The following is a 57671-nucleotide window of genomic DNA, read 5'->3' as shown; positions in this document are numbered from 1 at the left end:
GCAAGGCTGTCATGCACTACACCCAGACCAAGAATATTCCAGGCGTGGGCATTGACGACATCTACCTCGGAAACGGCGTATCCGAGCTGATTGTCATGTCCATGCAGGGCCTGCTCAACAACGGCGATGAGGTGTTGATCCCTGCACCGGACTATCCGCTGTGGACCGCGTCGGTCAGCCTGTCCGGCGGCAAGCCCGTACACTACCTGTGCGACGAGCAGTCCGACTGGTACCCGGATATCGACGATATCCGCAGCAAGATCACCCCCAACACCCGGGCGATGGTCGTGATCAACCCGAACAACCCGACCGGTGCGGTCTACCCGCGTGAAGTGCTGGAGCAACTCGCCCAGGTCGCACGCGAGCACAACCTGATCCTGTTCGCCGACGAGATCTACGACAAGATCCTGTACGACGGCGCCGTCCACGAGTCGCTGGCTTCCGTCGCCCCCGACGTGCTTTGCCTGACCTTCAACGGTCTGTCCAAGTCGTACCGGGTTGCCGGTTTCCGCTCTGGCTGGATGATCATCAGCGGTCCGAAGCAGCACGCCACCAGCTACCTGGAAGGTCTGGAAATCCTCGCTTCCATGCGCCTGTGTGCCAACGTACCGTCACAGCACGCCATTCAGACCGCACTTGGCGGATACCAGAGCATCAACGACCTGATCCTGCCGGGCGGCCGCCTGCTGGAGCAACGTGACACCGCCTGGGAAATGCTCAATGACATCCCCGGCGTCAGCTGCACCAAACCCAAGGGAGCGCTGTATCTGTTCCCGCGCCTTGATCCGAAGGTGTATCCGATCCACAACGACGAGAAGATGGTGCTCGACCTGCTGCTGCAGGAAAAGATCCTGATCGTCCAGGGCACCGCCTTCAACTGGCCGTGGCCTGACCACTTCCGCATCGTTTCGCTGCCGCGCAAGGATGATCTGGAAATGGCTATCGGCCGCATCGGCAACTTCCTCAAGACCTACCGACAGTAAGCCCCGTGGCAGCGGATCTTCATATCGAGGACTTCCACCAGGATGTTGCCCGCATCCTGGTGGCGCTTTACAACCGTTTCCCTCAGCCCGGCAGCCTGTTTGTCGTCGACCTGATCGGCGAGCATGAACCCGATGCCTTCGGCGTTCCCGCACCACGCCACATGGCCTGTTTCAGCGCCATGATATGGCTGGCCAACGAAGGCTTCCTGCGTTACACCGACACCATCCGCCAGGAAGCAATCGACCAGTGTTGCCTGACCGAGCGTGCCTTTACCCTCCTCTCCGCGCCTGACCCACAGCGTTTACAGTCAGACTTGCCAGCCAGTGTCGCGCGCCAACAGGCAACCCTTGCCCAACGCCTGCGCGACGCCCTGCGCAGTGGCTCCAGCAACGAAATCTTCGACGCAGTGCAGCAGTGCTTTCGGCGCTGATCACAACCGTTTCTTGCGGAACCTCAGTACGACACGTTTTGTCATAGAGTCGCCGTTGAAAGACGCCGGCTTTCGCCCAATATAAGCCCCATGCATGCGGCCAGCGGCTCTGCCAGACGGCTGCAACTGCCTGTTTTCATTCGATAGGAATAGATACCCTCATGATGCGAATTCTGTTGTTTCTGGCTACCAACGTGGCTGTAATTCTGGTCGCCAGTGTCACTCTCAGTCTCCTGGGCGTCGGCAGCGTCCACGACGGCCAGGGCGGCATGAACCTGCAGGCGCTGCTGATCTTCTGTGCCGTATTCGGTTTTGCCGGCTCCTTCGTTTCGCTGTTCCTGTCCAAGTGGATGGCCAAGCGCAGCACCGGTGCCCGCGTGATTGAACAGCCGCAAACCCAGCAGGAGCGCTGGCTGGTCAGCACCGTTGAAGAGCTGGCGCGCACCGCCGGTATCGGCATGCCGGAAGTGGCGATCTTCCCGTCCCGAGCGCCAAACGCGTTTGCCACCGGCTGGAACAAGAACGCGTCGCTGGTTGCCGTGTCTGAAGGCATGTTGCAGCGCTTCAGCCCGGCCGAAGTGAAGGCGGTTATGGCACACGAGATCGGTCACGTAGCCAATGGCGACATGGTCACCCTGTCGCTGATCCAGGGCGTGGTAAACACCTTCGTCATGTTCTTTGCCCGCATCATTGGCAACTTTGTTGATCGCGCGGTATTCAAGAACGAAAGTGACGGCCCCGGCATCGGGTACTTTATCGCCACCATCTTCGCCGAGCTGGTGCTGGGTATTCTGGCCAGCATCATTGTGATGTGGTTCTCCCGTCAGCGTGAGTTCCGCGCCGATGCCGCCGGCGCCCAGCTGGCAGGGGCAGGCGCTATGATTGCAGCGCTGGAGCACCTGAAAGCGGAGCAAGGTATTCCGGTTGAGCTACCCGGCGAGATGACTGCCTTCGGTATCAACGGTGGCCTGAAGAACGGCCTCGCTGGCCTGCTGATGAGCCACCCGCCGCTGGATGAGCGCATCGCCGCGCTGCGTGCAGGCAACTACCGCTGAGTTATTAAACGGCTAAAAGAAAGGGATCAGGCGTTATACCTGATCCCTTTTTTGTTTCAAACCACCCGCGCTGTCTGAAGCGTTTCGTCCAATGACAACCCCGTTCAGGGCTCACCCAGCAGCGTCTCGAAATCAGGGTCATTTTCTGCCTTGCAAGCGGCACGCTGCGAAGCAATGTTCGCCTCATCAGCCGCCAATTGAGCCAGAAACGCCTCGTCAATCCGGGTGGCTGGAACCGCCAACGCGGATGCCGAATAGCTACCGGAAAAGCCGCTCAGCGACACACCCGTCAACCCCTTCAGCGCACTCAGCGTCGGCCCCAAACTTCCGCCGGAACAATGGAATGTACCAGCAGTACAACTACAGTCTTCACGCACGCGGTAAGAGCCGATCCGGGATTTAGCCGGCAACCTGAGCAGTGACTCGGGCAGGTCGCCGTCCAGCCTAGAGCCCGGCTTGTAGGCGCCGTACACAACTGCTCTGACGTCAACACCAAACGGATTGGACAGGTACCACCTGACCGGGCTGTAGGAGCTCAGGACCAGCGCGACCGGCCCTTCTGTGCGCTCCAGATTCAGCACGATGGACAGGTCCTGCGCACTGCTCTCATAGACCCCAGCGTAATACAGGGTCACGTCCGCCGGCAGCGCTTCACCCAGGCGTGCGCGAACCTCACTGACCTCGAGATAGGTCTGTTCGCTGCCGATATCCACGTTGAACTCGGTGGTGTGCCAGTTGTTGACGTACTCGACCTCCAGTTTGTGCACACCCGGTTCAAAGCGATACAGCATCGACTGATCGGAGCCGCCCTCATAGAGCACCCGACCATCAATCAGAACGCGTGACTTGGCCCAGCTCTGACTGACCGAAATCCGCTTCACGGTCGGCTCCTCAAACATGAGGTTGCCGACCCAATAGCCACCGAAGTCGCCCGATTCGATGCCGTGGAAATCGTCCCGAACATAGTTGATCGCGATGTTATCCACGGTCTCTGTGGCAATCACCTGCTGCGGTTGCTTGGTATTGATATAGAAAGCCTGAAACTGCCCGGTGGGGATGTCTCCAGAGGGGTTAAGGCGTGAGCCCCAGGTGCTGGCTGCGGGCAGCAGATCACCAGCAGATTTGATGGCTTCGCCCGCCCCAGCATCACCGGACCGGCGCAGGTGCCGACCACCGACGGACCGCGCGTTGCGCATCTGCTCCTGTTGATAGGCAACATCCGCCTTGCTGCAATCAAGCTGGTAGCCGTACTGCGGTAACCTGCTCTGGTAGCTGCAGCGCTCAAGATACGCGGCAAACTGGCCCTGATAGGCGTCTTCCCCTTCACTCAACCCGGCCGGGTAACGTCCGCTACGCTGGTATACCGCTTCAAGGTGCTGAAGAACATCACGTGACACCATCCCCTGGTTGCGCCGCTGATTTGCTTCCGGGCCGAACCCAAGGCGGTAGTTATCAACCCGCGCTGCTCGCTCCTTCAAGGCATCGGTAGCTGCAGCGGTATGCAGATACTGCTCTTCTATCTGGTCGAACGCCTGAACCGCTGACGCCAACTCGCCTCTATCCCAATCTTGAATAGCATGATTGAGCAGCGTGCGGGCCTCCTCCTCCGAGTTGGAACAACCGGCCAGCTGCGACAAAAGCACTGCCGCCAAAATGATTTTTCTCATGAAGCCACTCCCTTGCGTGCACTCACCACCGTTGCCCATCAGCTAATGGTAAGCCCGATTCTTCCTGACCGCGTGAACGCCGTCGTTTAGCTAGTGCAGAACCAACCAGGGCGATGAAAGTGCACAAAATGGCTCAACAGCAACGAAGCACTTCTGCAAAAGCCGTTTGTTGTTTTGATGGTCCGCCAGCTCAGACCGCCGCCCCAAACACATAGCGATAGATCAGATAGCCAAGCACCACCAACACACCTATCAGCACCAGCCCACCGCCTCCTTCCGGTACCCGTGAGGAGCTGTTCAGTCCATGTTGCTCACAGTACTCCTCAATGACCTCCTTAGCCTCTTTCAAGCCAATCCCGCGCTGCTCTCGCAGCAGCTTGATTGCCTCGATTTTACGGCCGTCCTGCAGCGCGCTTACAACCTGGACATCCAGTTCCCTTTTCATACTTGTGCCTTCATTCCGCCGCATCCACGTGCTCGAAGCTGCCAGTCCCAAGGAAAGCAATGACCTGCGCGATGACCTTCTGGTTGCTCATCATGAAGGTATGAGTAACGGGCAGCTCGATATAGTCGCGCATTCCCGCCAACTTGGTGTTTTCCGTGGACACCTTGCCGTCGTTTGGCCCCGGAATCAGCGTTGAGAGGAACAGATTCACGCTACGGGTGCCCGCAATGATGCCAACGTCGAAATCGGCCTTGCCAAGGGTATTAGGGACACTCATTGTCCCCGTGCCGAGCTGCATACCCGCATCGCCATTGAGGAAGTGAAAACCCGGCACATCGCCCAGCTCATCGACCACTTCGCTACCGCCATTGGGCGGCCCCAGCATCACCACCCTGCCGAGGCGTTCCAGCTGATGGGTACCCAGATACTGGCGAACCAGAATCCCGCCCAGGGAATGGGTAACAAAGTGAATTTGTCCGTCTGCGGGGCACCTGGCAATAGCCGGGGCAATGGCCATCTCGGCCAGCGGCTCAATGGCGTAGTCGCGTGAAGGGTAGCCGTCGTTGATGGTCGCATACCCCTCTTCGACCAATGCCTCCTGCAGCGTATCCATCGAGTCAGGTGTTCTTGCCAGGCCATGCAGCAATACCACGCAATCCGCGTTGCTCACGACCGGAAACACCACACACAGGACCAACAGCAGCCACCTCATGCAGCCACCGGGCTCACGGAACCGGGAAAAAGTCATGCGCCGCATTGTAGACGTAGAGTTCGCTGAAGCGATCATCGTGCTGCTGCCTGATGGCTGATAAAACCCCGACAATATGCTCAACCTCTCGCTCAAATACAAAGGGGGAATACAGCCCCACCAGCAATATACCCGCACCGCTGGACTCAAACACCTCAGTAATGGACGCCTTGGCGTACTTCTTCTCAACCACCGCAACGACCTCCTCGATGAAGCTTTCGTCCGGGTTGAGTGCGACTCCGCGCCCAACGGGAATGTACTCCACATCATCGGCAGCAAAACTGGTCAGGCTACGGGCAAAGTCAGCACCAATAAACGCATCGGTAATCTCGATCCAGCTGGGCGTGCCATCAAGCACGACAACTGCATCCGGCGGGTCCGGATAACCGACAATCGACAACGTTCGTCCAGCACGTTCCAGGTAATGTTTGAAGGAACGAATCACACTTTGCTCATGGGCCTTCTTGATATCGCGTCTGTTCATTGCTGCCTTGTAGCGGAAGATGACAATACCCGCGGACCGATGTCTTCAGCGGAGCGTTATCAGCAAATTACCCTAATCGGGCGACGACTGCCCTGCTTCACTCCGCCTTCCAGCTGACCGGATACAACATTTCTTCTCGATATCCGCTGAGTACCCGACGCAGACCGCTGAGTTCGCTGTCCAGCTGGCTGTCACCGGTATCGACCAGGAACGGGCGTCCGGACAAACTGCGCAGCTTGGTTTTGGTGGCCACCACCAGCAAATTTTCGAGCCCGACAGCGCGAATGACACGCGGCGACAACTGCTGATTGCCGCGCCCGAGAATATGCCCCTGGCCACCGATAGCGGTAACCAGAATGCGCCAGTCGCCCCCTTGCCGGACCAGCTCCCAGAGCTGTTGCTCGGTCGCATCGCGCAGGATTAGCTCACCGTCGAGCAACACATCGACACCCAGCAGCGTACCTTCGAGTCCCATCGCCTCCAGCAACCCAAGGGTGGTAGAGCCGGGACCGAGAATCCAGCCAGTACTGTCATCCTGCTCTTCCTGCAGACCGGCGGCGATGTCGTCGAGCACCAGGGTTTCCACTTCCCGCCCGCCCTGCTTCACCTGTTGGACGAAACGTCCCTCCTCCGGCACCGAGAGCTCGCCATAATGCCGGGTGCGCACCTGGCCATTACGAAAGGCCTGCTCGTCAATGTCACGCACATCAGCCTCGCGCAGACGAATCAGCTCGCCCTGCACCAGCAGCGCAGCAAGCTCGCCGGCCGCCCGCGGATTGACCGCATACACGCCGGAATGAATCTTGACCCCCGCCGGAATACCCAGCACCAACTGACGCCCGTCGAGCTGGTTGCAGATGTTACGCGCGGTCCCGTCGCCACCGGCAAACAGCAACAGATCAATACCCTGATCACTCATCTGCCGGGCAATGGTCTCAGTGTCTTCAGCAGATGTTTCCGGTGGGCAAGACAGCGCCCCGACTACCTCGCACTCAAAGCCCATGTCGGCCAGCAAATCAGCCCCCATCACCCCTGGGGCAGCCAGCAACCGGATGCGATCGCGCAGCGGCAGCAGCGATGCCAGCGCCTGCCGGACGCGGCTGTGCGCCTGCGGTTCAACGCCCATGGCCAATGCCTGCTCGGCCACGCCATCGGAGCCCTTGAGCGCCGCACGGCCGCCTACCCCCGCCAGCGGGTTGATAATCAACCCCAGACAAAAACGGGTGTTGTGATGCTCTGCTACCGGGTTTTCCATGTCACAAATCCGTCATGCCAATGCCATATCCTGCGTTCAGCTGCCAACGCGGCTGAACCTGACTGATAACGGGAGACAACCATGAACGTGCCTGCCCTTAAACCTTGTCGTGAAACCGCCGAGATTCTGGTTCACCCGGCTCACTGTGTCGGTGGCCACATCATCGACGAACACGGCCGTGAAATCGCCATCACCGAACAGATGATCCAGCACGCCTGCGAACAACTGGACCGTCAGTGGGTGGCTGCGCAACCGCGCTTTAAACATTGAATCCGGCGGCCGCCATCAGCGCGGCCTGCCCTTCCCCATCCGCGTGCAGAATCCTCACCTGCGGACACTCACGACGCAACGGATAGTCCTTGCGCAACGTATCAAATGCAGCCCCGGTGCTCTGACCGGCCAGCGGCATCATCATCGCCCGAAACCGGGCATCATCATCACGCACGTCATACACCTGACGCAGCGCCTTTTCCAGCAGCCACTGGGCCGGCGTCTCGGCGCTGAACTGCAGCTGCGCACATCCCGCCTCCGGCGCCAGCGCCTGCAGTGTCAGCCGAGGCTGCTCACCACGGTGCCGACACCAGGCCTGATAAATCTGCTCGGTACCGCGTAGCTTGCCATCGAGACTGTAGCCGGCAATATGCGGCGTTCCCAACGCACACAGCTTGAGCAATGCGGTATCGACCTGCGGCTCCAGCTCCCATACATCCAACGCCACCTGCACATCGGGACGTTCAGCCAGCAGCACAGACAATGCATGATTGTCGATCACCGGCCCTCGGCTACTGTTGATCAGCCAGGTCCCGTGCTGCAGCGCCATTAACCGAGGCGCATCCAGCAGGTGCCAGGTTGCATCCGGGCCGTTGCGGGTCAGCGGGACGTGACAACTGACCACGTCGACCTGCGCCAGCAGCGCATCCAGCTCGACAAAACCGGCCTCGCCACGAGCGGCCCGCGGCGGATCGCACAGCACGCACTCCACGCCCAGCGCACCAAGCGTTGCCGCCAGCCGACTACCCACTTCGCCAACACCGACGATACCCACCCGGCGCTCACGCCACGGCAGGCCGGTTCGCTCCGACAGGGTCAACAGACAACTGAGCACATACTCGACCACACCGCGGGCGTTGCAGCCCGGTGCGCTGGCAACCGTAATTCCTGCCGTCGCCAGCCCCGGCAAATCCAGGTGATCCGTGCCAATGGTGCAGGTACCGACAAACTGTACCGGCGTGCCCTCGAGCAGCGCTGGGTCAACCCGCGTCACCGAACGCACCAGCAGCGCATCGGCGTCCAGCAAGTGCCCACGGCGGATACTGCGCCCGGGCAGCGTCGTCAGCCGACCTTGATCGGCAAAGAAGGCCTGCAGCAGGGGGATATTTTCGTCGGCAACGATATGCATGTGGGGGGTCACTTGGCAGAAGGAACGCGGAACATTGTCGAGCGTCGGTGGCAGCGCTGTCCACCCGGCTGCGCATTTTGTCGCTTTGTTGCAACAACCGCTTGCACCGAGACAACGCCGCTGCTTAACTGAAACCCACAGTTCGAATGTGACTTTTCGGTCTGATAATGATTCCAAGCGTTTTTTGAGGCACTGCCTCACCTTGCAGGACCTGCCTGAGTAACGGGAGCATCGACGCACTGCCCACTGCGCCGCCCCCGGAACTGTCCTCACCACCCCTGTCGCCATAACCACAATCACAGCGGTCGCGCATCGACCTGCCTGGCGATTTTGCTTGTTTACGGCCATTTGCCTGCAACTGCCCTGTATGACCCGCCAGCGGCGGCCGGGTCCAGCCAATTCCGGAGACAGGGAACATGAAAGCAGAACACGATGTTGTAGAAACACTGGGGCTATTTCGCATCCACACCCATTATTACGCCAGCCCGGCACCGCGCGGTACGGTCATTCTGGTCAACGGCTCATTGGCCACCACGGCCTCGTTCGCGCAGACGGTGCGCTACCTGCAGCCGCACTTCAATGTGGTGTTATTTGATGAGCCGTACGCGGGTCAGTCAAAGCCGCTCAACAGCAACCGGCGGCCGATTACCAAGGAGCAGGAAGCCGGAATCCTGCTGGAGCTGATCGAGCACTATCAAGCCGATCACCTGATGTCCTTTTCGTGGGGTGGCGCCTCGGCTCTGCTGGCATTGGCTCAACGCCCGAAGCGACTGCAAAAGGCTATCGTGCTGGCGTTTTCGCCGGTCATCAACTCGGCCATGCGTGCCTATCTGGAACGCGGCATCGACCTGCTGCTCAACGCCGAACGCCGCCAGCTGGGCGAGCTGCTCAACTCAACCATTGGTGAATACCTGCCATCGCTGGTCAAACGCTTCAACTTCCGTCACATCATCAGTCTGGAAGAACACGAGTACCATCAGATGGCGTTCCACGTCAGTCAGGTACTGACCCAAGATACGCGATGCTATCTGCGCGGCAGCGCCGATATTGACGTGCCAATCCTGTTCATCAACGGCGACCGGGACCGCTATACCAGCGTCGAGGACGCCCGCGATTTCAACCGCTACGTACGCCGAAGCAGTTTTGCCACGATACAGGGCGCCGGACATTTTCTGGATATGGAGAGCCGCGAAGCCTGGATTCAGACTCGCGATGCGGTGCTGCAGTACCTTGCACCGGATGCCCTCGTCGCCCCTGAGCCAGTTGAGCAACACAGGCCGCGCGGTGCGCAGGTCATCCCGATGACGGTCTAGACCAGCGGCTCCAGCAGGCCGACATCGAGCGCCCGACCCGGCTGATAGGCGTCGAGCAAGGCGTGTGCGAACCGGGTTGGCCGCTCGCCCATGCCTTGCTGCAGATAAACCCGCGCCTGCGCGTGCACCCTCTCCCGGAAGGGTGAGGCGTCGGTCTGCTCGCCGCTCAGGTTATCGGTACTCACGTCAAAACGGTGCCCGGCAGCCAGACAAAAGATCATCTCCAACGCCTGCGGCTTGACCTCAACCTGCTCGAAGGTGCGCTGCTGCTCAGCGGTGCGCCCATCCGGCGCATACCAGTAACCAAAGTCTGGCAACAGCCGACGCTCCGGCCCGGCAACACACCAGTGTGCAACCTCATGCAATGCGCTGCGAAAGTAATCACGGGTAAACAGGATACGGTGGCGCGGATGCGCTGCATCGGCCGGCAGGTATTCGGGCTCCGGATAGCCGCCCCGCAGACAGGTGTTGAGGTCGGCGAGAAAACACTCGTCGAACAGGCGAATCAGGTCCTGACAGTCGTGATGCATGCTGAAAACCATGGGTGCTGAATGACTGAGCGCCAGCGCTCGAACCGGCCCCGGGCGAAACACCAGCAAGCAGCGTGACGGTGCAGCTGGACAATATGCCGCAACTTGCTAGCATGGGCGGTTTTGACGTCAGGTCCGGCCAGAATGACCAGCACTCCTCCCCTACCCGCTCGGGCGCGCATTGTAACAGAACTGCGCGCGCTGATTGCGCTGGTGCTCCCGATCATCGCGGCGCAGCTGGCACATACCCTGCTGGGTTTTGTCGACACCGCCATGGCCGGACGCGTCAGCGCCGAAGCGCTGGCAGCTGTGGCATTGGGTAACTCGTTCTGGATTCCGACCCTGCTGTTTCTCACCGGGGTGATGATGATCGTCACCTCCAAGGTTGCTGCCGCCAATGGGGCCGGCCGTATCAGTGAAACCGGTGCGCTGGTGCGCCAGGGCGCCTGGCTGGGGCTGATGATCGGCTGCGGCTGCATGCTGTTTCTCAACCTGATGCGACCGGTGCTGGGCTGGATGGAGGTCGATCCACTGCTGATCCCGGTGACGCTCAACTACCTGCTGGCCATCTCCCTCGGCTTCCCGGCGGTCGGTGTCATGCTGGCTCTGCGCGGGCTAAGCGACGGTCTCTCGCGCACCAAGCCGGCGATGCTCATCGGCTTCATCGGACTGCTGATCAACGTCCCCGCCAACTACGTGCTGGTCTACGGTAAATTCGGCTTCCCGGCCATGGGCGCGGTCGGCTGCGGCGTCGCCACGGCGATCGTCATGTGGGCGATGCTGGGCTGCCTGCTGGTGCACCTCAAGCGCGCGTCGTTCTATCAGCCCTGCGGCCTGTTCGAACGGTTTGACTGGCCGAAGGCGCGAACCCAGGGCGAGCTGATCGGCCTGGGCTTCCCGATCGGCATCGCATTGTTTGCCGAAACCAGTATGTTCGCGGTGATCGCGCTGTTGATCGGCAGTCTCGGTGCCATCGTGGTAGCCGCCCACCAGGTCACCCTCAACTTCACCTCGCTGGCGTTCATGGTGCCCTTCAGTCTGGGGCTGGCCATCACCGTCCGCGTGGGGCACAACCTGGGGCGCGGCGGCGCCCGTGATGCCATGCTGACGACGAAGGTAGGGCTGGTCCTAGCGCTGCTGTTTGCCGCCATCGCTGCCATCATCATGTTCACCCTGGCCAACCAGATCCCGCTGATCTACACCCAGGACCCGCAGGTACTGGCTCTCGCCTCCAGCTTGTTCGTTCTCGCTGCGCTGTACCAGTTCTCGGATGCGGTGCAGGTGGCCTGCGCTGGCGCGCTGCGCGGCTTCCAGGACACCCGCCTGCCAATGCTGCTGACCATGGTCGCCTACTGGCTGATCGGTCTGCCGACCGGTTACCTACTCGGCCTGACCGACTGGCTCGGGCCGGCCAGAGGCCCTGCCGGCTTCTGGCTCGGACTGATCGTTGGCCTGAGCAGCGCAGCACTGTTTCTCGGCTTGCGGCTGCGCAACGTCAGCCGTAAACCCATTCACCAGCGCGGGCTTCACCACTAGGGCATACTGGCGCCATGCGCTCACTGCCCGTTCTGCTCGCCCTGTTGTCCATCACCGCGCTATGTGTCGGCTGCCAGCCAACGCCCGACGCAGAGCGGCAGATGGACAATTATCTGGATCGCGTCGCCCGCGTACTCAGGCAGCAGTTCACCCCGTTCAATCCCGACCAACTCAGTCAATATCGACTGCCCGAACGGCGTGATCGGCTCTACGACATCCCCGCTGAACGCATCAGCCTGCTGGACCTGCTGATCGACGTAAACCAATGCAAGCCGTTGCAACAGCGCATTGCCGAACGTAATAGCGTGCTCGGCAAGGTCATGCCCTGGAGTAGCCGCCTGGGCTACGAGGGGGAGCTGCTGCGCGCACTGGACAGCTGTCGGCAAAGCCTTGCAGACGATCCGCAGCAGCAGGAGCTGCTGACCGAGCTGAGCGACATCGCCGAGCGCAAGCGCAGCCAGTTACCGGCGGTGTTCTGGAACGCGATCAACGCCAGCAGCGAGACAGAGCACTACCTGCGCTTCGCGACCGAGCCGTTGCCCGTCTCCAGCGACGCCCTGACCGACGCGGGACTGCCTGCGTTGCAGCAGTTGACGGCGATTGGCAGCGCCCTGCCCGCCCGACTCCCCCCGCCGGTAAGCGAACTGGACCCGCTATTCCAGGCCCTGCAACGCAGTCAACGCAGCAGCCAGCTGATTACCGCCCTGGCACAAACCCGTCACGGCCTGCAGCAGGCCACCGCGATGCTGCGAGCACAACCAGCAACCTATTTGTGCCCGATGAACCAGCCATCAGAGCGGTCGAAGATTCTGCTCAACGTCTTTGTCTTGTTCTACGCCGGCGAGATCCAACCCTATCTGGCGCAACTGCAACGGCTCGGCGAACCCTGGGCCGCGCAGATCGAGCAATTACGTGCTGTTGCGCATATCCCACCTGCCACAGCGCAGGCGCTGGATCGCTTGGCGGGTACTCCAGAGGCGTTGTGGGATAGCTACCGGCAGGCAGTGGATGAACACACTCAGGCCTGGCAGGACGTGCTTGGTACCTGCCAGTCAGCCCCCGGGCAAGCCGGCTGGCAGACGCCCTGAGACGCCGCTCAGCCTGCCTTGCGAATCAGGTAGTGAAAAACGCCATCCGTCTCGTTCTGGTCAACCAGCTCATGGCCGAGGAAGCTGCAGAAACGCGGGATATCGCGCTGGGTAGAAGGGTCCGTCGCGAGCACCTGCAGGAGCTCACCGGCGGCCATGTCGCGCACCGCATTGTGCAGCATCATGACCGGCTCGGGGCACATCAAGCCCTGGGTATCGAGAGTAGCGATGGCATCAGACATGGGCAGGTCCCGCAGCAGAAAACGACGATTATCCCGAAATGCCGCAGTGCTTGCCAGACGCAGCCTGTCGACCGACACTGGAAGGGAAAGTCGTCAAGACGCAACACCCCGAAACGGGTAAGGAAAAAGCATGATCAAGGTGTTGATTGAAAGGGATATTGCAGAAGGTCTGGAAGTACCCTACGAAGAGGTAGCCCGGCGCGTACTGTCGGCGGCCATCCAGTCGCCTGGGTTCATCTCGGGTGAGTCGTTCAGGGATCTGGAACATCCTAACCGGCGGGTCATTATGGTGACCTGGCAGAACATCCACTCCTGGCAGCGCTGGGAAGAATCGGAAGCCCGCCGCGACGCCATCAGCAACTTCGCTCCCATTCTGCTTGAAGAAGAGCGCATCACCCTGCTTGAGCCGCTGTAATCCGTTCAGCGTAGCGACCAACCACGCCAGAGAGCATCCGGCGACTCTGGCGTGATGCCTGAATCAGTGCATTTTTGTCAGCAAATGCGCACTGCCTCCAATTTTTCCGAGCTTTTCACAGCCATTGTCTGGCGACGCCCCTAAGCTTTGCTCCACGGCCTGAGCGCTATCGCTCGAACGCCGCATGGATCGCATAGCAAGGAACACGGATGTTCGCCCTATTTACCGCAGTACAGCATGCTCTGTACCCGGACAGCATCGACCGAGCGCACAATGCGCCAACAGCGGGTATCAGGACATGATGCGTCGATACCTGCTGATCGATGGCGCGCGCTACCCCGATGCGCTCGCGCGCCTGTATGGACGCAATGAAGTGCTGGAAGTCGAACCGCTCTATTTCGATACCCCCTGGCACGGCGCAGCCGATCTTGGCCCGCTATTGGTAAGCGCCGATCCCGCTTCCGGTCTTTTCCTTGAATTCGAAACCGACCTAGCGCTGCACTCAAGCGCCGCCGAGCTCAGCAGTCACTTGAGCCTGAACGCTGTCGCCATTCACCTGCGCCGCTTTAATCACGTCTCCGACGTTACCGGCGGAGAAACCCTGCTGCGTTATGCCGATCCATTGGTCGCCTGGTTCTGGCTGCACAGCTACCACGCCGACACCCTTCGCGCGGTTATGGGACCAATCACGCGCTGGCGTATCGCTGCGCCATCCAGCGCACTGCTCCCGCAACAACCGTCGCGCTGGCACGATTTCAGCCCCGCCCCGCGAGCAACCGAAAACGCGCTTCCCGTCTTACCACTCGGGCACCCGCAGCTGTCAGCCCTGCAGCAAGCCTACCAACACCAGTTGAAAGAGCGCCTTTACCGCTGGCTGCAAAAAAACCGAAAAACAGCCCTTGCGGCGATTCCCAAACATGCACTGGATGCCTGGTTCGACGCACGCCTCGCGGATGCCGAAGCCTTTGGTCTCAGCACCGAGCGCAGCATCGCGGTGTGGTGCGACCTCAGCCTGCGTGATGGCAGCGACTTTGCAGTCGCCCCCCAGGGCGCGTTCCAACGCGGGCTTGCGCAGGTTAAGCAGCAGCCCCCGCAAACACCCGACCAACAACTGCAGCACTACTACCGCAACTGCGTATGCGCTATCGCAAGGAATGCCGAGAACCATGACCATCCTGCATAGAGAACAGGCACTACTGGAAAGCCTCTGGGCCATCTTCGAAGACAAACCCGCCAGCGCAGCCGCTCAGTGCCCGCTCCAGGAGCAAGAGCTCGCCATCTTCCCGGTGCGTTACGCGATTGATGAGGCCTCGGACAGTTCTGACCAGCCCGGCCCCAATCCTATTCCACCGCACTGGCAGGGCCACCAATCACTGCCAGTGCTGAACCAGCGCAGCTATACCCTGCGGCAACTGCGTGACGGTTGGCTGTATGTGATCGACCGCACCGCCAATACCCGGGACGAATACCAGATAATCGGCGCTCGCTTCAGCAAAGTCGCCAGCAGCGCCCGTGCTGCAGGTCAACCACTTGCCTGCTCAAATGGCCTCAGCCATCTGCTGTACCCACGCCAACACCAGCTGTATATCGCCTACTCAGCCGAGCGGTGGACGGCCTGGACACACGAGCGCATGCAGGAGCCGGTGAACCAGGAAAAATGGATGCGTGGACTCGATTTGGCCACCTATGCCAAAACGCTCTCGGCACCCCACTGCGCCCCGCTGAGGCACTTGGGCGAGACAGTCGCCGATATCGACAACGGCACAGCAGTCCCCGGCCAGCGCTTCGACAGCACCACGCTGCCCACACAGGCCACAGGTGAAGACGCCACACACAAACCGGTCCTGGGCAGCAACACAGTGCTTGCCAGCGTACCCGACCAGGACTCCGCCCTGTTCATCGCGCTGGACGATCATCTTGGCATCCTTGATGACCTCAGCATGCAGAGCGCCGGACCGGCGCTCGAACTCAGCCAGTTCGAAGAGCAACACCTGCACAAGCTGACCATAGCTCAACATATCGAACTGCTGGCCGGTGTTGATTTCTCTCCGCTGGAGTCAGAGATGGGGCTGTCACCAGAAGCCTTTCACGCATTCAAACAGAAGGCGCAGGACTATCTCACTGCCAAGGCGCGCTACCTGAAGGAATTGAACAGACCAACGGATGGAATCAGCGCAATCGCCGCGGGCCAGACGTTGGAACAACACCAGCAGCAACTGATTAGCGGATACGGGCAGGATATGCCGGCCAAACTGGACGGTCTGGTTGAACAATGGGGCACGCGGGAAACCCTGCGCGACCAGGTGCGCTTTGAGGAATCACAAACCTTCGCACTGGAAAAAGAGCAAGAGCTCGAGGATATACACGCCAGACTGACGCCCTGCCTGCAAGACCTGATCACCTGGTTAAAGAGACTGGGACCTGACCCACTGGGGCTATTTCTCGATCAGACGGACGAAGAACAGTGCCTGAGCCTGATCAACCACGCTGACGCCTGGCTGTCCTTCCTCGCCCACGATCAGCAAGCGCAGCAATGGGTGATTGAGGACTACGCCATCCCCAAAACGCTGATTGGTCTGGCCAACTACAACTTCGACGCAGAGCTCGCCTCAGGTATCGAGCAACTGGCCAAGGAGTTCGTCGAAGAGGACGGCATATCCCTGGCGACCAGTGCCTCCGTCGCCAAGCGCACACAGGAAATCAGCGACGTCCTCAGCAACGAAACCATCCGCAACAGCGCGATCTTTCAGCGCCTGAGCAGGCCAGCGCAGAAAGCCTACGAAACCTTACTGCGCGTCGCAGCTGCCAACTACGAAAAGACCTGGCAAGCATTCGAATTCAAGCTGCTTCCCGCCATCAGCAGCCGCCATGCGCCGCGCTGGAAAACCATTGCCCATGCGTCTATCTCGGTATCCATACATAGCCTGACCAACGAAACCCGCCCGTTTCTGGTGATCGACGGTCAATACCGGCAAAAACACGCCGCCTGGATGCGCAAGGTCACTCAGCTCACTCGCCGCATTGACGCCCAAAGCCGTGTCGTGAGGATAGGCAGAGCCCACGATCGCATGGCAGCGGTAAGGGACGTCCATCAGCTCAAACGCCAGCTCGACTCCCTCATGCTGGAGATCCCAAACAAGGTTCTGGCCAGCGGCGAACTCAACACCCAGACCCTGCGTACTCATACTGAGCACCGCACCTACTCCATACAGACCCTGGTCCGTGCGGAGCTGGCGCAACAGCTGGAACTGAAAGCACGAGACTATGGCGCCTACCTCAAACGGGTAAACGAATGGACAAAACGCAACGCCGCCCAAGGTCTCGCCGGCCTGGTCACCGTCCTCAACATCTGGAACTTCCACGAGGCCATGACCGCAGCCGGCGCTAGTGGCGAATGGAACCGGCAAGACCAGTTAGCAGTGAGCACGGCCGCCAGCAGCATGCTGGCGAGCCTGGCCACAATGACGTTGATACCGGCGTGGTCGAAGATTAGTGGTCTAACGGGCTCGGTTACAACTACCGGGGCTAAACCGCAACTAATCCGACTTACCAGTGCTGCGGCCCATAAGTGGGAAAGCGGCTTAGAGCACAAGGCACTGTTCAAGAGTTTTGCAATGCGAGCAATTGCAGTGTCTGCGCTTTCTGTTATTGCCGCGGCAGCCGAATTCTGGCATCAAAACGACGAGATAAATCAAGCAAAATCAGCGAACAGAGCTTTAGCGCTGCAGATAAAGCAACTAGCTACATTCGGAATGGGTCTTTTCTCAATGGCTCAGCTATCTCGAGCGATAGGAGCTTTTATCGGAAGCAGAGCAGCGGGGGTTTTCTTTGCCCCCTGGATTACCATAGCAATAGCGCTACTTGGCGTCCTGTACCTGACAGCATCAATAATTGCCGATGCTTTGAAACTAAGTGGGTTAGAACTTTGGCTCTACCGCAGCCGCTGGGGGAAATCAGACAAAAGTTTCTGGGAAAATACCACGCAGGGAAATACAGACGAACTAAGAGCTTTGCACGAAGTGTTGCTGCGCCCTACCATTATTGCGAAAACACAAGAAGACGGTGTTTGGCTAAAGCTGATTTTCCCTCCGAGCATCGCCGGACAAACGATAAGCCTCTACCCGATGATGGTCACTGAGGGTAATTGGTTTCGCTCTGACAGAGAAACCGGCTACCGCGCGGGCATGTACTCGGGATATATGTCAGAGGGTCGCTGGATTGAGTTCAACGAGCTTGGTGAATGGGATTCCCTTGGAACGCGCAATCATCCGAACACGGCTTGGCCTGCTTACAAGACGACTGACTGGCGTATCTGGCTAGTTCACATACCACGCTCCCGTGGCATGGACAGACTAGACATCAGCATCAACTATCCACCTCCTGTGCTGCAACGCCCCGACAATCTCGGATATCGATTCAGCATCGACCTGGCCGGAATACAGGCGGACACGTTGCATGAAAATCCTTACGTAAAATATGGACAATTCAAACTCGCTAGTATCACCACATCCCCTTATGAGCATGTGAGAAAAAGTTCAAAGTCCAGCTTTAATTTGGGAGTCATTTAATGAGAAGGACCTCATGGAACAAAACAGCAGAGCTATCAGAAAAAATGAAGTGGGGACATGCAGAAGATCCTGCAGCAATGGCGTGGACGGTAAAAGCGATAGACCACAAAATCATGAACCGCGGTGACTCCATCATTGTGCCGTGCACTCTTGGAGCCGCCGTAGGGCTATATAGCATGTTACTTGGCGAAGGCCGCTATGCAGGTGTTTTTTATATTTCCGTTTTGCTTGGCTGGTTTCTCTTTTACAAAGACGCCATGCAAAAAACCGTCTTTGTCTACCGCGCAACCTCCGAGCACTTGGAGGTCTGCCGCTGGCAAGACATTCCTGACATGGTGTTTATCTTCCTGCGTGTATTCCCTTTCCTGATGATTGGGGTGTTGTTGATGCTATTGATCAGCAACCCGGCGCTATCCATTGCCGCATTGGCCGGCCCAGCTTTGGTGGGGATCGGACTGGCCTCGGTGGGTGGCGACTCGAGCTACCAAACCTACTGGCAGGACTTTCATCATGATGAGTATCTGTGGAGCGAGGTGCTGGAGGCGATGCTCGACGCCGAGCAAGGCCTCATCGTGCTAACACTGCCCTACGAACTGCCCGCCGAGTACGCAGCCCAGATAGAAAATCCCGAGCAGTTCACCAGCCAGGATGTCCGACTGTACTTCCGTAAAGATCAGCAGACCGAAGTGATTGCCATGGTTAAGGACCGAATACCCGACATCGAACTCACACCCGGCCGGCAAATATACGAATTGTAATGAGCCCAGCCATCAAAAGGCAGCACACACACCTATAAACCAGCCCGACAGACTTTTGCAGGCACGTGCCAACCATTTTTAACGCAGGAACAACGCAATGAGACGGACCTCATGGCGCAAAACAGCAGAGCTTTCAAAAAAGATGGAGTGGAAGCACTCCGAAGAAGGCGTTCTATTGACATGGACAGTCAAGGCTATTGACAAGAAGATACTGGCATTCGACGGGATAGGAATTATCTGCATCATAGGAGCGTCGCTTTGCATCGCTTTGTATAGCTATTTTTTTAACGATGCTTTTGAAGTCGATATATTCTGCGCGACTGCCGCATTCATGGGCTTTTTTTTCTACAAACACTCCATGCAAAAAACAGTCTTCGTCTATCGCGCAACCTCCAACCACCTTGAAGTGTGCCGCTGGCAAGACATTCCTGACATGGTGTTTATCTTTATACGCGTCATCCCTTTCGTGATGATCGGGATTGTCCTGATGCTATTGATCAGCAACCCGGCACTCTCCATTGCTGCGCTGGCCGGCCCGGCTTTGGTGGGGATCGGACTGGCCTCGGTGGGTGGCGACTCGAGCTACCAAACCTACTGGCAAGACTTTCAGCATGATGACTATCTGTGGAGCGACGTGCTAGAGGCCATGCTGGACGCCGAGCAAGGCCTCATCGTGCTAACGCTACCTTACGAACTGCCGCCTGAGTATGCCGCGCAAATAGAAAGTCCGGAGCAGCTCAACAGCCAGGATGTCCGACTGTACTTCCGCAAAGACCAGCAAGCCGAGGTGATTGCCATGGTCAGGAACCGGATACCACACATCGAACTGACGCCGGGCAGGCAGATATACGAATTTTGATGGGCGTAGCCATCAACAGGCAGCACACACCTATAAACCGCCCCGACAGACTTTTGCGGGCACGTGCCAACCATTTTTAACGCGGGAACAACGCAATGAGACGGACCTCGTGGCGCAAAATACCGAACTTAACAGAAGACCAAGAGTGGACACATGATAATGAGACAGCCGTAGCTACCTGGACAGTCAAAGCAATCGACAAGAGAATAATCCCTGAAGGCAGCATCATTGTCATAAGCACGCTCATAACGGTTGGGTTCGGCCTGTGGGTAGGCATGGGTTACGCGGCCTTCCTGGCTGCTCTACCCATGACTTTCATCTTCTACAAACAAGCCATGCAAAAAACCGTCTTCGTCTACCGCGCAACCTCCAAGCACCTTGAGGTGTGCCGCTGGCAAGACATTCCTGACATGGTGTTTATCTTCCTGCGTGTATTCCCTTTCGTGATGATCGGGATTGTCTTGATGCTGTTGATCAGCAACCCGGCACTCTCCATTGCTGCGCTGGCCGGCCCGGCTTTGGTGGGGATCGGACTAGCCTCGGTGGGTGGCGATTCGAGCTACCAAACCTACTGGCAGGACTTTCATCATGATGAGTATCTGTGGAGCGAGGTGCTGGAGGCGATGCTCGACGCCGAGCAAGGCCTCATCGTGCTAACACTGCCCTACGAACTGCCCGCCGAGTACGCAGCCCAGATAGAAAATCCGGAGCAGTTCAACAGCCAGGATGTCCGACTGTACTTCCGTAAAGACCAGCAGGCCGAAGTGATTTCCATGGTTAAGGACCGAATACCCGACATCGAACTCACACCCGGCCGGCAGATATACGAATTGTAATGAGCCCAGCCATCAACAGGCAGCACACACATCTATAAATCGACCCGACAGACACGTGCCAAGCATTTTTAACGCAGGAACAACGCAATGAGACGGACCTCGTGGCGCAAAACACCGGACCTTTCTGGAAGCCAGAACTGGATTCATACAGGTGGCACAGAAATCAAGACATGGACCGTTAAAGCAATCGACCAGAGCATCTTGCAAAATGGCATGGGAATGATAGTTGTGGGCAGCATTTCTTTTGCCGTTAGCCTGTGTTTTGCCCTCATAGGAGACTACGAAAACTTCAGACTATTCTTCTTTCCAATATCAGTGCTGGTTATCCTTTTCTACAAACAAGCCATGCAAAAAACCATCTTCGTCTACCGCGCAACCTTCAAGCACTTGGAGGTCTGCCGCTGGCAAGACATTCCCGACATGGTCTTTATCTTTATACGCGTCATCCCTTTCCTGATGATTGGGGTGGTGTTGATGCTATTGATCAGCAACCCGGCGCTATCCATTGCCGCACTGGCAGGCCCGGCTTTGGTAGGGATCGGACTGGCCTCGGTGGGTGGCGACTCGAGCTACCAAACCTACTGGCAGGACTTTCAGCATGGTGAGTATCTGTGGAGCGACGTGCTGGAGGCCATGCTGGACGCCGAGCAAGGCCTTATCGTGCTAACGCTACCTTACGAACTGCCGCCTGAGTACGCCGCGCAAATAGAAAATCCGGAGCAGTTCAACAGCCAGGATGTACGACTGTACTTCCGCAAAGACCAGCAGGCCGAGGTGATTGGGCTGGTTAAAAGGCAGATTCCAACCATCCCCCTGAGTCCTGGCCGGCAAAGCTATGATTGATAGAGAGTGCAGAGTGCGCACAGCAGACAGAAATCACGACCTGATTCCAAACAACAGATGGCACTCCACTTTTGTCATTTTGAGAGCACGCATGGGCCTGCCAGGTTAGGCAAAACATCACGCGCACTACTCACTCTGCACCATACGCAGGAAGTGAATGATATTGCCCCTTAAAGTACAGCAGCGGCTCGACGGGAGCAGATTCTTGCGGGCTCAACGCTTTCACCTCGCCAATCACGATCAAGTGGTCGCCCGCGACGTGTTCGGCGTGAATTTCGCAATCCAGCCAGTGCAGGCTACCGTCAATGACAGGGCTTCCCAAAGGCGAACTCTGCCACTCAACGCTGTGCCATTTGTCCGCGCCTTGCCGAGCAAACCGGTTGGATATGCTGACCTGATCGCCGGATAGGATATTGACCGCAAACCGTCCCGCCCGGCGAATTTTGGGATAGCTGTACGAGTTGGATTTGACGCTGAATGATACCAACGGAGGGCTCATCGACACGCTGTAGAACGATTGACAGGTAAAACCAATCGGCTCGCCATCGACATTTGAGGTGATGACCGTGATACCGGAAGCATAGTGCCCGAGCGCTTCTCGAAAGCTCAAGGGTTCTACGACAGAGCAGGGAAAAGACATGGCAGGTCCTAAAATCATAAATACAAATACAGCGTGGGTGGACGCCCTGAGCGTAATATGGGGGCCAGCGAACGTAAGCCAGAGCCTTTCCAAAACCAGCCCGTTAAAGGCAGCGTGATTGATCTAAAATTTCAACCGCTGCTGCTCCCAAGTCATTACACCCTCACGCTACTAACCAAGGACCTCCTGGCGAACAATTTCTGCACCCGCGCTCAAGGCTCTCAACTTCCCTCTCGCCAGCTCGCGAGACAGAGGCGCCATACCACAGTTGGTGCACGGGTAAAGCTTGTCGGCGTCAACAAACTGCAGCGCCTTACGCAGAGTGCTGGCAACCTCCTCCGGTGTTTCTACAGTATTGGTTGCCACATCAATGGCACCCAACATCACCTTCTTTCCGCGGATCAGTTCAATCAGGTCCATTGGAACATGCGAGTTTTGACACTCCAGCGAGATCATATCGATCTTGGATTTTTGCAGTTTGGGGAACGCTTCTTCGTACTGACGCCATTCGGAACCCAGCGTTTTTTTCCAGTCGGTATTAGCCTTGATGCCATAGCCATAGCAAATGTGGACCGCCGTTTCACATTTCAGGCCTTCTATGGCTCGCTCCAACGTGGCTACACCCCAGTCATTCAACTCATCAAAGAACACGTTAAAAGCAGGCTCATCAAACTGAATAATGTCGACACCGGCGGCCTCGAGTTCTTTGGCTTCCTGATTGAGAATCTTAGCGAACTCCCAGGCCAGCTTTTCGCGGCTTTTGTAGTGCGCATCGTAAAGCGTATCAATCATAGTCATGGGCCCTGGCAGTGCCCACTTGATAGGTTGATCCGTCAGTTGCCGTAAATAGATTGCGTCCTCAACAAACACCGGCTTCTGGCGAGCAACCGAGCCAACGACAGTCGGCACACTGGCATCGTACCGATCACGAATCCGAACAGTTTCCCGCTTCGAAAAATCGACACCATCGAGGTGTTCGATAAAGGTGGTTACGAAGTGCTGACGTGTTTGTTCTCCATCACTCACAATATCAATACCCGCGTGTTGCTGCTCATGCAACGACAGGCGCAATGCATCGCGCTTGCCTTCGCGCAGCGCTTCCCCTTCAAGCTTCCAGGGTGACCACAGCTTCTCCGGTTCCGCAAGCCAGGATGGTTTGGGCAGGCTGCCCGCAGTTGACGTAGGTAATAGTTTGTTCATGGTAAATCGTGCCGTGTATCCTGGTTATTTAAAGAGAGCAACTGGCAGACCACTGCTCAAGCAGATCCCGGTAAGGCTTGATGAAGTGCTCCTCAGCAAACTTTCCTTGTGCAACAGCAAGCTCGCTGCGTTCTTTTCGGTCATAGACAATGCGGGTCAATGAGTGATCCGGATTCTGCAAGTTGGGTTGATAGCACTTTCCGGCAGCCGCGTTAGCGTTGTATATCTCTGGCCGATAGATTTTCTGGAACGTTTCCATGGTGCTGATGGTACTGATGAGCTCCAGATCGGTGTAATCGTTAAGCAAGTCTCCGAAAAAGTAGAACGCCAGCGGTGCAACACTGTTTGGCGGCATGAAATAGCGAACAGCCAGCCCCATCTTCTTAAAATACTGCTCAGTTAAAGAAGACTCATTTGGTTCATACTCAAAGCCCAGCACAGGGTGCTGGTTACCGGTCCGATAGTAGGTTTTGTTATCCGAAACACTCAGGCAGATAACCGGCAGCTTTTTGAAATGCTGCTTATACGCACCTGAGTCCACAAAATGCTTGAACAGCTTACCGTGCAGATCACCAAAATCGGCTGGCACGCTGAAACTGGATTGCCCTTTGTTATGGTCCAGCAACACTACGCTGAAGTCATAATCCCGGAGGTAGGATGAGAAGTTGTTGCCGACGATACCTTCAATGCGTCTGTTGGTCTTTTTATCAACAATATTGGTTTTCAGTATCTCGATCGCTGGAAAGCTATCCGCTGTATCCGAAGCGTCAACCGCCATCTCGACAGAAATTATTTCCAGTTCGACTGCATAACGTTCGCCCTTGGGGTTATCCCAATGTGCCAACGCATTGAAGCGGTTATCAATCATCCTCAGAGCGTTACGCAAATTCTCCTGGCGATTATCACCACGAGCAAGGTTGGCGAAATTGGTAGTTATCCGCGTACTGTCGGAGGGGTGGTAATTCTCATCAAAACAAATGCTTTTGATAGCAAACTCAAACTCGGTGTTCATCGCAGTCGGTATCCTGACATCTGAAAAAAGCCTGAATGCAGCAACAGTCTATTCAGCGCTCTCAATTTCTTTTTCTGGCGTACACACCAGGGAATAGCCGGCAGTTTATGCCAGCCTGAAATTGAACAAAACTGAACGTATTTCACTACTGCATTAGTCAAACTCATGATGCAAAAAATACAATGGTCGCAGCCCAGCCAGATGTATCGTTTCCGCCTGGTCTGCGCGATGTTTGGCGGGTATACGCCTAGTACAGGCAAGCAACTGCGTAGGATGAACGTGCTCAGAGACGCGACTGGCTGTCAGACAATGCGATACCGACGCCCCGTCACCCGATCAACGACGATGGTTTGAGACACCGGAGGCCGCCTGGCGCCTTACTCTATGACCAAAAGAAGCGTTTCGCGCAGGCGCGCGGTTAACGAGATACGGCCTACCGCAACACCCGAATATGGCAGGTCACCTCTTCCCGGTCGGTATACAACTGCTTGCAAGCCAGCTCTGCCTTGATGCCAACCTCGTCCAAGGCATCCTGAATATGCGCCAGACACTGCATTACTTCGGGGTAGCGCTGCTTCATCGGCAACTTGAAGTTGATGATCAGCTCGCGGCACAGCTTCTGGGTAATCCATTTGGCGGCCAGGGCGCTGCTGCGGGCAGGCTTGTCGACGATGTCACACACCATCCAGTCGACGGTACGCTTGGGCTTGTACATGTAGCCGTCGGCCTGCACATGCTCAACCTGCCCGCTATCCATCAGGCGACGATCCATCGGACCGTTGTCGACGGCAATCACCTTCATCAGCCGGTTGACCAGTTGCCAGGTCCAGCCACCGGGGGCAGCGCCCAGGTCGACGGCGGTCATACCCGCCTTTAGGCGCATGTCCCAGTCATCACGCGGAATAAAGTGATGCCACGCCTCTTCCAGCTTCAGCGTCGAGCGGCTTGGCGCCTCTTTCGGCACGCGCAGACGCGGAATGCCCATTGGCCAGGGCGCGCCATTGTCAGCCCAGGACCAGCCGACGAAGACCTTCTGACCACTCTCGAAACACAGGTGCAGACGCGGCAGCTCGGTTTTATTCGGGCGCACGAAGCGGGTCTTGGTCAGCGCGCGCTCCAGCGGCCCCCTGAGCTTTTTGGTCAGCGCGGCAAGCGCCTTACCGTCGTTGGTATCGGCGGTTTCCAGCCAGAACAGCGAGGCAATCGGGCCCTGTGCACAGGCGGTAATAATCGGGCTGACGCGGTCCTCCGGGTCGAGCTCTACCCAACTCCCCAGCGCCCACTGTCGAGCGAAGATCAGTTGCCGGAAGTCGATGGCCTGCATGAGCTGCTGGGCATCGCCCGTCTGCGGGCAGACAAAGCGCACCAGCGCACTGCCGTCTCGGGTCACGGGGTAGCCGGCTATGCCCTGCTCGTTGGCCAGCTCCTGCATCTCCGCAGCGGCTTCGCCTTCGAAGCCTGGACGGCAATGTAGCAACAGTTCCTGCATGATTCGCTCCCGAAAGGTAATGGGGCGCTACTCTACAGGCAGACAGGCACCGGTTGAAGCGTCAGGCAGCGATCCGCGACGAGTTGCCGAGGCGCACCGCCAGGTCAGCAACATCACGCGGGGCTGTTGCAGCCAGCCACAGACGCGGCCCCAACCGCTGATATACGCCTTGCAACTGCGCCACCAACTCTGCAGACAGGTCAGACGCCGGCAGTACCAGTGATAGCGCCTTGTAGGCAGGAAGCCGATCCAGCACTGTCACCAGCGCACGTTCCGGGTCACGCAGTTCGATCTGCAGTGCATCAACGGGCAGGTTGCAGGCCAGCCCCAGATTGTCGACCAGAGCGCCGCCGCTCACCGCCAGCAGCCGCTTGAGGGCGGTACGCTGCAGTCGGTTGTAGCTATGCTCGCAGGCTGCGGTCCAGACCGGTGCCAATGGCCGCGCAAGCTGGGGCTCATCCAACTCAACCCACTCCACACCCTGCTTGCCAAGCGCGAGCAACAGGCTGTCATAACCATCCAGCAAACCGTCCAGTTGCTCCAATGCTGCCTCGTCCCCATCGGTCATCGACCACAACAATGACAGCGGCCCCGGAATAATGGGTTTAACGTTGAACCCGGCAGCACGCGCCCTGGCAACCCGTTCCAGCAGCGAGTCAAACGGTGGCATACCCTCTGCTGCTACGCTGACCCATGCCATGCCAGCATCGGCCTGCTGGTGCCAGCGATCTGACTCCTGAGCGGGTGATGTATTGGGGCCGGTTTGGTGCAGCAACATGAGGTGCCTCCTGACAGATCAATAAAGTGGGCAATGCTCGCGCGCGGCAACCGCTGAATCAAACTCATATTGCTCATGCTATAGTTCGATTTTTCTCATGCAGACAAATCCAGCCGCCATGCTTGAACTCCGTCACCTGCGCACCCTGTCTACCTTGCGCGAGGCCGAAAGCCTTGTTGAAGCAGCCGAGCGACTGCATCTGACCCAATCAGCCCTGTCACATCAGATCAAGGACCTGGAAGAACGGCTGGGTATGAGCCTGTTTGTGCGCAAGAGCAAACCCGTGCGGTTTACCAGTGCAGGCCTGCGACTGCTGCGACTGGCCGACACCCTGCTACCCCAGGTGCGCCAGGCCGAGCGCGACATCCAGCGGCTTGCTGGTGGGCAAGCCGGACGCCTGCACATGGCCATCGAATGTCACAGCTGCTTCCAGTGGCTGATGCCGACCATTGACCAGTTCCGTAACGCCTGGCCCGAGGTCGAGGTGGATTTTGCTTCCGGTTTTTTCTTCGCCCCACTACCCGCGCTGGCCAGGGGTGACCTGGACCTGGTCGTCACCTCGGACCCGCTCGACATCCCCGGTATCACCTACGTTCCGCTGTTCACTTACGAAGCCCTGCTGGCAGTGAGTAACCAGCACCCGCTCAGCACTCGCCAGCACATCACGCCTGACGATCTGGTTGGGGAGACGCTGATCACCTACCCGGTAGAACGCGAGCGACTGGACGTTTTCAAACAGTTTCTGGATCCGGCCGGCGTTGAACCGGCAGGCATTCGTACCGCCGAAATGACCATAATGATGATGCAGCTGGTGGCGTCGGGGCGCGGCGTCTGCTGCTTGCCCAACTGGGCGCTCGCGGAATACCTGCATAAGGGCTACGCCAGCGCCTGTCGACTTGGGCCGGACGGCCTGTTCGGCACGCTGTATGCCGCCGTACGCGAAGACATGATGGCGATGCCTTATCTGCAGGATTTCCTGCTTACGGCCAAGGACACCTCCTTCGCAACCCTTGAAGGAGTCAGTGCGCGCTCTGGTGACTGAGCCCATTCGGGTGAAGTGGCACAGGGCCGCTGCCACCGCAGTCCCAGGCAATCCGCTCTGATAACAAAGGCTTGCCGTAACTACTTACAGACCCACTTATCTCCCTCCTGAGACAACACGCCGGGATAACCCATCCGGGCGACTTTACCCCTCTGTGCAGCTCCCTAACGTTGGTGTCCTGCGCTATCTCGGCGCAGCCATCCATACAACAACAGAAAAAGGACTCTCAGGATGAACGCACCTCTGTTCAAGCTGGCCGCACTCACACTCGGCCTATCCCTTGCCAGCGTCGCGCTGGCGAACAACCCAGGCGGTGGCGGCGGCACAGCCCCTGACACCGGCACCGGCTTCCCGGGCGTCAGCAACTTCAGCGCCAGCGGCTCCTTCGCTACCACTAGCGGCAGCGCTGGCGCCAGCTGCACGGTATTCCGTCCTTCCACACTTGGCGCGAATAATCGCAAGCACCCGATCATTGTCTGGGGTAACGGCACCACTGCCTCGCCGAACACCTATGCCTCCCTGCTGCAGCACTGGGCTTCGCACGGTTTCGTTGTGATCGCCGCCAATACCTCCAATGCTGGCACTGGCCAGGAAATGCTCGGTTGCGTCGATTACCTGACCACCCAGAACAACCGCAGCACCGGCACCTATGCCGGCAAGCTGGACCTGAACCGCATCGGCGCTGCGGGTCACTCCCAGGGCGGCGGCGGCACCATCATGGCGGGTCAGGACTACCGCATCAAAGTGACTGCGCCCTTCCAGCCCTACACCATTGGCCTGGGTCACAACAGCAGCTCTCAATCCAACCAAAATGGCCCGATGTTCCTGATGACCGGCAGCATCGACACCATCGCCAGCCCCACCCTGAATGCCCTGCCGGTCTACACCCGCGCCAACGTACCGGTATTCTGGGGCGAACTGTCCGGCGCCAGCCACTTTGAACCGGTGGGCAACGCCGGTGACTTCCGTGGCCCGGCAACCGCCTGGTTCCGTTATCACCTGATGGACGACGCCAGCGCCGAAGACAGCTTCTACGGCAGCAATTGCGACCTGTGCACCGATCGCGACTGGGATGTACGCCGCAAAGGTATCAACTAAGCAACCCGCCATGCCGGTCGCCTCGCGCTGTCGGCATGGCGACACTTGCCGCACCAACCTCTGGTGTATCCTCTGTCCGCTCATACAACAACAGAGGAACGTCCATGTCCGCCTCCCCTACCAAAGTCGCGCTAGTTACCGGCGCAGGCACCGGCATCGGCCGCGCCACCAGCATTGCCCTGCTCAAGGCGGGCTATCACGTTGCCCTCACCGGTCGCAACGCCGATAAACTGCAGCGCAGCCTGGAAGGCCTGGGTGAACTGGCCAGCAATGCACTGGTGATTACCTCAGACGTGCGCGACCCAGCATCGGTTAAGGCACTGTTTGACCAGGTACAGCACACCTGGGGTCGTCTCGATGTACTGTTCAATAACGCAGGCACCGGGGCACCGCCGCTGCCGCTTGAGGACCTGCCGTTCGAACACTGGCAGGCGACCATCGATACCAACCTGACCGGTGCCTTCCTCTGCACCCAGCAGGCCTTTCGACTGATGAAAGCACAGACCCCGATGGGTGGCCGCATCATCAACAACGGATCAATCTCAGCCACTGCCCCGCGTCCCAACTCCGCGCCCTACACCGCCTCCAAACACGGTATGACCGGCCTGACCAAAGCCACCTCACTGGACGGCCGCAAGTACAACATCGCCTGTGGGCAGATCGACATCGGCAACGCCGCCACCGAGATGGCCGCGCCGATGCAGCGTGGCATTCCGCAGGCCAACGGCGAGATCATGGTCGAGCCGGTGATGGACGTGGAGCACGTCGCCCAGGCGGTTGTTCAGATGGCCGAACTGCCGCTGGAAACCAACGTTCAGTTCATGACCATCATGGCCACCCGAATGCCATTCATTGGCCGCGGATGATCTGCACCGAGACGTCTGGCCGGAGCGTTTTCCAGCCAGACGGAACCGCCCACTGACGAACCAGTGAAGCGCGGCTACACATTTGCTCACCCACTTCCCCTTGCTTCAATTGCGGGACACTTTCCTTCTTGGTATCACCATTGTTACCATGCACCCCTTGAGCCAAAGAAGAAAACCCAACGCCAGGAAAGCAGCGAATGACCAGCCACCAGACCCCCCTTGCTCTTGCCCTCTCCAAACGCAAAACCGACGAACGCGCAACGCCGATCTCCGCCTTTCGTATGGCCCGTAGCTGGTGGCTTGAGGGGCGCCGTCTGAACCTGTCGCAGTTGGCCGAAGAGCTGGGAATCGGACGTGCGACGCTGATGCGCTGGGTGGGCAACAAGGACTTGCTGATGGGGGAAATTCTCTGGTCGCTATACAAGCGGATCTACGACGAAGCCATCGCCCGAGCCGAACAGACGCCCAACCTCAAGGGCATCGAGTACCTGACCCAGATCTATGAGGACATCAACGTCGCACTGATCAACGCCCGCCCCATGTACGACTTTCTGCAAGCCGAGCCGCAGTGGGGGCTGCAACTGCTTACTGCGCGCACCTCCGGTTTGCAGGAGCGCCTGATCAGTACCTGGCAGAAGATGTTTGAAGAGGCGATTGCCGCCGGCGAGATCAAACCGGAGATGGACGCCCAGAGTCTGGCGCTGTACATCGTGCGCATCGGTGAAAGCGCCATATACTGCGATCTTATCTGCGGCCGCAAACCTGAGCCGGGCCCAGCTACCACGGCATTCCGTCTGCTCGTGAACGGGCACCAGCGCTGAGCAACAAAAAAGGGCACAGTGTCTGTGCCCTTGTCGTTTCGGATGACAAAACCTACTGGCGTAGCGGCCAGTCGATGATAAAGGCCGCCCCGCCCAGCTCCTTCGACGTTTCAACCCGCGCGTAGCCACGGTGCCAGTAGGCAATTCGGCGCACGATGGATAAGCCTAGGCCGTAACCGCCACTGGCGCGGGTGCGACTGTCATCCAGCCGCAGGAACGGCGTAAAGACCCGCTCACGATAAGCCTCGGGAATCCCCGGACCATCATCCTCCACAATCAGCCGACAGCGCCCATTGGCAACCCGCGTGGTGACCTTGACCCTGGCGGCGGCATGGCGCAGAGCGTTGCTGACAAGATTGGTCAGCGCTCGATGCAGATAGCGCGCTTCAGCATCGACGGCATGGGCACGACCATGGGAAAGATCTTCATGTTCCAGCTGAACGCTCGCCGCCAACGGTAGCAGCTCTGCCACGACCTGCTCGACCGTAGCCAGCACATCGACCGGCTGCAATACCAGCGCCGGCGCCCCCTGCTCAAGTCGAGCGTAGGTCAGGATTTCGTCGACCAGCTTGTCCAGCTCACTGAGGTCGCCATCCATGCTGTCCAGATAGCGCTTTCTGTCTACCTCACTGCCAGCAGTCTCGACCATTTCCAGACCGAAGCGCAGACGCGCCACCGGCGTACGCAGCTCGTGCGAAACGGCGCGGATCATCTCCTGCTGAATACGCATCATCCGCTGCAAATGTCCCGCCATGTCGTTGAAGGCGCGGGCCAGACTGCCGACCGAGTCACTGCCGATTACCTCCGCCCGGGCATCAAGATTACCGCGCGCCAGATGGGTCGCTGCCGACTCCAGATTCATCAGCCGCTGTTCCAACTGACGCACCAGCAGGTAGATCAGCAGACCACTGAGCGACAGCGCCAGCAAACCCGTCATCAGCAGCATCTCTGGTGGATACTCCTGCATCTGGTAAATAGGCCCCAAGCTGACTACCCAGTTGGTATCCGGGATCTTCATATACATCATCACCGCGTTACCGTCCGGCCCCAGACTCAGCACGGTATCGAACTCATCCAGACGCCGACGCTGGTCGGTGTCCAGGTCGGTTTCGTTCAGGCGAGTGAGATTGAGCGGAAAGCCAAAGCCCTTGTCCCGCCGCAGTCGCTGCAGCCAGGTAGGCATGTCGCTTTCCGGGTGACGTACCAGCTCGTCGGCAATCAGAAACAGCGTTGCCCGGCCCAGCTGCTCGGAGATTTTCTCGATATCGGCTGTGAGCACCTGCTGCTGGCTGAGGTCGACCAGACTATAGACCCGTACTTCGGCCGGCGCCCTGCTGAGCACCAGCACACGGCCCTGGATCAGACGCGACCAGTTACCCGACTCAAGCCCCAGATCATCCAGGCGGCGCAACTCCAGCGGTACGCCGATCAGTCGCATCCAGACCGCCAGCGCCTTCTGGCGCTCCGCCTCGTCCATCGGTTCAAGATTATCGGCCATCAGCCGGAAAGTACCGGTGGCCATCCGCTCGCGGTAGTCCTCCGCGCGCACATCGTTGATCATCCGGATGCTGATCAACGCCAGAAAGGAGACGGCGACCAACACCAGCAGCATGCCACCGTAGATACGCAGAAAAATCGAGTTCACTGCTGATCCGGACCAGGACTGACGAACAGATAGCCCTTGCTGCGGACGGTCTTGATCAATCGCGGCAAATCAGGATCATCACCGATTTTTGGACGAATGCGCGAGATGCGCACATCGATCGAACGGTCCTGACCGTCGTACTCGATACCGCGCAGCGCAATGAAGATCTCCTCACGACTCAGAATTCGCCCTGCATTACTGGACAACAGCCACAGCAGGTCAAACTCGGCACCGGTCAGCTCGATCAGCTCACCACGCAGCCAGGCCTCGCGGCGGTCGTTGTCGATGATCAGCTCACCAAATTCCAGGCGCGTCGGCGCCTCGCTGGTTTCCGGCTCGCTGGTTCTGCGCAACAGCGCACGAATCCGCGCGAGCAGTACCTGCGGTCTGACCGGCTTGTTGACGTAATCGTCTGCCCCGAGCTCCAGGCCACGGATCTGCGCTTCATCTTCACTGCGCGCGGTGAGCATCAGGATCGGTCGCACGAAGCCTGCGGCACGAACACGCTCGCAAATCGACAAACCATCCTCACCCGGCAGCATCAAATCCAGCACAACCAGTGCAGGCTGGGTATCGAGAATACGCTGCACCGCAGCGCCGCCGTCCGCTTCAATTGCAACAGGCAAACCCTGCGCCTGCAAAAACTCGGCAATCAGACCTGCCAGCTTCTGGTCGTCCTCGACAATCAGGATGTAACCACTGTCTGCCTCCACCCTCGCCTCCCGCTAGCTGAACTACTCGAATCAGCCGGCGATTGTAGCACTCGCCTGCGTTCAGGCCACAGCCCCTGACCCAGAGCGCTGGAAACAGCTTATCTCCATGCTGGCAACAGGCTGAAAACAAGCAAAAAGTAAACACTAGATATAGTGATTTTTTCTCAACTTCCGCAAACCCGCGCCAGCTCTGAGCTACGCCAAGGTCAAGGCGATTATGCGATGAAATCGACAAATAATCGCCTTGCCACATCAACAAACACACACTATCTTGTGCCAAACACAGGGCAGACACCTAGATATTGATCAAATAGTCACCAGCCGCCACACGCTGCCATTGACTGTCTGCCGCTTGAACAGCACGCCCCAGGCTGGCCGAGCCAGCTTACGCAAACATCTACATATTGTGTTCACGACCAAACAAAGGAGCATGTCATGCAGGTCACCCCTTCCGCCGCTGACACCACATCATCCGCCCTGCAGACAGACAACCAGCAGAATCCGGACCTGCAGCTCAGCGCGCCAGGCCAGCTGCGGGTGATCAAACGCAACGGCACACTGGTGCCCTATACCGACGACAAGATCCGCATCGCCATGACCAAAGCGTTTCTGGCGGTTGAAGGCAGCCAGGCGGCCGCATCTTCGCGCATTCGCGCCACTGTCGACGAACTCACCGACGTCATCAGCGCAATCTTCAAGCGTCGCCTGCCCTCCGGCGGCACTCTGCATATCGAAGAGATCCAGGATCAGGTCGAACTGGCCCTGATGCGTTCGGGCGAACAGAAAATTGCCCGTGCCTACGTCCTCTACCGTGAAGAGCACGCCCGCCAGCGCCAGGCGCGCCAGAGCACCGGCGAAGCACACCCAAGCATTCGCATCACCCTGCCTGACGGCAGCCGCGAGCCGCTGGACCTCGGCCGTTTGCGTACCGTCATCGCCGAGGCCTGCGAGGGCCTGCCGGAAGTCGACGCCAACCACATCGAACAGGAAACCCTGAAGAACCTGTACGACGGTGTGACCCAGATCGACGTCAACACCGCGTTGGTAATGACCTCCCGCACCCTGGTCGAGCGTGAGCCGAGCTACAGTCAGGTCACCGCCCGCCTGCTGCTCGACAACCTGCGTGCCGAAGCCCTGAGTCACCTCGAAATTGCGCCCAGCGCGACCCATGGCGAAATGGCCGAGCTGTACGCCAAGACACTGCCTGCCTACGTCAAGGCCGGTATCGGGTACGAACTGCTGGACGCCAAGCTGGCGGAGTACGACCTGGAGCAACTGGGCGCGGCGATTGACCACAACCGCGACCAGCTGTTCGGCTACCTCGGCCTGCAAACCCTGTACGATCGCTACTTCCTGCACCGCGACGGCACCCGCATCGAACTGCCGCAGATCTTCTTCATGCGCGTGGCCATGGGCCTGGCCATCGAGGAGCCGCAGAAGAACGAGCGCGCCATCGAGTTCTACAACCTGCTGTCCAGCTTCGACTACATGGCCTCCACGCCGACCCTGTTTAACGCCGGCACCCTGCGTCCGCAGCTGTCGTCGTGCTACCTCACCACCGTGCCAGACGAGCTGTCCGGCATCTACAAGGCCATCCACGACAACGCCATGCTGTCCAAGTTTGCCGGCGGCCTGGGTAACGACTGGACGCCGGTCCGCGCGATGGGCGCCTACATCAAGGGCACCAACGGCAAGAGCCAGGGCGTCGTGCCCTTCCTCAAAGTGGTCAATGACACCGCCGTTGCGGTCAACCAGGGCGGCAAGCGCAAGGGCGCGGTCTGCGGCTATCTGGAAACCTGGCACCTGGATATCGAGGAATTCCTCGAACTACGCAAGAACACCGGTGACGACCGCCGCCGTACCCATGACATGAACACCGCGAACTGGATTCCGGACCTGTTCATGAAGCGCGTGTTCGAAGACGGCCAGTGGACCCTGTTCTCGCCCTCCGACGTGCCGGACCTGCACGACCTGACCGGCAAGGCCTTCGAAGAGCGCTACGAGTACTACGAAGCGCTGACCGAGTACGGCAAGCTGAAACTGCACAAGAAAGTGCGCGCAGCCGACCTGTGGCGCAAGATGCTCAGCATGCTGTTCGAAACCGGCCACCCGTGGCTGACCTTCAAGGACGCCTGCAACCTGCGCAGCCCGCAGCAGCACGCGGGTGTAGTTCACAGCTCCAACCTGTGCACCGAGATCACCCTGAACACCAGCGAAGATGAAATCGCCGTCTGTAACCTGGGCTCGGTCAACCTGGTCAATCACATCAAAGATGGCAAGCTGGACACCGCCAAGCTGGAGCGCACCGTGCGCACTGCGGTACGCATGCTCGATAACGTCATCGACATCAACTACTACTCGGTACCGCAGGCCCGCAACTCTAACCTCAAGCACCGCCCGGTTGGTCTGGGTCTCATGGGCTTCCAGGATGCGCTCTACCTGCAGCACATCGCCTACGGCTCCAACGAAGCCGTCGCCTTTGCCGACCAGTCGATGGAAGCCATCAGCTACTTCGCCATCCAGGCCTCCTGCGATCTGGCCGACGAGCGCGGCAGCTACTCCAGCTTCGACGGCTCGCTGTGGTCTCAGGGCATCCTGCCCTACGACTCACTCGATATTCTGGCCGAGCAACGTGGTGCCAAGTACATAGACGTGGACCGCAGCGTTACCCTGGACTGGGAGCCGGTGCGCGAGCGCGTCAAGAAAGGCATTCGCAACTCCAACATCATGGCCATCGCGCCGACCGCGACCATCGCAAACATCACCGGCGTGTCGCAGTCGATCGAGCCGACGTATCAGAACCTGTACGTCAAATCGAACCTGTCGGGCGAATTCACCGTGATCAACCCGTACCTGGTGCGTGACCTCAAGGCACGCGGCATGTGGGATGCGGTCATGGTCAACGACCTCAAGTACTACGACGGTTCCGTGCAACAGATCGACCGTATCCCGGACGATATCAAGGCGATGTACGCCACCGCCTTCGAGGTAGAAACCAAATGGATCGTTGAAGCCGCCAGCCGCCGTCAGAAGTGGATCGATCAGGCTCAGTCGCTGAACCTGTACATCGCTGGTGCCAGCGGCAAGAAGCTGGACGTGACCTACCGCATGGCTTGGTTCCGTGGTCTGAAAACCACCTACTACCTCCGTGCCCTGGCCGCCACCAGCACCGAGAAGTCCACCGTCAACACCGGCAAGCTGAACGCCGTATCCAGCGGCGCCGACAGCGCCCAAAGCGCAGCGCCTGCTGGCCCAGCGCCGGTGCCGCAGGCGTGCTCCATTGATGACCCGGACTGCGAGGCGTGTCAGTAAGCGCACCTATCTGAGCGGCGCCCGCGTTGTTGCCGTGCCAGCCGAACCCGGTCACGTACTCCAGTACGCTCCCGAGTCCGGCCGGCCCGGCGCCTAGCGCTCACTCGCTCAGCTACGTGCTTAAGCCGAGAACCGATAACAACTAGAGTCACCCCGCCCCTCGCGTCATTCCCGCGAAAGCGGGAATCCAGAAAAACCCAAGCGCCGCGCCGAGGCCAAACTTTACGACTCTGGGCGCCACTACACAGAACCACTTGCCGCTTGAAGCTTATCGCTTGCGGCTGTCGACCAAAGGGAGACACACCATGCTCAGCTGGGACGATTTCGACACCGAAGACACCACCACCGCACCGGCCACCAAAGCCGCGCCCAAACCGACCGCACCGGTTGCCGACAGCCCGGTGATAGAGAACATCGCCGAAGGTTCAGTAGAAGACGCGCGTCAGATCAGCGCCGATGACTCCGATGCCATCGCCCGCGCCAAGGCAGCGCTCGACGAACTGGACGTTCAGGAAGGCCTGGATGATCTGGAAGGCGCAGCCGCCCGCGTTCAAGTTGGCGACAAGCAGATGATCAATGCCCGCGCCGACCTCAACCAGCTGGTGCCCTTCAAGTATGACTGGGCCTGGCAGAAGTACCTCGACGGCTGCGCCAACCACTGGATGCCGCAAGAGGTCAACATGACCGCCGACATCGCCCTGTGGAAAAGCGCTGACGGTCTGACCGAAGACGAGCGCCGCATCGTCAAGCGCAACCTGGGCTTCTTCTCCACCGCCGACAGCCTGGTCGCCAACAACCTGGTACTGGCCGTGTACCGCTTGATCACCAACCCCGAATGCCGTCAGTACATTCTGCGTCAGGCCTTCGAAGAGGCGATCCACACCCATGCCTATCAGTACTGCATCGAGTCACTGGGCATGGATGAAGGCGAAATCTTCAACATGTACCACGAGATCCCGAGCGTCGCGAAAAAGGCCTCCTGGGGCCTCAAATACACCCGTTCAATCTCCGATCCAACCTTCAACACCGGCACCCCTGAAACCGACCGCCAGTTCCTGCGCAACCTGATTGCCTACTACTGCGTACTGGAAGGCGTGTTCTTCTACTGCGGCTTCACCCAGATCCTGTCCATGGGTCGCCGCAACAAGATGACCGGCACCGCCGAGCAGTTCCAGTACATCCTGCGTGACGAATCCATGCACCTGAACTTCGGCATCGACGTGATCAACCAGATCAAGATCGAAAACCCGCACCTGTGGGACGACGCCATGAAGGATGAAGCGACCCAGATGATCCTCCAGGGCACCCAGCTGGAAATCGAATACGCCCGCGACACCATGCCCCGCGGCGTACTGGGCATGAACGCCGCGATGATGGAGGACTACCTCAAATTCATCGCCAACCGCCGCCTGACTCAGATCGGTCTGAAGGAACAGTACCCGGGCACCACCAACCCGTTCCCGTGGATGAGCGAGATCATGGACCTGAAGAAAGAGAAAAACTTCTTCGAAACTCGCGTGATCGAGTATCAGACTGGCGGGGCATTGAGCTGGGATTGATCCTTCAGCGAAAAAAGCCCGGCAATGCCGGGCTTTTTTATTGAGTACCAGATCCACGCAACATTGGGTCTGGCGGCCCTGAAAAAACTTAGCCTATCAACCTTCGAACCAAACGCCATGACGCGAGGAGCAGCGTCGCCACGAAGCCCAATATGAAGTACAAAAAGTGTGCTCCCAGGAAAACAAGGTCTGAGCCTTCATGATTCAGTTGACTGGTCGGCTCAATGCCCAATACGACTTCCAGCAGCACCAACATACCAAGAGCAACGAGCAAACCTGTCTGTAGCCGCTGGAACGATGAAGCTAGCATGACGGCCAGCATCGGCAGAAAAGCGATCAAGGCAAACACCGCGTCCATAGCAGACACACTTTCCGGATACCGTGGGTCACCCGCCGCACAAACAACAAAAAGCGGTGAGCACAGCACCATGGACGCCAGAGTGAATATGACCGCTCTACCCTCCTCTAAAAGCCCTTTTTCCATACTATCTTCCTTGATATTCAAAACTCGTTCACCGCTGAACATGACCGACTAACGCGACATATGTCAGCCCCGCCCTCCACCAAGAGACCTGATACCGCTGTCAGTGTTCCCCTGTCCGCGCTCGCTTCACCCCCACCACCAGCACATTCCCCGACACTCCTCCCCAGGCCGAGAGCCGCTGGTAGTCATGTTCCAGCACCTGCACCTCAAAATACGGCTCCAGTAACTCGATCAACTGAGCAAAGGTCACGGCGACCATCGGGTGTTCGTCCTTCCAGAGCTGGATACCACCGCCGTCGGTACGTTCGATACGTAGACGTAAACGCTGCTGCTCACCTTCGCCTGAGTAGTACCAGCCAGAGCTGAAGCGAAACTCGGCGCCGTCCTGATGGGCGGTGTGCGAGACGAAGGAGCTGTTGTCGATCTGGCTCTTGTCCACCGCGTTAAAGCAAAACACCCCGCCATCGACTAGTGCAGCATGGACACTGGCGATACACGTGCGCAGCCGGTCGACGCTGCCGCTGTAGTGGATGGAGTAAAGAAAACAGGTCACCAGATCAAGCGGCTGATCAGCCTGAAAACCACACATATCCTGTAGCGAGAACGACGCCTCAGGGCAGCGCTGATGCGCTAGATCCAGCATCGGCTGGTTGATATCCAGCCCACTGCTCTGAAAGCCCGCGTCGAGGAAGTGGCGTACATGCGGGCCGGTGCCGCAGGCCAGATCCAGGTGGCGTTTGCCGCCATTGCCGAACAACTGATGAACACGCTGAACACACTGGCTTTGCGCCTGATAGTCGATATCCGCGCACATCAGGTCGTAGTAACCGGACAGGTCGGTATAAATGGCGTTGTGGGACATGATGACCTGAGGCGTCAGTTACGGTGGCGCATCATATATCGGCGCGGTGAAAAGTCACCGAGAATTCGACGAATGCCGGGGCGATGAGCCAGCAAACATCTTGCAGAGGTGTGGATAAAGAGGAATCGACTGCGCACTGGTGGCGCAGTCGAGGTAGTGGTTATGACAACGCGGTCATAACCGGTTCCATCACGGGGGAGGCGTACAGGCAGGCAGGCCGAGACGTTCGTCAACGGTAAACGTACATCCGTAGTCCGCATCAGCAATCGCCACCGGGTCCAGCACATCGTCGCCAGCAGGCTTGGGACCACCGTTCACCCAAGTGAGCCAATCGGTGACCGCGGCTGTGTACTCACCTGCCGAGAAGTCGCAATGACTCTGCGCTCGAATGGCACGCTGCACCAGCAGATCATCGTTGCCATTGTCGATGGCACGTTCAAGATAGAGCTGTTGATGGCGGAACGGTACGTAGAAGTCACCCAGCGTGTGCATGGTCAGCACCGGTACGTCGAAGTCACCGTTCACCATCGGAATCCAGCGCACGCCATCATCACGCAGCGGGTTGGCATTCGGGTCAGCACTGAGCCTCGGCACACTCTGGTTGAACAACTCTTCTTCTGGAGTAGGCGTAGGATCATCTGTCCAACGGTACACCCGTGTCTGGTTATCGTAGATATTGCTAGCCAGAATGCCGTTTACGGTGCCGTCGGATCCACCAGTACCCAATACCACATCATTAAAGAAGTAGTCGAAACCCTCATCGAAAATGGGACGCTCTCCACCAGTCAGGTTCCGAGCGATATCGATCAGGCGCTGCCCGTCGGCGTTCTTAGGTGAACTCCAGTCAGGAGCACCACCCTGCTTGGTGTTAAACAACGCAGTTACCATTGGGCCGGCAACGGCGATCACTTCGATGGTGCTCACCGGATAAAACGTCCCGGCAAGCTCACGGAACTGCGGATAATCGTCCTGATCATAGCCCGCGATCTGCAGCATCAACCGAGTGTAGTCACCCAGCCACTGGAACTCATTCTGTTCAGACTGACAGAACGGCGCAGCCCCTGCGTACGGAACTTGGAATTGTGTGCGCTCCAGATTTTCACGGTCTACCGCAGCAGCCGCAATATGCCCCCCCATGGAGACACCTGAAATCAGATACTGGGTAGGCGTATCCAGGCGCTCGCTGTAGTCACGCTCAACGTAATCCACAAAGTTCAACGCCAGCTTGTTGGTATCTTCAATACCTGCCCGGGCGTCGTACCAGTTAGCCGAGTAAGAGGATGCAGCCCATGCGTAGCCCGCATCGATTACGGTCTGGCGCCAGCCGTCTGGAGGCATTTGCACGGCGAGTTCTGCCCCAGTGCCTGCATAGCCGTGCGTCCACATGATCACGCCGCGACCATCCCAGTTACTCGGCACCTCGACGGCATAAATCGCTTCGCCTTGCAGAGCGTCATATTTACCGAAGTAAATCTGACTGCCTTGCAGCGCGGAAGGGAGAGTGACAGGGAGTTCTGCGGTAAATGTTCGGCTATCGTGCACACGCGTCGCTGCTCCGGGCTGGGCAGGAGATGAACTTCCACCACCGCCTCCACCACCGCCGCCACTCAAACAACCGGTCAACATGAACGTCGAAAGTGCTACGGACAGTGCTGTCCGCTGCCAATAAGCTGTTGGCAAGGTAAACCTCCAATGTTTGTTTTTATAATTTTTGGTTCCTGCGCAGCTCCTGCGCAGGCCGAGCATAATAGAGATGCAAACGAAATGGCACTTTATCATCACACCTGATACTGCCACCTGCGCCAGACCCATTATTGCCACCTGAATGGGTGCCCGCAGAGCGTCAAAATCACCCATTAGCCGCTGTCGGTGGCGCAGTTCAGATGCAGCACCCTGTCACACTGGTTAAACTACAGCCCGGCCTTAATACCCATCTATTCTGTAAGGAAACCCAGACCATGCCCCAAGACTCGCGTTTTGCCGCCATGCCCGATGCCAACGGCTACTTCGGCCCCTATGGTGGTCAGCTGGTACCGCCGGAGCTGAAGCAGGCAATGGATGATATCGACGCCGCATACGAAGAGATCCGTCAGCGCGAAGACTTTCAACAGGAGCTGGCCAGTCTGTTTGCCGATTACGTCGGTCGCCCGAGTCCGATCTTCCACGCCAAGCGGCTGTCGGAAAAGCTCGGCGGCGCGCAGATTCATCTCAAGCGTGAAGACCTGAACCACACCGGGGCGCACAAGATCAATCACTGCCTAGGTGAAGCGCTGCTGGCCAAGTTCATGGGCAAGAAGAAGGTGATCGCCGAGACTGGCGCCGGCCAGCACGGTGTGGCGCTGGCCACCGCCTGCGCGCTGGTAGGCATTCCCTGCGAGATTCACATGGGTAAGGTGGATATCGAGAAAGAACACCCGAATGTTACCAAGATGCGCATTCTCGGCTGCAAACTGGTACCGGTCACCCGCGGTGCGGCCACCCTGAAAGAGGCGGTCGACAGCGCCTTTGAGGAATACCTGAAAAACCCGACGGACTATATCTATGCCATTGGGTCGGTGGTCGGCCCGCACCCGTTCCCGAAAATGGTGCGCGACTTCCAGTCGATCATCGGCAACGAGTCACGCGAGCAGTTCCTCGCCAAGTACAACCGCCTGCCTGATCACGTTGCTGCCTGTGTTGGTGGCGGCTCCAACGCCATGGGCATGTTCACCGCCTTCCTGAACGACGAGGCCGTGCATTTGGTGGGCGTGGAGCCTGCTGGCGAGGGTCTGGACAAGGTCGGCCGCCACGCCGCCACCATGTCGGTCGGCAAGCCGGGAGAACTGCACGGCATGGCCTGTTACGTGCTGGAAGACGAGCAAGGCAACCCCTCTGCCGTGCACTCTATCGCCTCAGGCCTGGACTACCCCGGTGTTGGCCCGCAACACAGCTACCTGAAAGATATCGGTCGCGTCGACTACCAGTCGGTTACCGACCAGGAGTGTCTGGATGCCTTTATGACCCTGTCGCGTACCGAAGGCATCATTCCCGCACTGGAAAGCGCGCATGCTGTGGCCTGGGCCATGCGCGAAGCGCCGAAGCTGCCGAAGGACAGCCACATTCTGGTGAATCTGTCCGGCCGTGGTGACAAGGACGCTGACTACGTCGCGCAGAAGCTGGGGCTGTAAGCGCTAGAGAGAGGGTCTCGGTGGACACGCCTTTGGCTTCGTCCACCCTACCCGCAGCCCAGCCGTAGGGCGGACTAAGCGCAGCGTGTCCGCCAGCAGACTCACGGTCAAACGCAGTCAGGATTCACAGGGTGCACACCCCGCCCGGCACCGCCATGACCCAATCCCTTACCGCCTGAATCGTTGGCTCGTTCTTGCGATTTTCCGGGTAGACCAGATAAAACGCCTTGCCCTTGATCTCAGGCCCGAACGGCTGCACCAGGCGCCCGGCGGCCAGCTCATCCTCGATCAGTTCGCGGCTCATCAGCGCCACACCCTGCGCACCGACTGCAGCAGATACCGCGTGGGTCTCGTCCGAGAAAACCAGTCCGGCACTGACATCCAACCCTGGCACTTTCGCCAGTTTCTGCCAGCCCGCCCAATCAATCGGCCCGGAGCCAACCGATGGACTGTGGAAGTGGATCAACGGATGGTTCGGCAAGTCCGCCACGTCACGCACGCCAAGCAGTGGGCTGCAGGCAGGCACGAAGGTATTTTCCAGTAGCTTCTCGGCTACCAGTCCCGGCCAGCGACCATCGCCATAGCGAATGGCAATATCCGCCGTGACGCCGTCCAGTGCCACCGCCTCGTGCGAGGCATGAATGCGCAAGTCGATGTTCGGGTGGGTTTCGCGCAGCATGCAGACCCAGGACAGCAACCAGCGCGAGGCGATGACCGGCGTCGTGCTTAGCGTGATGGCCTGCCGCTGCGGCCTGTTGCGCAAGCGTTCAACGGCCGTACTGATGTTATCGAACGCATTCTCCAGCACATCCTTCAGCTCGCGCCCCTGGGCGGTCAGCTCCAACTTGCGCGGTTTGCGCACGAATAACGCAACGCCGAGTGACTCCTCCAGCGAGCGTACCTGATGACTGATCGCCGTGGCAGTAACCGATAGTTCTTCCGCCGCCCGCTTGGCGCTCTCATGCCGAGCCGCAGCCTCGAATGCCCGGAGCGCAGATAGCGGCGGTAATTTACGCTGCACCATAGATGAGTTCCTTTCAGCTGAACGTCAAAATATTCATCGTTTGTCGCCATCTATCCTCGACCGTAGCCTAAGTGTGTTGCCAATTTCAGATGAATTCAACTTCAGGAGAAAACACATGTCGCACATTCTTCAACTGGACGTCAGCGCCCGTCCCGGCTTCGCCGGCAAGGACTTGCACGGCTCACACAGCCGCAGTCTCAGCCACCGTTTTGTCAGCCAGTGGCTGGCACAGCGTCCGCAAGACACAACCACCTACCGTGACATCGGGCAACACCCACCCGCCTGCATCAACCACGACTTGATCGCAGCCAGCTTCACGCCCGAAGCGCAGCGCGAGCCCTGGATGCACGAGACGCTGGCAGAAAGTAACCAACTCGCTGACGAGTTGATCGCAGCCGATATTCTGGTCATTGGTGTGCCGATGTATAACTTCAGCATGCCCGCCGCGTTGAAGGCGTGGATCGATCAGGTTGTACGCCCGGGCAAGACCGTGGATATCGACACCAGCAACCCGGAAGATCCCTACACCCCGCTGCTGGCTGACCGCCCGCGCCACGCGGTCATTCTCAGCGCACGGGGCGGTGTCGGCTTTGGCCCCGGTGGCCAGATGGAAGCGCTCAACCACCTGGAGCCCGCCCTGATCACAGCCCTGGGGTTTATGGGCATCACGCAAATCCACCAGATCGCCATTGAAGGGCAGGAAATCGGCGGCGACGTGCTTGCCAGCTCGGTCGCCCAGGCCAATGCGGCGGTCGATGCGCTGGTGCAGCAACTGCAGCAGACTCCACAAGCAGAGCGGCTGGCGCAAACAGCCTAGGCGTCGCTAGTCAGCGGTTGGCTGCTGCGCCAACCGCTGCCTGAAGCAAGTCCGAGGCGGATTAGGTCTTGTAAAGAAAGGTCGCGCTCAGCAAGGCGTCCAATGACGTTGCCTTTGTTGCCGACTACGCTGACGCGCTGCAGGAGATGGCCAGCGACTGCACCTACCAGCAGATCGTCCATCGCTACCAGAAGCCCTAACCTAAGTGGATCTGATCACGCGGCAAAATCAGACAGCGCGCGCATCCTGCCATTCTGATCACTGACACCCGCCCGACCGCAGGACATGCTGTGACGCCAATGCCAACAGCGAGTGCACATGCCCCACTACCGCCGAATTCACGTTGCCGGTGCCCAGTACTTCTTCACCGTGACACTGCAAGACCGCCAAAGCGACCTGCTGGTGCGCGAGGTCACGCTATTGCGAGAGTGCGTGCGCCGCACCAAAGACCGCCTGCCATTTGATATCGATGCTTGGGTGGTGCTGCCTGACCACATGCACTGCGTTTGGACGCTGCCACCCGGTGACGCAGACTATGCTCTGCGCTGGCAGCTGATAAAGCATGGGTTTTCCAGTCGCCTACCGAAGAATGAGTCCATATCCAGTAGCCGGCAGCGCCGACGGGAGCGCGGCATTTGGCAGCGACGTTATTGGGAACACCTGATTCGTGATGAGCGCGATTATGCGCGGCACATCGATTACATCCATTACAACCCAATCAAACACGGGCATGTAACCCGGCTCGCAGACTGGCCCTACTCAAGCTTTAACCGCGCCGTTGCCGCCGGTATCTATCCGGCGGATTGGGGCGATGCACCAAGCGAGCAAGGCACCCAATTCGGCGAGTGAAGCCCAACCGTAGGGTGGTCAGCGCGCAGCGTTGGCCACCGAAAGGAGCCGCAAAATCGTTTCAGCGTCGCGTTAGCCGCGGAGCGCTAGCGTCGTGCTGGGGCGCGCGGACACGCCTGCGGCTTTGTCCGCCCTACGACGCGTAGGGTGGTCAGCGCATAGCGTTGGCCACCGAAGGGAGCCGCAAAATCGTTTGCAGCGTCGCGTTAGCCGCGGGGCCTGGCGTCGTGCTGGAGCGCGCGGACACGCCTGCGGCTTTGTCCGCCCTACGACGCGTAGGGTGGTCAGCGCATAGCGTTGGCCACCGAAGGGAGCCGCAAAATCGTTTGCAGCGTCGCGTTAGCCGCGGGGCCTGGCGTCGTGCTGGAGCGCGCGGACACGCCTGCGGCTTTGTCCGCCCTACGACGCGTAGGGTGGTCAGCGCGTAGCGTTGGCCACCGAAGGGAGCCGCAAAATCGTTTGCAGCGTCGCGTTAGCCGCGGGGCGCTAGCGTCGTGCTAGAGCGCGCGGACACGCCTAGGGCTTTTTGCGCCAGGCGGATCGAGGGCGGGAAGGTTGCAGGAGGGGTTTGACTGCGGCGGCGTCGTTGCGGACAGCACTGGCAGCCGCTTTTGCCCGCGCAGCGTGGAGTTTCTTATAGCTGTCGATCAGGCGTAGATGGCGATCCAGCCCTTCCAGCTTCATGCTGGTCAGGGTCAGGCCGTAGAAGCGCACATCACCTTCCACCGAACCGATCACCGCATCCATGCGCTCGTTACCGAACATGCGGCGGAAGTTGGGTTCAAAGTCGGCCAACGCCAACTCCTCGTCCAGCAGTACCTCCAGCACCACGTTGAGCGCCTGATAGAAAAGCCCGCGTTCGACGGTGTTGTCGTTGAACTGCAGGAAGGCTTCAACCTGTTCCTTGGCGTCCTCAAAGCGCTCCAGCGCCAGGTAGATCAGCAGCTTCAGCTCAAGAATGGTCAGCTGGCCCCAGGTGGTGTTGTCGTCGAATTCGATACCGATCAGCGTCTTGATGTCGGTGTAGCCATCCAGTTCGCTTTCTTCCAGCCGCTCGACCAGCCCCTGCAACTGCTCATCACTCAGGCTGTGCAGATTGAGAATGTCTTCGCGGAATAGCAGCGCCTTGTTGGTGTTGTCCCATATAAGGTCTTCGGCCGGGTAGATCTCGGAGTAGTCCGGCACCAGAATCCGGCAGGCGTTGGCACCCAGATCGGTGTAGGTCGCCATATAGGCTTCCTTGCCGATGTCCTTGAGGATGCCGAACAGGGTGTCCGCTTCCTGCTGGTTGGAGTTTGCGCCCTCGCTGGAGAAGTCCCACTCGACAAAGTCGTAGTCCGACTTGGCACTGAAGAAGCGCCAGGACACCACGCCGCTGGAGTCGATAAAGTGCTCGACAAAGTTGTTCGGTTCAGTCACCGCCTGGCTTTCAAAGGTCGGCTGCGGCAGATCGTTGAGACCTTCGAAGCTGCGCCCCTGCAGCAGCTCGGTGAGGCTGCGTTCCAGCGCCACCTCAAGGCTCGGATGCGCACCGAAGGAGGCAAACACACCGCCAGTGCGCGGATTCATCAGCGTCACGCACATGACCGGGAAGCGGCCGCCAAGCGAGGCGTCCTTAACCAGCACCGGGAAGCCCTGCTCTTCGAGCCCCTTGATGCCGGCAACAATGCCCGGATACTTCGCCAGCACAGAATCCGGCACATCCGGCAGCGCCAGCTCACCTTCCAGAATCTCGCGCTTGACCGCCCGCTCGAAGATCTCCGACAAACACTGCACCTGCGCCTCGGCCAGCGTGTTACCCGCGCTCATGCCGTTGCTGAGGAACAGGTTCTCGATCAGGTTGGAGGGGAAGTACACCTCCTTGCCGTCAGACTGCCGCACGAACGGCAGCGCACAGATCCCACGCTCGGTATTGCCGGAGTTGGTGTCGATCAGGTGCGAGCCGCGCAGTTCGCCTTCCGGGTTGTAGATCGCCAGACAATAGGAATCGAGCAACCCCACGGGCAGCGCGTCATTGCGTCCGACCTTGAACCAGCGCTCGTTCGGATAGTGGACGAACTCGGCATTGGCGATGTCTTCGCCCCAGAACTGGTCGTTATAGAAGAAGTTGCAGTTCAGCCGCTCGATAAACTCACCCAGCGCCGAGGCCAGCGCCGCTTCCTTGGTCGCACCCTTGCCGTTGGTGAAACACAGCGGCGACTGGGCGTCACGAATATGCAGCGACCAGACGTTGGGCACGATATTGCGCCAGGAGGCGATTTCGATTTTCATGCCCAGTCCGGCCAGGATGCCGGACATGTTGGCGATGGTCTGTTCCAGCGGCAGGTCCTTGCCGAGAATCCGCGTGCCCTCGCCATCGGTCTGCACCGGTATCAGCAAAGACTGGGCGTCGGCGTCCAGATTTTCGACCTCTTCGATGACAAAGTCCGGGCCGGTCTGCACTACCTTCTTGACCGTGCAGCGCTCAATCGAGCGCAGGATACCCAGTCGATCCTTCTCGGAAATATCAGCGGGCAACTCAACCTGAATTTTGAAGATCTGCTTGTAGCGGTCTTCCGGGTCAACGATGTTGTTCTGCGACAGGCGAATATTGTCGGTCGGGATGTTGCGGGTGTTGCAGTAGAGTTTGACAAAATACGCCGCGCACAGCGCCGACGACGCCAGAAAGTAATCAAACGGCCCCGGCGCGGAGCCATCGCCCTTGTAGCGAATCGGCTGGTCAGCCACCACCGTGAAGTCATCGAATTTGGCTTCAAGTCGGAGGTTGTCGAGAAAGTTGACCTTGATTTCCATGCGGGCACCGGCGTTTGAGGGCGAATTGACTGGCCGGCCATTATCCGGTTTTTGTCGATGATGTCATGTCCCGTCGGCTGACCGGCGCGCCCGCTTCGGTCTGAGCAGGGGGCAGGCAGTGCAGTACTCCACAGGGTCACTGGCCTGGTAGTAGAAGCAGCAGGTGCGCCGAAAGCGGATACAGCGACCATCCGGCAACTGCGTTGGCGCGCGGCGAAAGTGCTGCAGCGGATTGTAGGTTAGACCAAACAGAGCCGCTGGCGCGTCACCAAGCAGCCAGTCAAAGTCGGCCTGTACACGTGCACGCGACTGCGGATCAGCCAGGTGCCCCATGCGTTTTTCATACAGCGAGTACACCCGTGCGGCCGTGTTATCCCAGAGAATGCGCCGGGCGATACCGCTACTCTGGTGCAGGCTTTCTAGCAGCGGCGCCAGCAGGTTGGCAAACAGGCCGCGCACGACCTCTGCACGCCAAACCTCGCGAGCTGCGTCAGAAACCGGCGCGGTCAGGATGGCCTGTTCAGACACTGGCATGACAGACACCCAGCGCCTGCCATCATGCTGGTAGTCCAGCAGACAGTTATCAGGCGTCAGCTGCAATCCACGGTTGCACGCCGACATTGCATACAGGCTGGCTCCCGTGGCCAGAAAAGCAAAGCGCTTAACCAGCAGCGAGGCAGTGATCGCCGGGGTGGGTGCACCGATCACTGGCCCCAGCAGGGCCAGCAATGCGTCACAACGGCGCGGTTCGAACAGCGCGCGTGGCGGCAACGCGTCTAGATGTTCGCCTTCCTCAAGCACACGCAGCTGCAAGGGCCCATAGAGTTGAGCCCAATCCTGCGCACTGAAAGCCGCACGCCAGCTCACTGTGGCACCTGCCGCCCAAACGGCACACACATCGGCGTGCCGAAGAACGGATCGGCAATAATGCGACACTCCAGACCAAACACCTCACGCACCAGCGCCTCGTTCAATATTTGCGCTGGCGCGCCCTGCGCGTAGGCGGTGCGCCGGTGCACTGCCACCATATGATCGGCGTAACGACTGGCCAGATTCAGATCGTGCAAGACCATGATCACGGTCTTGCACTGCTCACGATTAAGCGCGCGCAACAGATCCAGAATATCGATCTGATGGGCCAGGTCGAGATAGGTGGTGGGCTCGTCCAGCAGCAGCAGGTCAGTATCCTGCGCCAGCGTCATGGCAATCCAGACGCGCTGACGCTGTCCGCCGGACAAATCATCCACCGGGCGATCCGCCAGCGTGGCCACGCCGGTCAGCGCCATAGCGCGCTCAACCTTGGCCTCATCCTCCGGTGACCATTGCTGCCACCAGCTCTGGTGAGGGTGACGCCCCAGCGCCACCAGTTGCCGCACACTGATACCTTCCGGGGCCTGCGGAGTCTGCGGCAGTATCGCCAACTCGCGGGCGACCTGTGCCGTCGGCCGCTCGCGGATATCCTGCCCGTTCAGCACCACAGCCCCGGCGCGTGGCGGCAGCAGGCGGGCCAGCGCCTTGAGCAGCGTGCTCTTGCCACAGCCATTGCTGCCGATCAACACCGATACCTTACCCGGCGGCAACTGCAACGCCAGTTGCTCAATGATCGTCTGACGTGCGTAACCCAGAGTCAGATCTCGAGTCGCCAAGGTGGCCATGTGTTGCTCCTCAATGCGTCTGACGCAGCAGTAAATAGAGAAAATAAGGCGCGCCGAGCACCGCGACAAAAATGCCGGCCGGTAAATCCAGTGGCAGAAATAACGTGCGCCCAACCAGATCGGCGAGCACGACCAGCAGGCCGCCCAGCAGCCCAGCCATGATGGCCTGCATGACAAATCCCCCACCGATCAGCCGACGGGCCATATGCGGTGCAATCAGCCCAACAAACGCCATCGCACCGCCCCAGGCGACCGCCGCACCGGCCAGCCCGACACTGACCAGCAACAGCCCGGCGCGCACCCACTGCAGGCGCACGCCAAGGCCCCGGGCGGCGTCATCGTCGAGTTGCTGCACCGGCACGGTGCGGGCCAACGGCACCAGCGGCAATAGCACCAGCAGCAGACACCAGGCCAGTGCCGCCGCCTGCTCGCCAGTGGCGCCATAGACGCTGCCAGTCAGCCAGACATAGGCCGAAAGCGTCGTGGTCAGGGGGCTGAAAACCAGTGTGAACGTGGTCAGAGCTGCCGCCAGGGCCGTTACACCCACGCCCACCAGCACCAGCCGCAGCGGGCTGACACCCTGCCGCCAGGCCAGAAGATAGACGACCAGAGCAGCCAGAATAGCGCCGAGAATCGCCGCCAGCGGAAGCCAGTCACTTCCCCATATCGGCGCCAACAAGGCCAGATAGAGCACCGCTCCGGCACTCGCACCACCGGTAATTCCCAAAAGATCCGGAGACGCCAGCGGGTTACGAACCAGACTCTGCAAGATCAGCCCGGACAGCGCCAGCGCAGCACCGACCAGGGCCGCGAGCAACAGGCGCGGCAAACGCAACTGTTGCACGATAAACACCGGCCCAGGCTCGCCCTGCCCCATCAGCAGCGCCAACGTCTGCCAGGGAGAAAACACAACCCGCCCCACTGCGATGGCGCCCAGCACCACCAACAGGACGAGCACAGTCACCAGCAGCAGGCGGCGCAATCCGGAAGGCGAGCAACGGCGCGAGAAGCGGCGCCAGCGCAGCGTCAGGCTAGCCATGCTGCTGCGCCCTGCGTACCAGTGCAATGAACAGCGGCGCTCCGCACAGCGCAGTCATCACGCCGACCGGCACCTGTTGCGGCAGAATCACCAGTCGCGCCGCCACATCCGCCAGCAGCAGCAGGCTGCCGCCGGCCAGTGCACAACCGGGCAGCAACCAGCGGTGATCGCTGCTCAGCCAACGCCGAACCATGTGCGGCACTAGTAAGCCAACAAAGCCGATGCTGCCAGCCAATGCCACAGCGCTGCCGGCCAGACAGATGATCAGGCCTGCCAGACCCAGCTGTAGCGTGCCAACGCGCTGCCCCAGCGCAACCGCGATGCTGTGTCCGGCACTGAGTACATTTACCTGAGCGGCCAGCAAACAGGCGCAGACCAGCGCCAACAACATACCCAGCAGCAGCGGCGCGGCAGTATTCAGCTCGCGTTCGGCCAGCGAGCCGGCGAGCCAGAACAGCACGGTATCCAGCCCCTGCTGATCAACCACCAGCAATGCCTGGCTAAAAGCCGAGAACAACGCCGTCAACGCAGCACCAGCCAGCACCATCCGTAGTGGGTTCAGCGCGCCCTGCCCCCGCATTCCAATCAGCCAGACCAGGGTACCGGCCAAAGCGGCACCGCCAAGCGCACACCAGAGCCACAGACGCGGATCCTGCACGCCCAGCAGCGCGACGAGCAAGATGATCGCAAAACTCGCCCCGGCATTAATGCCAAACAGTCCGGGCGAGGCCATGGGATTACGCGTCAGTGCCTGCATCAGCGCTCCGGCGACCGCCAGTCCTGCGCCCACAACAACACCTGTCAACGTACGCGTCAGGCGCGCACCTGCCACCAACTGCTGCAGCGGATCGTGAACCTGTCCCGGCCAGAGCGCCGTCAGCAGGGCTTCGGGCGGCAACCACAGCGGACCGGCCATGAGACTAAGCAGCATGCTGACAAGCAGCGCCAGCAACAGGATCGATAGCTTCAGAGTGAAGGTCACATCCCCTCCAGCACACGCAGTTGCTGCTCGATGTCGTCGAGCATCAGACTGGCGCCGAGAATGCCGCCGGACAGGCTCCATGGCACGCCGTCCACAGTCCAGACACGCCCCTGCCTAGGAGCCTGCAACTGCTGCCAAAGCGGGTGTGCCAGCAACCGCTGGTACTGTTGCTCGGCTACCGCACTGGTCCGGCGCTGGAACACCACAAACAGCGCGGCATCCACCACTGGCAGACTTTCGCGACTGGCGAGCTTCAACGAGGTGCCGCTGGCGGTGCGTGCGGTCGAGTTCCAGGCAAAGCCCAATTCGCTCAGCACCAGACCAGCGAAGCTGTCCGGCAGATAGCTGCGAATGTGGTCCTCTCTGATGTCCAGAACCGAGACGGTAAGCGGCCACTGCGGCCCAAACACCGATTGCAGACGACGCCGCAGTTGCCCGATACGCCGCTGCCAATGCGCCAGCAACTGCTGCGCCTGGGCCTCGCGCTGCAGAGCCACACCCATTGTCTGCAGGGTCTGTTTGAACTCAAAGACCTCATCGAGCATCACCAATTGCCCCATGCGCGCCAACAATGGAGCAATGCGCGCATGCCGAAAGCGCGAGGCGACAATCACATCCGGTTGCAGCAGGGCGATGTCTTCCAGGCTGGGCTGGGTCTCCAGCCCCACGTGGGCGACACCGGAGAGCGCCGGGCGCAGATAACGATAGGTCGGCCGTTCACTCCAGGAGTCAACCACAGCACAGGGCGTCACCCCCAACGCCACGGCACTGTCTGTCGCCCCCTGAAACAAGGTCACCACGCGCAGCTCGGCCGCACGCCCGGCCACCGGCAAGGGCAGCAACAGCAGTCCCAACGACAGGCGCAGCAGCCTGCGCCGGGACAGCGCGGTTTGCTCGCCCCTACTCACGCGCACCTCATTGCGTTGCGCCGCACGCGGCACAGTAGTCGCGCCCTGCCATCTCAGAAGCCCAGGGTCGCGGAGAACAGATAGGTGCGCGGGCTCGATAGGGTCAGGCCGGCGGCACTGTCGTCGGAGGCACCGGCAGAGATCCAGGAGCGATCATCCAGAACATTCTCAACGCTGGCCCGCAGGGTCACGTTCTTGCCAGCGGTCTCAAAGGCATAGCGCGCGCCCAGGTCAAAGCGTTCCCAGCCGTCGATCTTCTTGCTGTTGGCTTGATCAAGGTACTGCGAGCTGGAGTGAATACCGCGCGCGGTCAGGGTCAAACCGTGCATTGACGGCACATCCCACTCGGCGCCCAGATTGACGCTGTACTCGGGCGTAGCAGGCGCGCGATTACCATCCACCGCCGGGTCGTTGGTCGCGGTCAATTCGCTGTCGATGTACATCAATCCGCCGAGCAGACGCACACCCTCCCAGGGCTCGCCGAAGGTACTCAGCTCAATCCCGCGATTTTCACGTTTGCCGTTAGGCCCGAATACCCGGGTGACGGCGTCGGTCTCGTAAGCCGGCTGGCGGATACGGAAGGCACTCACGGTTAAGCCAAAATTACCCCGGTCGTACTTGGCACCCAGTTCCACCTGGCGGCTGACAAACGGCGGGAAGATTTGATCCTCGTTGATCGAGGTAGAGGGCGCGATCTTGCCCTGGCTCAAGCCTTCCATGTAATTGGCGTAGATCGACACCTCCGGCGCAAGCCGATACACCACGCCTACCGAAGGCGATACCTTTTCCTCGTCGTAAGCGGTGGCGCCTTTGATGTCGTTGGTCCAGTCATCCACCTTCACCCGCTGCCAGCGCGCGCCAAGGGTCACCAGCAAACGGTCATCCATGAAGCCCAGAGTGTCGGCCAGCGCCACACCGCTGAACCGGTTCTCGGTGTAGACATCGTTATCGATACGGGTGGGGACCCCTGGCACAGGCGTCGGGACCGGGTCGTACAGATTGCTGGGGGCGGTGGCGTAGCGTGCACCGCCGTTAGTGAAATCCATATAGAAATAGCTGGCAGCCAGATTCACCTCATGGCTGACGGGTCCGGTCTGCAACCAGCTGCGCAAACCGGCGGTGGCGGTGCGGACACTTTCATCACGGGTAAAGTCGCGGGGCTGAACATTGAAATCACCCGCCTCGTTGATGATCGACACATTATGACGCAGGAAGTCGTGATTGCTCTCACGCACGCCAGCCGCGCCGTAGAACAGCAGATCATCACTGATATCGTACTCGCCACTGAGCGCGGCAAAGGTATCTTCGGTGCGCGCCTTGCTCCAGGCCTGCGCGTAGTTATCATTGACCCGGTCAGCGTCCGGGATCGGCGCCGCCGCACCGATAAGAACCCGCTCCTGCGGCGCGTCTGTATCGCGCTCGGTATGACCGATATCGGCGCCCAGGCGCAGACGTTCACCACGGTAATCGAGGCCCAGCACCGCCATTTCGCGGTCGACGTGCTGATGCTCCCACTCGGTGTCACCAGACTGGCGCACACCGTTGAAGCGCACACCAAAGCGGTTGTCCTCGCCAAAACGCCGCCCTATGTCCAGCGCCCCGCCAACCTGGCTGTCGGAAGCGTAGCTGCCGGTAAACTCGGTGAGCGGTGTATCCGCCGCCCGCTTGGACACCACGTTGATGCCTCCCCCGACTGCGCCACGAGGCGAGATGCCGTTGATCAACTGACTGGGGCCCTTGATGATATCGACCCGGTCTGCCATCTCCATGTCGATCGAATAGGTCGGCAGAATGCCGTACAGGCCATTAAACGCGACATCGGTATTGAACAGACTGAAGCCACGAATAGTGAACTGCTCGAAGCGCCCGCCTGCCGGATTGGTGGAGCGTACCGAAGGATCGTTGGCAACCAGATCCAGCAGCGTGCGGGCATTCTGGTTCTGGGCGGTTTCACTGGTATAGGTCGTGGCGCTGAACGGGGTTTCCATGAAATCCCGTGAGCCGAGCATGCCCTGGGAAGTCTGCATGGTGACCTGCCCACCCGCGTAGCGCTCACCGCCGGCCAACTGCGGGCTGACACCCACCACCGTGATGGGAGCGATCTCCTGAGCCTCGCCCTGGGCGGGGGCAGGTATCAGCGTATAACCACCAGCACCGACCGGCTGGATCTGCAGCCCACTGCCCTGCAACAGGCGGGCAAAGCCCTCCTCTACGCTGTAGCTACCGGACAGGCCATCACTGCGGCGCCCCTGCATCAGCGCCGGATCAACCGATAGGCTCACACCTGCCTGACCGGCAAAGCGCGTCAGGGCTGCGCCCAGATCGCCCGCGGGCACCGCGTAACTGCGTCGTTCCAGCTGCTGCGCGTAGCTGGTAGAGATGGCCAACGGGCTGACACTCAAGCCCATCACCAGGCCCAGATGCAACAATGAACGCAGGCGCAGCGATGCGCGCTCAGTCGATACTGCAGACATAAACCAGATCCTCGTTTTTTGCTTTCTCACCGCTACTGACTGACGAGCGCAAAAAAAGGGACAGGGTTCAGGCATTTTTTTTCCTGGGCTCAAGCGATACCCAGTAGCGCGTGCGCGTCTGCACGTTCAGAGGCAGACTGGCAGCCAGCAATGCCAGCACCTGGTCGGTGTCATCCACACGGAAACTGCCGGTGACGCGCAGGCGCTCCAGAGCCGGATCCCAGCGCAATACGCCGGGTCGATAGCGACGCAACTCGCGCAGAAAATCGCCCAACGGCTGGTTGTCGGCCAGCAGCACACCGTTCCGCCAATCAGGCAGCGTAGGGTCATAGCTCGCCCAATCGGACAAGCCGGTGGCGGTCACCGACACCTGCTGGCCACCTTCCAGTAGCTCGCTCGCACCGCCCCCGGCTGCCAGTTGCACCCGTCCGCGGGCCACCGCAACACGGCAATGATCATCGTAGCGTCGCACGCAAACCTCGGCCTCGCGCAGGGTCAGTACCCCCTGCGGCAAGATGACACTCAGCGGCTCGCGGGCTGCGGCATACAGCGCAACTTCACCGCGCACCAGCATCAGCCGCCGCGCAGCCAAATCCAGATTCACCGCGCTGCCGGTATTGAGCTGTAGCTCAACCCCTTGGGTCAGCGGCATACGTTGCTGCTCTCCCGTTGCGGTGTGTACATCTGCAGTCCACGCCTGCATAGGCAGCTGCCGTCCAACCAGCCAGGCCGCTGGCAGCAACGCCCCCACACCCAACACCCGCTTGACGGCCACCCGCCGCCCCAGATCCGGCCGGTCCAGCGCGGCCAGCGACAGCGCCGATGGTAGCCCGGCGAAACGCTGGCGTAGCTGTAGTGCCCGCTGCCAGGCCTGCTCATGCTCGGAGCTGCGGTTGCGCCACTGCGCCAGGCGCGCACGATCCGCCTCACTGCAGTCCTCGGCATCCAGCAGCGCCAGCCAGCGCGCGGCGGCTCGGGTAATGTCCTTGCGGTCGGCCTGCGTCAGCCTGCTCATCACAGCTCCATCAGCAGGCAGTGCTCGTAAGCCTGAGCCATGTAGCGTTTGACAGTGCGCTCGGAGACCTCCAGCCGCGCAGCAATCTCGCGATACCCCACCCCCTCAAGCTGGCTCCAGAGAAAAGCCCGCCGCACACCCAGCGGCAAACCATCCAGTAACTCGTCCAGCGCCTGCAGGGTTTCCAGCAGCGCCCAACGCTGTTCTGGCGATGGCGTTACCTCCTGCGGCAACTGTTGCAGGGCATCCATGTAAGCCTGTTCCAGGCTGCGCCGCGCATAAAACGTATTGAGCAGGCGCTTGCCCACAGTCAGCAGATAGGCCCGCGGCTCACGAATCTCAGCCACGGTCTGCGAGCTTGTCAGTACCCGGATGAAGGTATCCTGACTCAGATCGGCTGCATCCCACGTGTTACCCAACTGGCGACGCAACCAGTTCTGCAACCAGCTATGATGATCGCGATAAAGGGTATGTAGGCTCTGCTGCTTGGCTGTCGCGGCGTCGGTCATAGGCAGTCTGGGTTGCGGGCACGAGGACAAATGAGATTGATTGTATTTAACAAATAGCATCAACTGCAATGTGTTAGTGCCTGCAACAGGCATATCTGTTGCTCAACCTGCCCGCCAGCATTGCACTGGCCGTGCGAACCCAGCACGATAGCCATACGCCTCCAAGTGCAGATACGCCATGACCACGACGCCTGCCACACGCCAACCCTGCCCTCCGGGCACCTGCGATTGCGACCGTGACACCCTCGCCGGCCAAGGGAATGCAGACCCGCGCATCCTGCGGCTGACCCTGCATGAGGAAAAGCGCCTGCTGGCCCGGCTGGAAGCCATTACCACGCTGGAAGAGCTCGAACACCTGCAACTACGCATGTACCAGCAATTGGGCATTCGTCTGGTCATCACCCCCGGCTTTGGCGAGGTGCGCAGCGTGCACGGCATCAACATCCAGTTGCTGCCCCAGCCAGGGCTTTGCCGCAAGACACGCAAGTCCGTCCCCGCCGCCATCCGCCGCGGCCTGAAAACGCACCCGGAGATTACCTTCGCGCTGCTGAACAACCAGGACTTGCTACGCGACGCCTGAGCTGTCAGCAGCGTCGACTGACGCTTAAATAGCGCCTACCCGGCACTCAGATACACCCGGCGAGCCGGAAGGAAGCGCTGAATGCGCGACTGTTGCCATGAAATCGCCATCTGGGTCTACGCTTTAACTTAGTGTTTTCGGAACGCAAGACTCAAGGAACCACCACGGTGCTAGGTGTTCAGCACCATGGCAAGAACACGAGGCGCAAAGCAATGCTCCGCAATATTCCGCTCCGGACGAAACTTCTACTCATACTGGTATTACCTGTGTTGGGCTTTCTGGCCTTTTCCAGCATCTACGTTTCAGACAAGTACCAAACGCTGCGTGAGATGAGTCTAGCCACCAAGGCCAGCGCTGAGGCACTGGAAATCAGTCAGGTGATCACCACCCTGCAACGCGAGCGCGGCGCGAGCGGCGTGTTCATCAGTAGCCGTGGCGCCGCCATGCGCGATGAGCTTGGCGCGTTTCGCGACGACAGCGATGAAGCCATTCGCCAGATGCGCTCGCGGGTTAATCAGCAAACACCACTCATGAGTGAAACATTACGCGCGCTTGAGACGCTGCCCGGTCTGCGCGACCAAGTTAACGCCTTGAGCCTTAATGGCCGTGAATCAGGGGCTCGCTATACGGCGACAATCAACCTCCTGATCGACTACACACAGGCCCTGGAAGCGAACATAAACGACCCCGAACTCCTGCGCCTACTCAGCGGGCTCAACGAATTTGTCGAAATGAAGGAACGCGCCGGCCGGGAACGTGCGCTGCTTGGCATGGCTTTCGCGCAGAACAGCTTCGATGTTGAGCTGCTGACACGCTTCAGCAAAAACCTGGGCGAGTTTGGCGTTTATCTGGATGCCTTCGAACGCCGCGCCCCGGCGGAACT

At 59.4% G+C, this 57671-nt stretch carries 53 protein-coding genes (2 of these 53 only partly in view); 25 read left to right on the top strand and 28 right to left on the bottom strand.

Annotated elements, in window-relative coordinates; genetic code table 11:
* From ACKPCU_RS10110 to htpX, 3 genes are all read left to right on the top strand, one after another.
* Positions 1–983, top strand: partial view of a pyridoxal phosphate-dependent aminotransferase gene (locus ACKPCU_RS10110; RefSeq protein ID WP_321346370.1) — the 3' portion only. It extends 229 nt beyond the left edge of the window; only the last 983 of its 1212 coding nucleotides appear in the window; the start codon falls outside the window, past its left edge; the stop codon is at positions 981–983.
* A 5-nt stretch (positions 984–988) separates the two neighbouring features.
* Complete coding sequence (locus ACKPCU_RS10105; RefSeq protein ID WP_104738580.1) at positions 989–1414, top strand: hypothetical protein; 426 nt, start codon at positions 989–991, stop codon at positions 1412–1414.
* A gap of 161 nt (positions 1415–1575) precedes the next feature.
* The gene (gene htpX, locus ACKPCU_RS10100; RefSeq protein ID WP_321346367.1) at positions 1576–2469 is read left to right on the top strand and encodes a protease HtpX; all 894 of its coding nucleotides are present in this window, start codon (positions 1576–1578) and stop codon (positions 2467–2469) included.
* 104 nt (positions 2470–2573) lie between these two features.
* On the opposite strand, the gene ACKPCU_RS10095 is transcribed toward htpX, so the two are convergent.
* From ACKPCU_RS10095 to ACKPCU_RS10075, 5 genes are all read right to left on the bottom strand, one after another.
* Complete coding sequence (locus tag ACKPCU_RS10095) at positions 2574–4136, bottom strand: outer membrane protein assembly factor BamD (protein ID WP_321346364.1); 1563 nt, start codon at positions 4134–4136, stop codon at positions 2574–2576.
* Between the two features lie 190 nt (positions 4137–4326).
* Entirely contained in the window at positions 4327–4581 is a 255-nt protein-coding gene (locus ACKPCU_RS10090) for a ribosomal protein L7/L12 (RefSeq protein WP_321346362.1), read from the bottom strand.
* A gap of 10 nt (positions 4582–4591) precedes the next feature.
* A complete protein-coding gene (locus tag ACKPCU_RS10085) occupies positions 4592–5293 on the bottom strand; it encodes an esterase/lipase family protein (protein ID WP_321346361.1) in 702 nt (233 codons plus the stop codon).
* Positions 5294–5306: 13 nt separating this feature from the next.
* Entirely contained in the window at positions 5307–5813 is a 507-nt protein-coding gene (locus ACKPCU_RS10080) for a hypothetical protein (RefSeq protein WP_104738575.1), read from the bottom strand.
* Between the two features lie 97 nt (positions 5814–5910).
* Entirely contained in the window at positions 5911–7068 is a 1158-nt protein-coding gene (locus tag ACKPCU_RS10075; protein WP_321346359.1) for an ATP-NAD kinase family protein, read from the bottom strand.
* An 81-nt stretch (positions 7069–7149) separates the two neighbouring features.
* On the opposite strand from ACKPCU_RS10075, the gene ACKPCU_RS10070 reads away from it, so the two are divergent.
* Complete coding sequence (locus ACKPCU_RS10070) at positions 7150–7338, top strand: PA1571 family protein (RefSeq protein ID WP_229744428.1); 189 nt, start codon at positions 7150–7152, stop codon at positions 7336–7338.
* On the opposite strand, the gene pdxB is transcribed toward ACKPCU_RS10070, so the two are convergent.
* Positions 7328–8467 (bottom strand): 4-phosphoerythronate dehydrogenase PdxB, encoded by a 1140-nt coding sequence (gene pdxB, locus ACKPCU_RS10065; RefSeq protein WP_321346355.1) that lies wholly within the window; start codon positions 8465–8467, stop codon positions 7328–7330. The two genes, ACKPCU_RS10070 and pdxB, sit on opposite strands and share 11 nt — an antisense overlap.
* A 416-nt stretch (positions 8468–8883) precedes the next feature.
* Between pdxB and ACKPCU_RS10060 the strand changes: the two genes are divergently transcribed.
* Positions 8884–9780: an alpha/beta fold hydrolase gene (locus ACKPCU_RS10060; protein ID WP_104738572.1), complete on the top strand. Its 897-nt coding sequence runs from the start codon at positions 8884–8886 to the stop codon at positions 9778–9780.
* Here the strand turns inward: ACKPCU_RS10060 and ACKPCU_RS10055 are convergent.
* Positions 9777–10310 (bottom strand): elongation factor P hydroxylase, encoded by a 534-nt coding sequence (locus tag ACKPCU_RS10055; protein ID WP_104738698.1) that lies wholly within the window; start codon positions 10308–10310, stop codon positions 9777–9779. The genes ACKPCU_RS10060 and ACKPCU_RS10055 overlap by 4 nt on opposite strands.
* A gap of 144 nt (positions 10311–10454) precedes the next feature.
* Between ACKPCU_RS10055 and ACKPCU_RS10050 the strand changes: the two genes are divergently transcribed.
* Together ACKPCU_RS10050 and ACKPCU_RS10045 are read left to right on the top strand one after the other, a co-directional pair.
* A complete protein-coding gene (locus ACKPCU_RS10050; protein WP_104738571.1) occupies positions 10455–11846 on the top strand; it encodes an MATE family efflux transporter in 1392 nt (463 codons plus the stop codon).
* 14 nt (positions 11847–11860) lie between these two features.
* Complete coding sequence (locus ACKPCU_RS10045) at positions 11861–12934, top strand: DUF3080 family protein (protein WP_321346351.1); 1074 nt, start codon at positions 11861–11863, stop codon at positions 12932–12934.
* An 8-nt stretch (positions 12935–12942) separates the two neighbouring features.
* On the opposite strand, the gene tusA is transcribed toward ACKPCU_RS10045, so the two are convergent.
* Positions 12943–13176: a sulfurtransferase TusA gene (tusA, locus tag ACKPCU_RS10040; RefSeq protein ID WP_321346350.1), complete on the bottom strand. Its 234-nt coding sequence runs from the start codon at positions 13174–13176 to the stop codon at positions 12943–12945.
* A 130-nt stretch (positions 13177–13306) separates the two neighbouring features.
* Here tusA and ACKPCU_RS10035 point away from each other — a divergent pair, with 130 nt between their 5' ends.
* The 7 genes from ACKPCU_RS10035 (at position 13307) to ACKPCU_RS10005 (ending at position 21455) form a co-directional block, all read left to right on the top strand.
* Complete coding sequence (locus ACKPCU_RS10035) at positions 13307–13591, top strand: antibiotic biosynthesis monooxygenase family protein (RefSeq protein ID WP_104738569.1); 285 nt, start codon at positions 13307–13309, stop codon at positions 13589–13591.
* A gap of 298 nt (positions 13592–13889) precedes the next feature.
* Positions 13890–14774 (top strand): DUF4123 domain-containing protein, encoded by an 885-nt coding sequence (locus ACKPCU_RS10030; RefSeq protein WP_321346346.1) that lies wholly within the window; start codon positions 13890–13892, stop codon positions 14772–14774.
* Positions 14758–18159, top strand: a complete 3402-nt coding sequence (locus tag ACKPCU_RS10025; RefSeq protein WP_321346344.1) for a T6SS effector BTH_I2691 family protein — start codon at positions 14758–14760, stop codon at positions 18157–18159. The genes ACKPCU_RS10030 and ACKPCU_RS10025 overlap by 17 nt, the downstream gene beginning before the upstream one ends.
* The gene (locus ACKPCU_RS10020; RefSeq protein WP_321346342.1) at positions 18159–18917 is read left to right on the top strand and encodes a hypothetical protein; all 759 of its coding nucleotides are present in this window, start codon (positions 18159–18161) and stop codon (positions 18915–18917) included. Before ACKPCU_RS10025 ends, ACKPCU_RS10020 begins: the two co-directional genes overlap by 1 nt.
* A 97-nt stretch (positions 18918–19014) precedes the next feature.
* Positions 19015–19776, top strand: coding sequence for a hypothetical protein (locus ACKPCU_RS10015; RefSeq protein WP_321346341.1), 762 nt, complete (start codon positions 19015–19017; stop codon positions 19774–19776).
* 95 nt (positions 19777–19871) lie between these two features.
* Positions 19872–20612 (top strand): hypothetical protein, encoded by a 741-nt coding sequence (locus ACKPCU_RS10010; RefSeq protein ID WP_321346339.1) that lies wholly within the window; start codon positions 19872–19874, stop codon positions 20610–20612.
* An 87-nt stretch (positions 20613–20699) separates the two neighbouring features.
* Positions 20700–21455 carry a hypothetical protein gene (locus ACKPCU_RS10005; protein WP_321346336.1) on the top strand — a complete coding sequence of 252 codons (756 nt, stop codon included), beginning with the start codon at positions 20700–20702 and terminating at the stop codon, positions 21453–21455.
* A 130-nt stretch (positions 21456–21585) separates the two neighbouring features.
* Here ACKPCU_RS10005 and ACKPCU_RS10000 read toward each other — a convergent pair whose 3' ends face one another.
* The 5 genes from ACKPCU_RS10000 to ACKPCU_RS09980 form a co-directional block, all read right to left on the bottom strand.
* The gene (locus tag ACKPCU_RS10000) at positions 21586–22095 is read right to left on the bottom strand and encodes a flavin reductase family protein (protein WP_321346334.1); all 510 of its coding nucleotides are present in this window, start codon (positions 22093–22095) and stop codon (positions 21586–21588) included.
* 171 nt (positions 22096–22266) lie between these two features.
* Positions 22267–23295 carry a methionine synthase gene (locus ACKPCU_RS09995; protein ID WP_321346332.1) on the bottom strand — a complete coding sequence of 343 codons (1029 nt, stop codon included), beginning with the start codon at positions 23293–23295 and terminating at the stop codon, positions 22267–22269.
* Between the two features lie 28 nt (positions 23296–23323).
* Positions 23324–24307, bottom strand: coding sequence for a DUF1852 domain-containing protein (locus tag ACKPCU_RS09990; protein ID WP_321346330.1), 984 nt, complete (start codon positions 24305–24307; stop codon positions 23324–23326).
* Between the two features lie 433 nt (positions 24308–24740).
* Positions 24741–25796, bottom strand: coding sequence for a 23S rRNA (cytidine(2498)-2'-O)-methyltransferase RlmM (gene rlmM / locus ACKPCU_RS09985; RefSeq protein ID WP_321346328.1), 1056 nt, complete (start codon positions 25794–25796; stop codon positions 24741–24743).
* A gap of 61 nt (positions 25797–25857) precedes the next feature.
* Positions 25858–26574 carry a 5-methyltetrahydropteroyltriglutamate--homocysteine methyltransferase gene (locus ACKPCU_RS09980; protein WP_321346327.1) on the bottom strand — a complete coding sequence of 239 codons (717 nt, stop codon included), beginning with the start codon at positions 26572–26574 and terminating at the stop codon, positions 25858–25860.
* Between the two features lie 118 nt (positions 26575–26692).
* Here ACKPCU_RS09980 and ACKPCU_RS09975 point away from each other — a divergent pair, with 118 nt between their 5' ends.
* The 4 genes from ACKPCU_RS09975 (at position 26693) to ACKPCU_RS09960 (ending at position 30401) form a co-directional block, all read left to right on the top strand.
* Positions 26693–27616: a LysR family transcriptional regulator gene (locus ACKPCU_RS09975; protein WP_321351812.1), complete on the top strand. Its 924-nt coding sequence runs from the start codon at positions 26693–26695 to the stop codon at positions 27614–27616.
* Positions 27617–27847: 231 nt separating this feature from the next.
* Positions 27848–28714: an alpha/beta hydrolase family protein gene (locus ACKPCU_RS09970; protein WP_321346325.1), complete on the top strand. Its 867-nt coding sequence runs from the start codon at positions 27848–27850 to the stop codon at positions 28712–28714.
* A 104-nt stretch (positions 28715–28818) separates the two neighbouring features.
* Positions 28819–29580, top strand: coding sequence for an SDR family oxidoreductase (locus tag ACKPCU_RS09965; protein WP_104739855.1), 762 nt, complete (start codon positions 28819–28821; stop codon positions 29578–29580).
* Between the two features lie 197 nt (positions 29581–29777).
* Complete coding sequence (locus tag ACKPCU_RS09960; RefSeq protein WP_104739854.1) at positions 29778–30401, top strand: QsdR family transcriptional regulator; 624 nt, start codon at positions 29778–29780, stop codon at positions 30399–30401.
* A gap of 52 nt (positions 30402–30453) precedes the next feature.
* Here the strand turns inward: ACKPCU_RS09960 and ACKPCU_RS09955 are convergent, their stop codons facing one another.
* Complete coding sequence (locus ACKPCU_RS09955) at positions 30454–32046, bottom strand: ATP-binding protein (RefSeq protein ID WP_104739853.1); 1593 nt, start codon at positions 32044–32046, stop codon at positions 30454–30456.
* Positions 32043–32759 carry a response regulator gene (locus tag ACKPCU_RS09950; RefSeq protein ID WP_104739852.1) on the bottom strand — a complete coding sequence of 239 codons (717 nt, stop codon included), beginning with the start codon at positions 32757–32759 and terminating at the stop codon, positions 32043–32045. The genes ACKPCU_RS09955 and ACKPCU_RS09950 overlap by 4 nt, the downstream gene beginning before the upstream one ends.
* 435 nt (positions 32760–33194) lie before the next feature.
* On the opposite strand from ACKPCU_RS09950, the gene ACKPCU_RS09945 reads away from it, so the two are divergent.
* Both ACKPCU_RS09945 and ACKPCU_RS09940 read left to right on the top strand, forming a co-directional pair.
* On the top strand, positions 33195–36071 hold the full coding sequence (locus tag ACKPCU_RS09945) for a ribonucleoside-diphosphate reductase subunit alpha (protein WP_321346321.1): 2877 nt from the start codon (positions 33195–33197) through the stop codon (positions 36069–36071).
* Positions 36072–36376: 305 nt separating this feature from the next.
* Positions 36377–37630: a ribonucleotide-diphosphate reductase subunit beta gene (locus ACKPCU_RS09940; protein WP_104739850.1), complete on the top strand. Its 1254-nt coding sequence runs from the start codon at positions 36377–36379 to the stop codon at positions 37628–37630.
* Positions 37631–37718: 88 nt separating this feature from the next.
* Here ACKPCU_RS09940 and ACKPCU_RS09935 read toward each other — a convergent pair whose 3' ends face one another.
* The 3 genes from ACKPCU_RS09935 to ACKPCU_RS09925 all read right to left on the bottom strand — a co-directional run bounded on the left by ACKPCU_RS09935 (position 37719) and on the right by ACKPCU_RS09925 (position 40788).
* Positions 37719–38114: a hypothetical protein gene (locus ACKPCU_RS09935; protein ID WP_321346317.1), complete on the bottom strand. Its 396-nt coding sequence runs from the start codon at positions 38112–38114 to the stop codon at positions 37719–37721.
* Between the two features lie 100 nt (positions 38115–38214).
* Positions 38215–38976 (bottom strand): class I SAM-dependent DNA methyltransferase, encoded by a 762-nt coding sequence (locus tag ACKPCU_RS09930; protein ID WP_321346315.1) that lies wholly within the window; start codon positions 38974–38976, stop codon positions 38215–38217.
* A gap of 189 nt (positions 38977–39165) precedes the next feature.
* Positions 39166–40788, bottom strand: coding sequence for an alpha/beta hydrolase (locus ACKPCU_RS09925; protein ID WP_321346313.1), 1623 nt, complete (start codon positions 40786–40788; stop codon positions 39166–39168).
* Between the two features lie 146 nt (positions 40789–40934).
* Between ACKPCU_RS09925 and trpB the strand changes: the two genes are divergently transcribed.
* Complete coding sequence (gene trpB, locus ACKPCU_RS09920; protein ID WP_321346311.1) at positions 40935–42143, top strand: tryptophan synthase subunit beta; 1209 nt, start codon at positions 40935–40937, stop codon at positions 42141–42143.
* Between the two features lie 124 nt (positions 42144–42267).
* Here the strand turns inward: trpB and gcvA are convergent, their stop codons facing one another.
* Positions 42268–43167: a transcriptional regulator GcvA gene (gene gcvA, locus ACKPCU_RS09915; RefSeq protein WP_321346309.1), complete on the bottom strand. Its 900-nt coding sequence runs from the start codon at positions 43165–43167 to the stop codon at positions 42268–42270.
* A 115-nt stretch (positions 43168–43282) separates the two neighbouring features.
* Between gcvA and ACKPCU_RS09910 the strand changes: the two genes are divergently transcribed.
* Positions 43283–43984, top strand: a complete 702-nt coding sequence (locus ACKPCU_RS09910) for an FMN-dependent NADH-azoreductase (RefSeq protein WP_321346307.1) — start codon at positions 43283–43285, stop codon at positions 43982–43984.
* Positions 43985–44302: 318 nt separating this feature from the next.
* Complete coding sequence (locus ACKPCU_RS09905) at positions 44303–44833, top strand: REP-associated tyrosine transposase (protein WP_321346305.1); 531 nt, start codon at positions 44303–44305, stop codon at positions 44831–44833.
* A 516-nt stretch (positions 44834–45349) separates the two neighbouring features.
* On the opposite strand, the gene ACKPCU_RS09900 is transcribed toward ACKPCU_RS09905, so the two are convergent.
* The 9 genes from ACKPCU_RS09900 to ACKPCU_RS09860 form a co-directional block, all read right to left on the bottom strand.
* The gene (locus ACKPCU_RS09900; protein ID WP_321346303.1) at positions 45350–47626 is read right to left on the bottom strand and encodes an OsmC domain/YcaO domain-containing protein; all 2277 of its coding nucleotides are present in this window, start codon (positions 47624–47626) and stop codon (positions 45350–45352) included.
* A gap of 63 nt (positions 47627–47689) precedes the next feature.
* Positions 47690–48493: an IucA/IucC family C-terminal-domain containing protein gene (locus ACKPCU_RS09895; RefSeq protein WP_321346301.1), complete on the bottom strand. Its 804-nt coding sequence runs from the start codon at positions 48491–48493 to the stop codon at positions 47690–47692.
* Positions 48490–49281 carry an ABC transporter ATP-binding protein gene (locus tag ACKPCU_RS09890; RefSeq protein ID WP_321346299.1) on the bottom strand — a complete coding sequence of 264 codons (792 nt, stop codon included), beginning with the start codon at positions 49279–49281 and terminating at the stop codon, positions 48490–48492. Before ACKPCU_RS09890 ends, ACKPCU_RS09895 begins: the two co-directional genes overlap by 4 nt.
* A 10-nt stretch (positions 49282–49291) precedes the next feature.
* Entirely contained in the window at positions 49292–50320 is a 1029-nt protein-coding gene (locus ACKPCU_RS09885) for a FecCD family ABC transporter permease (RefSeq protein ID WP_321346297.1), read from the bottom strand.
* Complete coding sequence (locus ACKPCU_RS09880) at positions 50313–51302, bottom strand: FecCD family ABC transporter permease (RefSeq protein ID WP_321346296.1); 990 nt, start codon at positions 51300–51302, stop codon at positions 50313–50315. Before ACKPCU_RS09880 ends, ACKPCU_RS09885 begins: the two co-directional genes overlap by 8 nt.
* The gene (locus ACKPCU_RS09875; protein WP_321346295.1) at positions 51299–52210 is read right to left on the bottom strand and encodes an ABC transporter substrate-binding protein; all 912 of its coding nucleotides are present in this window, start codon (positions 52208–52210) and stop codon (positions 51299–51301) included. Before ACKPCU_RS09875 ends, ACKPCU_RS09880 begins: the two co-directional genes overlap by 4 nt.
* A 53-nt stretch (positions 52211–52263) precedes the next feature.
* Complete coding sequence (locus ACKPCU_RS09870; RefSeq protein WP_321346294.1) at positions 52264–54684, bottom strand: TonB-dependent receptor; 2421 nt, start codon at positions 54682–54684, stop codon at positions 52264–52266.
* Between the two features lie 67 nt (positions 54685–54751).
* A complete protein-coding gene (locus tag ACKPCU_RS09865; RefSeq protein ID WP_321346292.1) occupies positions 54752–55699 on the bottom strand; it encodes a DUF4880 domain-containing protein in 948 nt (315 codons plus the stop codon).
* On the bottom strand, positions 55699–56208 hold the full coding sequence (locus ACKPCU_RS09860; protein WP_104739674.1) for a sigma-70 family RNA polymerase sigma factor: 510 nt from the start codon (positions 56206–56208) through the stop codon (positions 55699–55701). Before ACKPCU_RS09860 ends, ACKPCU_RS09865 begins: the two co-directional genes overlap by 1 nt.
* A 178-nt stretch (positions 56209–56386) precedes the next feature.
* On the opposite strand from ACKPCU_RS09860, the gene ACKPCU_RS09855 reads away from it, so the two are divergent.
* Entirely contained in the window at positions 56387–56788 is a 402-nt protein-coding gene (locus ACKPCU_RS09855; protein ID WP_321346291.1) for a hypothetical protein, read from the top strand.
* A gap of 212 nt (positions 56789–57000) precedes the next feature.
* On the top strand, positions 57001–57671 hold the 5' portion of the coding sequence (locus ACKPCU_RS09850) for a methyl-accepting chemotaxis protein (RefSeq protein ID WP_321346290.1). 1291 nt of this gene lie beyond the right edge of the window; the window shows 671 of its 1962 coding nt (coding positions 1–671); it begins with the start codon at positions 57001–57003; its stop codon lies beyond the right edge, outside the window.

It is taken from the genome of Halopseudomonas oceani (assembly GCF_963677335.1).
Taxonomy (GTDB): Bacteria; Pseudomonadota; Gammaproteobacteria; order Pseudomonadales; family Pseudomonadaceae; genus Halopseudomonas; species Halopseudomonas oceani.
This window is presented reverse-complemented; position numbering and strand designations above follow the sequence as displayed.

Excerpts from the sequence above, each read along its gene's own strand:
- ACKPCU_RS09925 (WP_321346313.1), bottom strand. The coding sequence starts at position 40,788 with ATGGGTCTGGCGCAGGTGGCAGTATCAGGTGTGATGATAAAGTGCCAT.
- trpB (WP_321346311.1), top strand. The coding sequence starts at position 40,935 with ATGCCCCAAGACTCGCGTTTTGCCGCCATGCCCGATGCCAACGGCTAC.
- ACKPCU_RS09960 (WP_104739854.1), top strand. The coding sequence starts at position 29,778 with ATGACCAGCCACCAGACCCCCCTTGCTCTTGCCCTCTCCAAACGCAAA.
- ACKPCU_RS09980 (WP_321346327.1), bottom strand. The coding sequence starts at position 26,574 with ATGTTGCTGCACCAAACCGGCCCCAATACATCACCCGCTCAGGAGTCA.
- ACKPCU_RS09935 (WP_321346317.1), bottom strand. The coding sequence starts at position 38,114 with ATGGAAAAAGGGCTTTTAGAGGAGGGTAGAGCGGTCATATTCACTCTG.
- ACKPCU_RS10025 (WP_321346344.1), top strand. The coding sequence starts at position 14,758 with ATGACCATCCTGCATAGAGAACAGGCACTACTGGAAAGCCTCTGGGCC.
- ACKPCU_RS10030 (WP_321346346.1), top strand. The coding sequence starts at position 13,890 with ATGATGCGTCGATACCTGCTGATCGATGGCGCGCGCTACCCCGATGCG.
- tusA (WP_321346350.1), bottom strand. The coding sequence starts at position 13,176 with ATGTCTGATGCCATCGCTACTCTCGATACCCAGGGCTTGATGTGCCCC.
- ACKPCU_RS10005 (WP_321346336.1), top strand. The coding sequence starts at position 20,700 with ATGAGACGGACCTCGTGGCGCAAAACACCGGACCTTTCTGGAAGCCAG.
- ACKPCU_RS10015 (WP_321346341.1), top strand. The coding sequence starts at position 19,015 with ATGAGACGGACCTCATGGCGCAAAACAGCAGAGCTTTCAAAAAAGATG.
- ACKPCU_RS10060 (WP_104738572.1), top strand. The coding sequence starts at position 8,884 with ATGAAAGCAGAACACGATGTTGTAGAAACACTGGGGCTATTTCGCATC.
- ACKPCU_RS09930 (WP_321346315.1), bottom strand. The coding sequence starts at position 38,976 with ATGTCCCACAACGCCATTTATACCGACCTGTCCGGTTACTACGACCTG.
- ACKPCU_RS10085 (WP_321346361.1), bottom strand. The coding sequence starts at position 5,293 with ATGAGGTGGCTGCTGTTGGTCCTGTGTGTGGTGTTTCCGGTCGTGAGC.
- ACKPCU_RS09855 (WP_321346291.1), top strand. The coding sequence starts at position 56,387 with ATGACCACGACGCCTGCCACACGCCAACCCTGCCCTCCGGGCACCTGC.
- ACKPCU_RS09885 (WP_321346297.1), bottom strand. The coding sequence starts at position 50,320 with ATGGCTAGCCTGACGCTGCGCTGGCGCCGCTTCTCGCGCCGTTGCTCG.
- pdxB (WP_321346355.1), bottom strand. The coding sequence starts at position 8,467 with ATGCATATCGTTGCCGACGAAAATATCCCCCTGCTGCAGGCCTTCTTT.
- ACKPCU_RS10000 (WP_321346334.1), bottom strand. The coding sequence starts at position 22,095 with ATGTCTTTTCCCTGCTCTGTCGTAGAACCCTTGAGCTTTCGAGAAGCG.
- ACKPCU_RS09965 (WP_104739855.1), top strand. The coding sequence starts at position 28,819 with ATGTCCGCCTCCCCTACCAAAGTCGCGCTAGTTACCGGCGCAGGCACC.
- ACKPCU_RS09890 (WP_321346299.1), bottom strand. The coding sequence starts at position 49,281 with ATGGCCACCTTGGCGACTCGAGATCTGACTCTGGGTTACGCACGTCAG.
- ACKPCU_RS09910 (WP_321346307.1), top strand. The coding sequence starts at position 43,283 with ATGTCGCACATTCTTCAACTGGACGTCAGCGCCCGTCCCGGCTTCGCC.
- ACKPCU_RS10035 (WP_104738569.1), top strand. The coding sequence starts at position 13,307 with ATGATCAAGGTGTTGATTGAAAGGGATATTGCAGAAGGTCTGGAAGTA.
- ACKPCU_RS10020 (WP_321346342.1), top strand. The coding sequence starts at position 18,159 with ATGAGAAGGACCTCATGGAACAAAACAGCAGAGCTATCAGAAAAAATG.
- ACKPCU_RS09905 (WP_321346305.1), top strand. The coding sequence starts at position 44,303 with ATGCCCCACTACCGCCGAATTCACGTTGCCGGTGCCCAGTACTTCTTC.
- ACKPCU_RS09995 (WP_321346332.1), bottom strand. The coding sequence starts at position 23,295 with ATGAACAAACTATTACCTACGTCAACTGCGGGCAGCCTGCCCAAACCA.
- ACKPCU_RS10010 (WP_321346339.1), top strand. The coding sequence starts at position 19,872 with ATGAGACGGACCTCGTGGCGCAAAATACCGAACTTAACAGAAGACCAA.
- ACKPCU_RS09865 (WP_321346292.1), bottom strand. The coding sequence starts at position 55,699 with ATGAGCAGGCTGACGCAGGCCGACCGCAAGGACATTACCCGAGCCGCC.
- htpX (WP_321346367.1), top strand. The coding sequence starts at position 1,576 with ATGATGCGAATTCTGTTGTTTCTGGCTACCAACGTGGCTGTAATTCTG.
- ACKPCU_RS09990 (WP_321346330.1), bottom strand. The coding sequence starts at position 24,307 with ATGAACACCGAGTTTGAGTTTGCTATCAAAAGCATTTGTTTTGATGAG.
- ACKPCU_RS09900 (WP_321346303.1), bottom strand. The coding sequence starts at position 47,626 with ATGGAAATCAAGGTCAACTTTCTCGACAACCTCCGACTTGAAGCCAAA.
- ACKPCU_RS09975 (WP_321351812.1), top strand. The coding sequence starts at position 26,693 with ATGCTTGAACTCCGTCACCTGCGCACCCTGTCTACCTTGCGCGAGGCC.
- ACKPCU_RS10090 (WP_321346362.1), bottom strand. The coding sequence starts at position 4,581 with ATGAAAAGGGAACTGGATGTCCAGGTTGTAAGCGCGCTGCAGGACGGC.
- ACKPCU_RS09860 (WP_104739674.1), bottom strand. The coding sequence starts at position 56,208 with ATGACCGACGCCGCGACAGCCAAGCAGCAGAGCCTACATACCCTTTAT.
- ACKPCU_RS09870 (WP_321346294.1), bottom strand. The coding sequence starts at position 54,684 with ATGTCTGCAGTATCGACTGAGCGCGCATCGCTGCGCCTGCGTTCATTG.
- ACKPCU_RS10045 (WP_321346351.1), top strand. The coding sequence starts at position 11,861 with ATGCGCTCACTGCCCGTTCTGCTCGCCCTGTTGTCCATCACCGCGCTA.
- ACKPCU_RS10075 (WP_321346359.1), bottom strand. The coding sequence starts at position 7,068 with ATGGAAAACCCGGTAGCAGAGCATCACAACACCCGTTTTTGTCTGGGG.
- gcvA (WP_321346309.1), bottom strand. The coding sequence starts at position 43,167 with ATGGTGCAGCGTAAATTACCGCCGCTATCTGCGCTCCGGGCATTCGAG.
- ACKPCU_RS10070 (WP_229744428.1), top strand. The coding sequence starts at position 7,150 with ATGAACGTGCCTGCCCTTAAACCTTGTCGTGAAACCGCCGAGATTCTG.
- ACKPCU_RS10050 (WP_104738571.1), top strand. The coding sequence starts at position 10,455 with ATGACCAGCACTCCTCCCCTACCCGCTCGGGCGCGCATTGTAACAGAA.
- ACKPCU_RS10095 (WP_321346364.1), bottom strand. The coding sequence starts at position 4,136 with ATGAGAAAAATCATTTTGGCGGCAGTGCTTTTGTCGCAGCTGGCCGGT.
- ACKPCU_RS09970 (WP_321346325.1), top strand. The coding sequence starts at position 27,848 with ATGAACGCACCTCTGTTCAAGCTGGCCGCACTCACACTCGGCCTATCC.
- ACKPCU_RS10080 (WP_104738575.1), bottom strand. The coding sequence starts at position 5,813 with ATGAACAGACGCGATATCAAGAAGGCCCATGAGCAAAGTGTGATTCGT.
- rlmM (WP_321346328.1), bottom strand. The coding sequence starts at position 25,796 with ATGCAGGAACTGTTGCTACATTGCCGTCCAGGCTTCGAAGGCGAAGCC.
- ACKPCU_RS09945 (WP_321346321.1), top strand. The coding sequence starts at position 33,195 with ATGCAGGTCACCCCTTCCGCCGCTGACACCACATCATCCGCCCTGCAG.
- ACKPCU_RS09940 (WP_104739850.1), top strand. The coding sequence starts at position 36,377 with ATGCTCAGCTGGGACGATTTCGACACCGAAGACACCACCACCGCACCG.
- ACKPCU_RS10055 (WP_104738698.1), bottom strand. The coding sequence starts at position 10,310 with ATGCATCACGACTGTCAGGACCTGATTCGCCTGTTCGACGAGTGTTTT.